This is a genomic window from Micromonospora sp. NPDC049204 (genome assembly GCF_040647935.1).
Lineage (GTDB): Bacteria > Actinomycetota > Actinomycetes > Mycobacteriales > Micromonosporaceae > Micromonospora.
Genome location: NZ_JBEZDC010000020.1, coordinates 1 through 57671, shown reverse-complemented (window position 1 = coordinate 57671; position 57671 = coordinate 1). Strand labels below are relative to the sequence as shown.

Annotated in this window: 50 protein-coding genes and 1 pseudogene (1 of these 51 running past the window's edge); 32 read left to right on the top strand and 19 right to left on the bottom strand. The window is 69.9% G+C overall.

Going from position 1 to position 57671, the window contains the following annotated elements:
- Both AB0A90_RS29720 and AB0A90_RS29715 read left to right on the top strand, forming a co-directional pair.
- On the top strand, positions 1–955 hold the 3' portion of the coding sequence (locus AB0A90_RS29720; RefSeq protein WP_357254369.1) for an endo-1,4-beta-xylanase. It extends 515 nt beyond the left edge of the window; 955 of the gene's 1470 nt are visible here — the last part of the coding sequence; its start codon lies beyond the left edge, outside the window; the stop codon is at positions 953–955.
- Between the two features lie 428 nt (positions 956–1383).
- The gene (locus AB0A90_RS29715) at positions 1384–2766 is read left to right on the top strand and encodes an RICIN domain-containing protein (RefSeq protein ID WP_357254367.1); all 1383 of its coding nucleotides are present in this window, start codon (positions 1384–1386) and stop codon (positions 2764–2766) included.
- A gap of 81 nt (positions 2767–2847) precedes the next feature.
- On the opposite strand, the gene AB0A90_RS29710 is transcribed toward AB0A90_RS29715, so the two are convergent.
- Positions 2848–3618, bottom strand: coding sequence for a FadR/GntR family transcriptional regulator (locus AB0A90_RS29710; protein WP_357254365.1), 771 nt, complete (start codon positions 3616–3618; stop codon positions 2848–2850).
- A gap of 257 nt (positions 3619–3875) precedes the next feature.
- Here AB0A90_RS29710 and AB0A90_RS29705 point away from each other — a divergent pair, with 257 nt between their 5' ends.
- The 7 genes from AB0A90_RS29705 to AB0A90_RS29675 all read left to right on the top strand — a co-directional run bounded on the left by AB0A90_RS29705 (position 3876) and on the right by AB0A90_RS29675 (position 11033).
- Positions 3876–5027 carry an extracellular solute-binding protein gene (locus AB0A90_RS29705; RefSeq protein ID WP_357254363.1) on the top strand — a complete coding sequence of 384 codons (1152 nt, stop codon included), beginning with the start codon at positions 3876–3878 and terminating at the stop codon, positions 5025–5027.
- A 4-nt stretch (positions 5028–5031) separates the two neighbouring features.
- Entirely contained in the window at positions 5032–6012 is a 981-nt protein-coding gene (locus AB0A90_RS29700; protein ID WP_357254361.1) for a sugar ABC transporter permease, read from the top strand.
- Positions 6012–6839 carry a carbohydrate ABC transporter permease gene (locus tag AB0A90_RS29695; protein ID WP_357254359.1) on the top strand — a complete coding sequence of 276 codons (828 nt, stop codon included), beginning with the start codon at positions 6012–6014 and terminating at the stop codon, positions 6837–6839. Before AB0A90_RS29700 ends, AB0A90_RS29695 begins: the two co-directional genes overlap by 1 nt.
- A 1-nt stretch (position 6840) precedes the next feature.
- Positions 6841–8064 (top strand): mandelate racemase/muconate lactonizing enzyme family protein, encoded by a 1224-nt coding sequence (locus tag AB0A90_RS29690; protein ID WP_357254358.1) that lies wholly within the window; start codon positions 6841–6843, stop codon positions 8062–8064.
- A gap of 107 nt (positions 8065–8171) precedes the next feature.
- Positions 8172–9197: an alcohol dehydrogenase catalytic domain-containing protein gene (locus AB0A90_RS29685; protein ID WP_357254356.1), complete on the top strand. Its 1026-nt coding sequence runs from the start codon at positions 8172–8174 to the stop codon at positions 9195–9197.
- Positions 9194–9955 (top strand): SDR family NAD(P)-dependent oxidoreductase, encoded by a 762-nt coding sequence (locus tag AB0A90_RS29680; protein ID WP_357254354.1) that lies wholly within the window; start codon positions 9194–9196, stop codon positions 9953–9955. The genes AB0A90_RS29685 and AB0A90_RS29680 overlap by 4 nt, the downstream gene beginning before the upstream one ends.
- 70 nt (positions 9956–10025) lie before the next feature.
- Positions 10026–11033 (top strand): aldo/keto reductase, encoded by a 1008-nt coding sequence (locus tag AB0A90_RS29675; protein ID WP_357254352.1) that lies wholly within the window; start codon positions 10026–10028, stop codon positions 11031–11033.
- 78 nt (positions 11034–11111) lie between these two features.
- On the opposite strand, the gene AB0A90_RS29670 is transcribed toward AB0A90_RS29675, so the two are convergent.
- Complete coding sequence (locus AB0A90_RS29670; RefSeq protein ID WP_357254351.1) at positions 11112–14660, bottom strand: ThuA domain-containing protein; 3549 nt, start codon at positions 14658–14660, stop codon at positions 11112–11114.
- A gap of 525 nt (positions 14661–15185) precedes the next feature.
- On the opposite strand from AB0A90_RS29670, the gene AB0A90_RS29665 reads away from it, so the two are divergent.
- The 10 genes from AB0A90_RS29665 (at position 15186) to AB0A90_RS29620 (ending at position 30333) form a co-directional block, all read left to right on the top strand.
- Positions 15186–16697 carry a sugar ABC transporter ATP-binding protein gene (locus AB0A90_RS29665; RefSeq protein WP_357254349.1) on the top strand — a complete coding sequence of 504 codons (1512 nt, stop codon included), beginning with the start codon at positions 15186–15188 and terminating at the stop codon, positions 16695–16697.
- Positions 16694–17668: an ABC transporter permease gene (locus AB0A90_RS29660; RefSeq protein WP_357254347.1), complete on the top strand. Its 975-nt coding sequence runs from the start codon at positions 16694–16696 to the stop codon at positions 17666–17668. Before AB0A90_RS29665 ends, AB0A90_RS29660 begins: the two co-directional genes overlap by 4 nt.
- A 2-nt stretch (positions 17669–17670) precedes the next feature.
- Positions 17671–18654: an ABC transporter permease gene (locus AB0A90_RS29655; protein ID WP_357254345.1), complete on the top strand. Its 984-nt coding sequence runs from the start codon at positions 17671–17673 to the stop codon at positions 18652–18654.
- A 13-nt stretch (positions 18655–18667) separates the two neighbouring features.
- Positions 18668–19852 carry a substrate-binding domain-containing protein gene (locus AB0A90_RS29650; RefSeq protein WP_357254343.1) on the top strand — a complete coding sequence of 395 codons (1185 nt, stop codon included), beginning with the start codon at positions 18668–18670 and terminating at the stop codon, positions 19850–19852.
- Positions 19853–19858: 6 nt separating this feature from the next.
- Positions 19859–20710, top strand: coding sequence for a sugar phosphate isomerase/epimerase family protein (locus AB0A90_RS29645; protein WP_357254342.1), 852 nt, complete (start codon positions 19859–19861; stop codon positions 20708–20710).
- 74 nt (positions 20711–20784) lie between these two features.
- Positions 20785–23181, top strand: coding sequence for an RICIN domain-containing protein (locus AB0A90_RS29640; protein ID WP_357254340.1), 2397 nt, complete (start codon positions 20785–20787; stop codon positions 23179–23181).
- 177 nt (positions 23182–23358) lie between these two features.
- Positions 23359–25914: a family 43 glycosylhydrolase gene (locus tag AB0A90_RS29635; protein ID WP_357254338.1), complete on the top strand. Its 2556-nt coding sequence runs from the start codon at positions 23359–23361 to the stop codon at positions 25912–25914.
- 195 nt (positions 25915–26109) lie between these two features.
- Positions 26110–28530 carry a family 43 glycosylhydrolase gene (locus tag AB0A90_RS29630; protein WP_357254336.1) on the top strand — a complete coding sequence of 807 codons (2421 nt, stop codon included), beginning with the start codon at positions 26110–26112 and terminating at the stop codon, positions 28528–28530.
- 27 nt (positions 28531–28557) lie between these two features.
- Positions 28558–29190, top strand: a complete 633-nt coding sequence (locus tag AB0A90_RS29625; RefSeq protein WP_357254334.1) for a hypothetical protein — start codon at positions 28558–28560, stop codon at positions 29188–29190.
- A 60-nt stretch (positions 29191–29250) separates the two neighbouring features.
- A complete protein-coding gene (locus tag AB0A90_RS29620) occupies positions 29251–30333 on the top strand; it encodes a hypothetical protein (RefSeq protein ID WP_357254332.1) in 1083 nt (360 codons plus the stop codon).
- A 173-nt stretch (positions 30334–30506) separates the two neighbouring features.
- On the opposite strand, the gene AB0A90_RS29615 is transcribed toward AB0A90_RS29620, so the two are convergent.
- From AB0A90_RS29615 to AB0A90_RS29595, 5 genes are all read right to left on the bottom strand, one after another.
- Entirely contained in the window at positions 30507–31301 is a 795-nt protein-coding gene (locus AB0A90_RS29615; protein WP_357254330.1) for an inositol monophosphatase family protein, read from the bottom strand.
- A gap of 24 nt (positions 31302–31325) precedes the next feature.
- Complete coding sequence (locus tag AB0A90_RS29610; protein WP_357254328.1) at positions 31326–31775, bottom strand: hypothetical protein; 450 nt, start codon at positions 31773–31775, stop codon at positions 31326–31328.
- 101 nt (positions 31776–31876) lie between these two features.
- Positions 31877–32590, bottom strand: coding sequence for an NAD(P)-binding domain-containing protein (locus AB0A90_RS29605; RefSeq protein WP_357254326.1), 714 nt, complete (start codon positions 32588–32590; stop codon positions 31877–31879).
- 7 nt (positions 32591–32597) lie between these two features.
- Entirely contained in the window at positions 32598–33626 is a 1029-nt protein-coding gene (locus AB0A90_RS29600) for an LLM class flavin-dependent oxidoreductase (RefSeq protein ID WP_357254324.1), read from the bottom strand.
- On the bottom strand, positions 33619–34668 hold the full coding sequence (locus AB0A90_RS29595; RefSeq protein WP_357254322.1) for an LLM class flavin-dependent oxidoreductase: 1050 nt from the start codon (positions 34666–34668) through the stop codon (positions 33619–33621). The genes AB0A90_RS29600 and AB0A90_RS29595 overlap by 8 nt, the downstream gene beginning before the upstream one ends.
- Positions 34669–34776: 108 nt before the next feature.
- On the opposite strand from AB0A90_RS29595, the gene AB0A90_RS29590 reads away from it, so the two are divergent.
- The 4 genes from AB0A90_RS29590 (at position 34777) to AB0A90_RS29575 (ending at position 37531) form a co-directional block, all read left to right on the top strand.
- Entirely contained in the window at positions 34777–35268 is a 492-nt protein-coding gene (locus tag AB0A90_RS29590) for a MarR family winged helix-turn-helix transcriptional regulator (protein WP_357254320.1), read from the top strand.
- Between the two features lie 30 nt (positions 35269–35298).
- Entirely contained in the window at positions 35299–35664 is a 366-nt protein-coding gene (locus AB0A90_RS29585) for a hypothetical protein (RefSeq protein ID WP_357254318.1), read from the top strand.
- Between the two features lie 62 nt (positions 35665–35726).
- The gene (locus AB0A90_RS29580) at positions 35727–36872 is read left to right on the top strand and encodes a sensor histidine kinase (protein ID WP_357254316.1); all 1146 of its coding nucleotides are present in this window, start codon (positions 35727–35729) and stop codon (positions 36870–36872) included.
- Complete coding sequence (locus AB0A90_RS29575; protein WP_357254314.1) at positions 36869–37531, top strand: response regulator transcription factor; 663 nt, start codon at positions 36869–36871, stop codon at positions 37529–37531. The genes AB0A90_RS29580 and AB0A90_RS29575 overlap by 4 nt, the downstream gene beginning before the upstream one ends.
- A 6-nt stretch (positions 37532–37537) precedes the next feature.
- Here AB0A90_RS29575 and AB0A90_RS29570 read toward each other — a convergent pair whose 3' ends face one another.
- Positions 37538–37951: a DUF6223 family protein gene (locus AB0A90_RS29570; RefSeq protein WP_357254312.1), complete on the bottom strand. Its 414-nt coding sequence runs from the start codon at positions 37949–37951 to the stop codon at positions 37538–37540.
- A gap of 455 nt (positions 37952–38406) precedes the next feature.
- On the opposite strand from AB0A90_RS29570, the gene AB0A90_RS29565 reads away from it, so the two are divergent.
- A complete protein-coding gene (locus AB0A90_RS29565) occupies positions 38407–38790 on the top strand; it encodes a hypothetical protein (protein ID WP_357254310.1) in 384 nt (127 codons plus the stop codon).
- Here AB0A90_RS29565 and AB0A90_RS29560 read toward each other — a convergent pair.
- On the bottom strand, positions 38780–39460 hold the full coding sequence (locus AB0A90_RS29560; RefSeq protein WP_357254308.1) for a class I SAM-dependent methyltransferase: 681 nt from the start codon (positions 39458–39460) through the stop codon (positions 38780–38782). The genes AB0A90_RS29565 and AB0A90_RS29560 overlap by 11 nt on opposite strands.
- Positions 39461–39467: 7 nt before the next feature.
- Positions 39468–40232 (bottom strand): hypothetical protein, encoded by a 765-nt coding sequence (locus tag AB0A90_RS29555; protein ID WP_357254306.1) that lies wholly within the window; start codon positions 40230–40232, stop codon positions 39468–39470.
- A gap of 348 nt (positions 40233–40580) precedes the next feature.
- Here AB0A90_RS29555 and argS point away from each other — a divergent pair, with 348 nt between their 5' ends.
- On the top strand, positions 40581–42299 hold the full coding sequence (gene argS / locus AB0A90_RS29550; RefSeq protein ID WP_357254305.1) for an arginine--tRNA ligase: 1719 nt from the start codon (positions 40581–40583) through the stop codon (positions 42297–42299).
- Positions 42300–42303: 4 nt separating this feature from the next.
- Here argS and AB0A90_RS29545 read toward each other — a convergent pair whose 3' ends face one another.
- The 3 genes from AB0A90_RS29545 to AB0A90_RS29535 all read right to left on the bottom strand — a co-directional run bounded on the left by AB0A90_RS29545 (position 42304) and on the right by AB0A90_RS29535 (position 45242).
- Positions 42304–42645 carry a metalloregulator ArsR/SmtB family transcription factor gene (locus AB0A90_RS29545; RefSeq protein WP_208641223.1) on the bottom strand — a complete coding sequence of 114 codons (342 nt, stop codon included), beginning with the start codon at positions 42643–42645 and terminating at the stop codon, positions 42304–42306.
- A 225-nt stretch (positions 42646–42870) separates the two neighbouring features.
- Positions 42871–44064, bottom strand: coding sequence for an endo-1,4-beta-xylanase (locus AB0A90_RS29540; protein WP_357254303.1), 1194 nt, complete (start codon positions 44062–44064; stop codon positions 42871–42873).
- Between the two features lie 341 nt (positions 44065–44405).
- Positions 44406–45242, bottom strand: a complete 837-nt coding sequence (locus tag AB0A90_RS29535; RefSeq protein WP_357254301.1) for a PIG-L family deacetylase — start codon at positions 45240–45242, stop codon at positions 44406–44408.
- Between the two features lie 180 nt (positions 45243–45422).
- On the opposite strand from AB0A90_RS29535, the gene AB0A90_RS29530 reads away from it, so the two are divergent.
- Entirely contained in the window at positions 45423–46319 is an 897-nt protein-coding gene (locus AB0A90_RS29530; RefSeq protein WP_357254299.1) for an alpha/beta hydrolase, read from the top strand.
- 8 nt (positions 46320–46327) lie between these two features.
- Here the strand turns inward: AB0A90_RS29530 and prfH are convergent, their stop codons facing one another.
- Together prfH and AB0A90_RS29520 are read right to left on the bottom strand one after the other, a co-directional pair.
- Positions 46328–46963 (bottom strand): peptide chain release factor H, encoded by a 636-nt coding sequence (prfH, locus tag AB0A90_RS29525; protein WP_357254297.1) that lies wholly within the window; start codon positions 46961–46963, stop codon positions 46328–46330.
- Positions 46960–48147, bottom strand: a complete 1188-nt coding sequence (locus AB0A90_RS29520; RefSeq protein WP_357254295.1) for an RNA ligase RtcB family protein — start codon at positions 48145–48147, stop codon at positions 46960–46962. Before AB0A90_RS29520 ends, prfH begins: the two co-directional genes overlap by 4 nt.
- 169 nt (positions 48148–48316) lie before the next feature.
- On the opposite strand from AB0A90_RS29520, the gene AB0A90_RS29515 reads away from it, so the two are divergent.
- A complete protein-coding gene (locus AB0A90_RS29515; RefSeq protein WP_357254293.1) occupies positions 48317–48847 on the top strand; it encodes an adenylate kinase in 531 nt (176 codons plus the stop codon).
- Between the two features lie 329 nt (positions 48848–49176).
- Here the strand turns inward: AB0A90_RS29515 and AB0A90_RS29510 are convergent, their stop codons facing one another.
- Positions 49177–49284, bottom strand: coding sequence for an LPXTG cell wall anchor domain-containing protein (locus AB0A90_RS29510; RefSeq protein WP_357254538.1), 108 nt, complete (start codon positions 49282–49284; stop codon positions 49177–49179).
- A 56-nt stretch (positions 49285–49340) separates the two neighbouring features.
- Between AB0A90_RS29510 and AB0A90_RS29505 the strand changes: the two genes are divergently transcribed.
- Positions 49341–49826, top strand: coding sequence for a hypothetical protein (locus AB0A90_RS29505; protein ID WP_357254535.1), 486 nt, complete (start codon positions 49341–49343; stop codon positions 49824–49826).
- A gap of 55 nt (positions 49827–49881) precedes the next feature.
- Here AB0A90_RS29505 and AB0A90_RS29500 read toward each other — a convergent pair.
- Together AB0A90_RS29500 and AB0A90_RS29495 are read right to left on the bottom strand one after the other, a co-directional pair.
- Positions 49882–50403 (bottom strand): annotated as a pseudogene (locus tag AB0A90_RS29500) (ice-binding family protein); the annotation flags it as partial.
- Positions 50404–50832: 429 nt separating this feature from the next.
- Entirely contained in the window at positions 50833–51486 is a 654-nt protein-coding gene (locus tag AB0A90_RS29495) for a class I SAM-dependent methyltransferase (RefSeq protein WP_357254291.1), read from the bottom strand.
- A 130-nt stretch (positions 51487–51616) separates the two neighbouring features.
- Here AB0A90_RS29495 and AB0A90_RS29490 point away from each other — a divergent pair, with 130 nt between their 5' ends.
- Complete coding sequence (locus AB0A90_RS29490) at positions 51617–52363, top strand: SDR family oxidoreductase (RefSeq protein ID WP_357254290.1); 747 nt, start codon at positions 51617–51619, stop codon at positions 52361–52363.
- Between the two features lie 8 nt (positions 52364–52371).
- Here AB0A90_RS29490 and AB0A90_RS29485 read toward each other — a convergent pair whose 3' ends face one another.
- On the bottom strand, positions 52372–54600 hold the full coding sequence (locus AB0A90_RS29485) for a hypothetical protein (RefSeq protein WP_357254288.1): 2229 nt from the start codon (positions 54598–54600) through the stop codon (positions 52372–52374).
- Positions 54601–54881: 281 nt separating this feature from the next.
- Between AB0A90_RS29485 and AB0A90_RS29480 the strand changes: the two genes are divergently transcribed.
- The 3 genes from AB0A90_RS29480 to AB0A90_RS29470 all read left to right on the top strand — a co-directional run bounded on the left by AB0A90_RS29480 (position 54882) and on the right by AB0A90_RS29470 (position 57562).
- Positions 54882–56057: an FUSC family protein gene (locus tag AB0A90_RS29480; protein WP_357254287.1), complete on the top strand. Its 1176-nt coding sequence runs from the start codon at positions 54882–54884 to the stop codon at positions 56055–56057.
- Between the two features lie 65 nt (positions 56058–56122).
- Positions 56123–56647, top strand: coding sequence for a hypothetical protein (locus AB0A90_RS29475; RefSeq protein ID WP_357254285.1), 525 nt, complete (start codon positions 56123–56125; stop codon positions 56645–56647).
- Between the two features lie 72 nt (positions 56648–56719).
- Positions 56720–57562, top strand: coding sequence for a DUF4097 family beta strand repeat-containing protein (locus AB0A90_RS29470; protein ID WP_357254283.1), 843 nt, complete (start codon positions 56720–56722; stop codon positions 57560–57562).
- The last annotated feature ends 109 nt before the right edge of the window (positions 57563–57671 follow it).

Here is a 57671-nt window from a genome sequence, read left to right as displayed (position 1 = left end):
GAACCTGCAGCGCACGGGTAACGACTGGATCGAGGCGGCGTTTAGGGCGGCGCGGGCGGCGGATCCGGGTGCGAAGTTGTGTTACAACGACTACAACACCGACGGGATCAACGCGAAGTCGACGGGTATCTACAACATGGTGCGGGACTTCAAGTCCCGTGGTGTGCCGATCGACTGTGTGGGGTTCCAGTCGCACCTGGGCACGTCGTTGTCCAGTGACTACCAGGCCAATCTGCAGCGTTTCGCCGATCTCGGTGTGGACGTGCAGATCACCGAGCTGGACGTGATGACCGGCGGCAACCAGGCCAGCATCTACGCCGGGGTCACTCGGGCCTGCCTGGCCGTTGCGCGCTGCACGGGCATCACCACGTGGGGTGTGCGCGACAGCGACTCCTGGCGCGGCGACGACAACGCCCTGCTCTTCGACCGGTCGGGCAACAAGAAGGCGGCGTACAACTCCGTCCTGGACACCCTCAACTCCGGCTCGACCACGCCCACCACGCCCCCGCCGGGCACCGGGGTGGACACCAGCGCCTGGTACGTGTTGCTCAACCGCAACAGCGGTAAGGCGCTCGACCTGTACGCCTCGGCCACCAACGACGGTGCCCGGATCAGCCAGTGGTCACGGAACAACGGCACCAACCAGCAGTGGCAGTTCACCGACTCCGGCGGTGGCTTCTACCGGGTGAAGTCCCGGCTCTCGGGCAAGGTCCTCGATGTCAGCGGCCGCTCGACCGCCGACGGCGGTGCGATCGTGCAGTGGTCCGACAACAACGGCACCAACCAGCAGTTCCGGCTCGCCGAGTCGAGCGGCGGCTATGTGCGGCTGATCAACCGCAACAGCAACAAGGCCGTCGAGGTGCAGGGCTCGTCCACCGCCGACGGGGGCAACATCGTGCAGTACGCCGACTGGGGCGGCAACAACCAGCAGTGGCAACTCGTCCGCATCGGATGACGACAGTCATGAACTAGCGGGACACCGTAGCGGCCCGCCCCATCCATCGGGGCGGGCCGCTACGACCGTCAGCGAACCTCGTCCATCGACTGTGAGCGATAACAGGACAGGCGTCAGGTCGTCCCGGGCCGCCGAGGCTGTGGGTTTCCGCCAGCTACCCGAGCCCCTGCTGGCGGCCGTGGTGGCCGTCTCGGACAGCGGTTCCGATAGACGTCGGTCGTTTGACGTATGACGTCGTTAGCGCTAATTTTCCACCCGCGGGCGGCGCGGCGGCAAGGTCGATCGCTGGCCTGACCGGGCACCTGTTCCGGCGGCCGCATCCCGCCTGCGCACCCCCGACGTGCCGACGCCACCACCAGACGCTGGCACACCCCCAGTCCACGCGCGGGCCTTCTGCTCGTGGGTGACCCCGATCGAAGGAGTGGACCATGAAGTCCATCGGTGAGGTTCGTTCCGCCTCTCCACCGAGACGTCGTTGGCGGTCAGGGTTGGCCGCCGCGGCGGCCGCGATCATGGCGGCCGGCACACTCGTCGCGGTCAACGCGGCACCCGCGGCGGCGGCGACAGTGGACACCAACGCCTGGTACGCCCTGGTGAACCGCAACAGCGGCAAGGCGCTGGATCTGGTCTCCTCGGCCACCACCGACGGCGCCCGGATCAGCCAGTGGACGCGGAACAGCGGCGCGAACCAGCAGTGGCAGTTCGTGGACTCCGGCGGCGGCTTCTACCGGCTGAAGTCCCGGCACTCCGGCAAGGTGCTCGACGTCAGCGGCTTCTCCACCGCCGACGGCGGAGCGATCGTGCAGTGGTCCGACCTCAACGGGACGAACCAGCAGTTCCGGCTGGCCGACTCGGACGGCGGCTACGTCCGGCTGATCAACCGCAACAGCAACAAGGCCGTTGAGGTGCAGGGCGCATCCACCGCCGACGGCGCCAACATCGTGCAGTACGCCGACTGGAACGGCACCAACCAGCAGTGGCAACTCGTAAGAGTCGACGGCAGCAACCCGCCGTCGGGTGGCAGCGGGTGCGGCAAGGCACCGACGCTGGCCAGCGGCACGCACACGATCCAGAGCAATGGCAAGACCCGCACCTTCATCCTGCGGGTACCCGCCAACTACAACAACAGCAACCCCTACCGGCTGATCTTCGCGTTCCACTGGCGCGGCGGCACGATGCAGGAGATCGCCTCCGGCGGCACCAGCGGGACCCCGTGGTCCTACTACGGGCAGCAGGAGCAGTCGAACAACAGCGCGATCCTGGTCGCGCCCCAGGGGTTCGGCAACGGCTGGGGCAACGCCGGTGGTGAGGACATCGTCTTCGTCGACGACATGATCAGCCGGATCGAGAGCAGCCTCTGCGTCAACCCGAGGCAGCGGTTCGCCCTCGGCTTCAGCTGGGGTGGCGGCATGAGCTACGCCGTCGCCTGCGCGCGGGCCAACGTCTTCCGCGCCGTCGCGGTCATCTCCGGTGGGCAGATCAGCGGTTGCAGTGGCGGTACGCAGCCCATCGCCTACTTCGGGCTGCACGGCATCTCGGACAACGTCCTGGGCATCTCCGGTGGCCGGGCGTTGCGCGACACGTTCGTCCGGAACAACGGCTGCACCGCGCAGAGCCCGCGTGAGCCGGCGGCCGGCAGCCGCACGCACGTCACCACCACGTACTCGGGCTGCCGTTCCGGTTACCCGGTGCAGTGGGCCGCGTACGACAACGGTCACATGCCCGGTCCGGTCGACGGCACCTATGCCGAGAGCGGCATCACGACCTGGACCAAGGGTGAGATCTGGAGGTTCTTCGCCCAGTTCTCCTGACCCGCGTTGCCGACCTGGTCGGCCGCTGGCGGCGCCTGCCCCCGTAGCCCGGGGGTGGGCGCCGCTTCGTCGTTCGGCCGGTCAGCGTTGCAGACGAACCGGCTTGCCGGAACCGCTGCGGCGGACCAGCCAGGCCTCGGTGATGTGGGTGAACATCGCCGCGGCGGCACCCTCGGAGTCGTGCGCCGCGATGCGCTCGTAGATGCGCCGGTGGCCCCGGTTGGACGCCACGCACAGGGAGCGCTCGGTCCGGCCCATGTAACGGGCGGTGTTGATGACCTGACTCTCCAGTGCCCGCACGACGCCGCGAGCGATGCGGTTCCCGGACGTCTGCATGATCGCGTCGTGGAAGGCCCGGTCATGCTCGTGGTAGGTGACGTGGTCGTCGACGAGCTGGTCCATCCGGTCGACCATGGCGCTCAGCCGGTCGATGGTCTGCGCGTCGGCGAGCCGGGCGGCGACGTTCGCCATGTCGGATTCCAGCACGCGCCGGGTGACGACGAGATCGTCGAGGATGGCGAGGCTGTCGTCCTGGGCGATGGTGGCCCCGAGGACGAGTTCGTCGAGCATGTCCCACTGCGCCGCGGGGGTGACCATGGTGCCGGCGCCCTGACGCACCTGCACCAGCCCCTTCTCCTGCAGGATCTTGACCGCCTCCCGGACGACGGTCCGGCTCACCGAGAAGGTCTCGCAGAGGATCGGCTCGGGCGGTAGGGACGTCCCGGACGGGTGTACGCCGCGTACGATGCGCTCCACCAGTTCGGCGGTGACCGCTCGGGCCAGGTTGGTCGGTCGACGCACCCATGCCGGTGTCACCGGGCTGTTCAGGGCCGTCTCCTGCGATGGCGTCATGTCCCCTCCGAAAGGCTCGCCGTGGCACGACGTCTGGCTCAGTGTACGGCTGAGTATTGACGTCACACGTCATACGAGTTACGTTCCGGGCAACATTGGCACGGCGGCGCGTCCGCCGGCCACCCCACTTTCTGAGGTGACAACTGATGAGACAGCGCGCAATATGGTCGGCCGTCCTCGTTGTGGGCCTGGCCCTGGCCGGTTGTGGAAGTGCTAGCGATTCGAGTTCGTCAAGCGGGTCGGACAGCAAGCTCGTCGTGTGGGACTGGAAGTCCGGCGAGCCGTTCGCCAAATCCTATCTGGACAAGGCTAAGGCCGACTTCAAGAAGAAGCACGCAAAGGTCGAGGTCGAGTTCGTAGCGCAGCCCTTCGACCAGTACTACACGCTGCTCGGTGCGGCGATCCAGTCCGGCAAGGGCCCGGACGTCATGCTGTTCAACGGTGGCGGCCAGATCCGCGACCGCGTTGACGCGCTGGTGCCGATCACCGACTACGTGGCCGAGGACAAGCAGCGGTTGGCCGGTTGGGAGGCGTTCAGCAAGGACGGCAAGGTCTACGCCGCCCCGGTGACCCTCCAGGGCTACCCGATCTACTACAACAAGGAGGTCTACCGCAAGGCCGGCCTCGACCCGGCGACCCCGGCCGCCACCTGGGACAAGTTCGTCGCCGACTGCGCCGCCATCTCCAAGGCCGGCTCCAAGTGCTTCGCCCTCGGCAACAAGGAGGGCGTTGGCATCCAGTTCTGGCTCTCCAGCCTGGGCTCGACCACCCTCACCGCCGCGGAGTACGACGCCTGGATCGCCGGCAAGCGCGACTGGAACTCCCCCAACGTCAAGCGGATCTTCCAGACCTGGAAGGAGTCCGGCGACAAGAAGATGAACAGCGACGGGGCCAACTCGACCGCCATGTTCAACGACTCGTTCGCGCTCTTCCAGTCCGGTAAGGCCGCGCACGTCATGGGTCTGATGTCGGACGTGGGGCACTGGCAGGACTTCAACGAGTTCCTCACCCCGGAGAAGCTCGGCGTCATGAAGGCCCCGGTCGTCACCGCTGGCACCACCCCGAGCCTCCCGTACGACGGTGGCATCGGCTACGCGGTCGCCAAGTGGACGAAGGACCCCAAGGTGGCCGCCGACCTGGTGCGCTCCCTGAGCTCGGCCGACGCGTTGAAGGCCTTCTACGCCGACGCCGGCGCGATCGCCGCCGACACCACCATCGACGTGTCCGCGGGCGGGCCCGCGGTCTCCACGATCGTCGGCGAGCTGAAGAGTGGCAAGCCCGCGCTGCACGTCGCGCTCTCCTCGAAGACGCTCGACCTGATGGGCCGCCTCTCCCAGCAACTGCTCAGCGGTTCGATCACCGTCGACGAGGTGGTGAAGCAGTTGGCCGCTTCCGACCAGGCGGGCTGACCTCGTGTCAATTGGAAACACGCAACCGTCGGTCCGTCTGGCTCAGGCCGGACGGGCCGGCGGGGCGGGGCCCACCCCCGCCGCCCATCGGCATGGTGCGCAGTCTCGTCGCACCCGCGGCGGTCTGCGGGCCGAACGCTTCGCCCCCTACGTCCTCGTCGCTCCGGCCATCCTGATCATCGTGGTGCTGCGGCTCTATCCGCTGCTCCTCGGCGTCAACTTCTCCTTCACCGGCGACGGTGCGCAAAACGGGACGGCTGTCGGATTCGGCAACTACCGCGAGCTGTTCCACGACCCGCTGTTCCGGACCGCGCTGAGCAACGTCGGGCTGCTGGTGCTGTTGCTCCCGGTGGCGGTGGCCATCCCCGGCCTGCTCGCGACGTTCATCTACCTGCGGGTGCCCGGCCACCGCTTCTACCGCAGCGTGTACTTCTTCCCCGCGGTGCTCTCGCCGGTCATCGTCGGCGCGATCTTCAACCTGCTGCTCGCCTTCGACGGCCCTCTCAACGCCATCCTCGGGTCGTTCGGCATCACTCCGGTGGACTGGCTCGGTGACCCGGACCTGGCGATGTTCATGGTGGTGGGCGTGCACATCTGGGCCACCTTCGGGATGGCCCTGGTGGTGTTCCTCTCCGGCTTCGCCACGCTGGACCCCGCGCTGCTGGACGCCGCCCGCGTCGATGGGGCGTCGCTGCGCCAGGTGGTCTGGCACGTGATCGTTCCGGCCCTCTCGCGCACCATCCAGTTCGTCTTCGTGACCACGATGATCGGGATGCTGACCTCGATGTTCGGGCTGCTCTACATCATGACCAGCGGGGGGCCGGAGGGGTCGACGTACCTGCCGGAGTTCTACATCTGGAAGCAGCAGGGCCAGATGAACCGTCCCGCTCTCGCGTCGGCCGCGTCGACGATCCTCTTCATGATCATGCTCGTGGTGGGGCTGTTGCAGATCAAGCTGCTCGAACGATCCGGAAAGGAGGATTGATGTCTCGGGCCCGCCTGGGATGGTGGCTGATCGCCATCCCCATGTCACTGCTCGCGCTGGCGACGATCTACCCGCTGCTCTTCACCGCCAACGTCGCGATGAAGACCCGCCGTGACTACATCCTCGACCGGTTCTCCCTGACCGACGCCCTGCGCTGGGAGAACATCAGCACGGCGTGGAACAGCGTCGGCATGGGCCGCTACTTCGTCAACTCGCTGCTCGTGGTGACGGTGTCGGTGCTCCTGCTGCTGCTGCTCGGGTCGATGGCCGGCTTCGCGCTGAGCCAACTGCGGTTCCGTGGCTCGTCGGCGTTGTTCCTGGGTTGCCTCGCGGGGCTCTTCATCCCGTTCCAGGTGATCATGGTGCCGCTGTCCCGGATCATGGCCGACGCGGGGCTGATCGACACGTACCCCGGTCTGATCCTCGTCTACGTGGCCCAGTTCCTGCCCTTCACCGTGTTCCTGATGACGAGCTACTACCGGGGCATCCCACCGGAGATCGTCGACGCGGCCCGGATCGACGGCAACACCGTGTACGGCGTGTACCGCCGGATCATGTTGCCGCTGGGCAGGCCGGCACTGCTGTCGGTCGGCATCCTCAACGCCCTGTTCTGCTGGAACGACGTCCTCATGGCGCTGGTGATGATGCCCTCGGCCGATCACCGGACGCTCATGATCGGGGTGACCTCCCTGCGGGGGCAGTACTCCGACAACATTCCCACCTTCGCCTCCGGGGTGCTGATCGCCGCCATTCCCGTCCTGTTGGTTTACCTGTTCCTCCAGCGCCAAATTGCCGACGGTGTAGCCGCCGGTTCCACGAAGGGTTGACATGCGGATCACGGGATATCGGACGCTCACCACGGTCCAGGAATGGGGGCGGCCCGTCGGCGATGCCAACGGGGTGTTCCCCGACGGGGTGGTTCCGGTCTCGATCGTCATCGTCGACACCGACGAGGGCGTCTCGGGAGTCGGCCTCGGGCCCCACGTCGAGATCGAGCGGATCTTCGCAGCCATCGAGGGCGAAGACCCCCGTGCCGTGACGACCCTGTACGACCGCATGTTGCGGCACACCTTCAAGGCGGGCCACGCCGGCCCGGTGTTCGGCACCATCGGCGCACTGGACACCGCGCTCTGGGACATCAAGGCGCAGGCCGCCGGCGAGCCGCTGTGGCGGCTGCTGGGCGGACGTGACCGGCGGGTCAACGCCTACGCGTCCGGACTGGACATCGGGCTCACCGACGACGAACTCGTCGCGGAGTACGAGGTCTACGCCAGTCACGGCCTGCGTGCCGCGAAGCTCAAGGGCGGTCTCGACATCGAGCGCGACCGGCACCGCCTCACCCTGGTCAAGGAGGTCCTGACCGAGGCGGGGCACGGCCGGCGACCGGGTCTCATGCTCGACGTCAACGAGGCCTGGACGCGCAAGCAGGCCGTCCGGCACGTCTGCGAACTCGAACGCTCCCTCGACCTCATCTGGATCGAGGAGCCCGTCCGACGCTGGGACGCGGAGGGCCTCGCCGCCGTCAGCCGAGGAGTCTGCGCGTCGGTCGCCACCGGGGAGAATCTCACCGGGCTCGAACAGTACCGGCCGCTGCTCGCCGCCGGCGCGGTCGACGTCGTCCAGATGGCCGCCGTCTGGGGGGTCACCCACTTCCTGCGGGCGTCCGCCCTGGCGCACGCCTACGACCTGCCGGTCAGCCCGATCGGCAACAGCCCGATCGGTCTGCTGCACGCCGCGACCTCGGTGCCGAACCACCTGACGAGTGAGTTGCAGGACCTGCACCCGCCGGTCGGCGTCTCCGTCGACCTGCACGTCGAGGACGGCGCCTTCATTCTCGGCGACGCACCCGGGCTGGGTGTCCGCATCGACGAGGAGCGGATCCGGACGGCCAACCACCGCCCGCAGGCGCAGACGGCCGAGAGCCCCAACGTCCGGCCGGAACGGGCCGGTCGGCGGCTGTTGGGCGGAATCGACGGGGTCGTCCCCGCCCGCCAGGTGCCCGTCGTGCCGCTGAACTACCGCAACGAGGTGTCGCCCACCGGGCGGCACTGAGCTGACCGCCAGAAACAGGGAACGCGTGGGTGCACCGCCATCGCGGTGCACCCACGGCCATGTCCGGTCGGCACGAACGACGTGCCGGCCGTCGAGACGGAGGATCGATGAAGGCAGTCGTCTACCGGGGGGCGCGAGACCTCGGAATCGAGGATCGCGACCCGGTCCCGCCGGGTCCCGGCCAGGTGCGGATCGAGGTGGCGTACACCGGGATCTGCGGCACCGATCTGCACATCTACCACGGCGACATGGACGCTCGGGTCGGTGACTCCGCGATCATCGGGCACGAGATGTCCGGCCGGATCGCGGCCGTCGGGCCGGACACCACCGGCTGGAGCATCGGGCAGCCCGTCACCGTGCTGCCGACCCGGCCGTGTGGAACGTGCGCTGCCTGCCAGCGCGGGCACTCCCACGTGTGTCACGCCATGAACTTCCTCGGCATCGACTCGCCGGGTGCCATGCAGTCCTACTGGACCGTGCCGGCGGAGCTGGTCCTGCCGCTCCCGGAGGATCTGCCGCTGGACCACGCGGCGCTCGTCGAGCCGGTCGCGGTCGCCGTGCACGACGTCCGCCGGGGCAACGTGACGGCCGACGACCAGGTGGTCGTGGTCGGCGGTGGGCCGGTGGGGGCGCTCATCGCCGTCGTCGCGCAGGGTCGCGGCGCGCGGGTGCTCCTCGTCGAGCCGGACCCGTTCCGTCGCGAGGTGGCGGCCGGGATCGGAATCGAGGCCGTCGATCCGGGCGCGACAGACGTCGTGGCACTTGTCAACGAGCGCACCAACGGCGCGGGCGCCGACATCGCCTTCGAGGTGTCCGGCTCCGCCGGCGGCGTCACCACCGCGGTCGACGTCCTCACCACCCGCGGTCGGCTGGTGATGGTGGCGATCCACCCCCGGCCCCGCGAGGTCAACCTGCACCGGTTCTTCTGGCGTGAGCTGGAACTGCTCGGCGCGCGGTTGTACCAGCGCGACGACATGGTGGAGGCGATCCGGTTGGTCGCCTCGGGCGAGATCCCGGCGCGACAGCTCATCTCCCGGGTGGAACCGGTCGAGGCGGCCAGTGCCGCCTTCACGGCACTGGAGGGTGGCGGCGTGATGAAGGTGCTGCTCGATCTGCGGGAGGGAAACCAGTGACGGCCCTGTTCGACCTGTCCGGACGCGTCGCCGTGGTCACCGGCGCCCGGCGCGGCATCGGCCTCGCCATGGCCGAGGCCCTGGCGCTGGCCGGTGCCGACATCGTGGGCGTCTCGGCCCAGCTCGAATCGGATGGCAGTGAGGTCGAGCGCCGGGTGCGCGCCGCCGGCCGCCAGTTCACCGCGCTGCGTGCCGACCTCGGCGACCGGACGGCCGTACACCAGTTGGCCCGGGATCTCACCGCTCTCGGGCCGATCGACATCCTGGTGAACAACGGCGGCACGATCGCCCGCACCCCGGCCGCCGAGCACCCGGACGAGATGTGGGACCACGTCATCGAGGTGAACCTCAGCAGCCAGTTCGTCCTGAGCCGGGAGATCGGCCGGACGATGGTGGAGCGTGGCCGCGGGAAGATCATCTTCACCGCCTCGCTGTTGAGTTTCCAGGGCGGCATCACCGTCCCCGGCTACGCCGCGTCGAAGTCGGGCATCGCCGGGCTCACCAAGGCGCTGGCCAACGAGTGGGCGGCCCACGGGGTGAACGTCAACGCCATCGCCCCCGGCTACATCGCCACCGACAACACCCAGGCGCTGCGCGACGACCCCGACCGCAACCAGGCGATCCTCGCCCGGATTCCGGCGGCCCGGTGGGGTCGCGCCGACGATCTCGGCGGTGCCACGGTGTTCCTGGCGTCCTCGGCGTCGGACTACGTCAACGGGGTCGTGCTACCCGTCGACGGCGGCTGGATGGGCCGATGACGGGCCGGCCGGTGCCCCTGGTGAGCGTCGGCGGCGAGCCCGTTCGCCGCGTACCCGGGCTGGCGGCGTCATGAGGACGCAAGCGCTGCCGCGTCGCCCGCAGGTGCGCCTCACCGAGCTGGGGTTCGGCGCGGCCCAGGGCGGCAACCTGTATCGGGCGACGACGGACGAGGAGTTCGCCGCGGCGGTCGACGCGGCGTGGGCGGCGGGCGTCCGGTACTACGACACCGCGCCGCACTACGGACTCGGGCTGTCCGAACGCCGCCTCGGCGCCGCGTTGCGTCAGCGGCCGCGCGACGAGTACGTCGTGTCGACGAAGGTCGGACGACTGCTGGTCCCGTCACCCGAGAACGCGCACCAGCGGGACTCCGAGGGTTTCGACGTTCCCGCCAGCCACCGCCGGGTGTGGGACTTCAGCCGCGACGGTGTTCTTCGCTCGATCGAGGCCAGCCTCGAGCGCAGCGGGCTGGACCGGATCGACATCGTCTACCTGCACGACCCCGACGAGCACTGGGAGCAGGCCGCGCACGAGGCCGTGCCGGCCCTGCTCGACCTGCGTGACCAGGGCGTCGTGGGTGCCATCGGCGCCGGGATGAACCAGTCGGCGATGCTGGCGCGGTTCATCCGGGAGACCGACGTCGACGTGATGATGTGCGCCGGGCGGTACACCCTGCTCGAACAGGGTGCGGCCGACGAACTGTTGCCGATCGCGGAGAACCGGGGGGTGGGCGTGGTCATCGCGGGCGTCTACAACTCGGGGTTGCTGTCGCGGGACCAGCCGCCGGCCGACGCCGTCTACAACTACCAGCAGGCCCCACCCGAGGTGATCGAGCGGGCGCGGCGGATCGCGGCGGTCTGCGAGACGTACGGGGTGACCCTGCCGCAGGCGGCACTCGCCTTCGTCCGCAGGCACCCGGCCGTGGTGTCGACGGTGGTCGGCGTCCGCACCGAGGCACAGGTGACCGAGACGGTACGACGGTCCGACGTCGCCGTACCGGAGGAGCTGTGGGGCGCCCTGACGGCGGCTGGGTTGCTCGCCGTGGCGCCCGGTCCGGGCACGGCGGACCAACCGAACTGACAAAAACGTCCCGGCCGGGACCGGCTCCGATTTCCGGACACCGGTCCCGACCGGGACGTCATCTGTTACCGCGACAGGTCACACCGCGGTGAACCGCCACTGCTGGTTGGCCGCGCTGTGGCAGGTCCACTGCAACAGTCGGGCGCCGTCGGTGGTGGCCGCGCCGTTGACGTCGACGCAGAGGCCGCTCAGCACACTCTTCACCGTGTACACGCCGGAGGTGCCCGTCGCGGTGGCGGTGAACTTCTGCTGGTTGCCGTTGTTGCAGGTGGCCTGCTGGAGGAAGGCACCCGCCGCGGTCGAACTGCCGACCACCTCGACGCACTTGCCGCTGTGCACCGCCTTGAGGTAGAGCGCGCCGTTACCGGCGTCGACGGCCTGCCACCTCTGGTTGTTGGCGCCGGTGTTGGCCCACTGCGTGATCTGGGCGCCGTCGGCGGTGGAGACACCGCTGACGTCCATCAGCTTGTTGCTGTGCTGCGCCGTGACCGTGTAGGTCTTGCCCGCCAGGCCACCGCCGGTGCCGGTGCCGGGTGTCCCGACGCCGTTCCCGCCGAAGGTGTGCGAGTCCAGATCGAACGAGTTGCTGCTGCCCTTGAACACCATGTAGAGCGTCTGTGTCCCGCTGGAGGCGGCGACGTTCACCGGAGTCGTGGACTGGTAGTTGTCCCAGCCGCCCGTATTGGGCACCGTGGTGGTGGCCAGCAGGGTGCCGGTCGGCGAGCCGGCGCGCAGCTCGATCGAACCGCCACCGGATGGCGACGACACCCGGTAGCTGACCGTCGAGATGCCGGACAGGTTCATCGGGCTGAACGCGATCCAGTCGTTGGTGGAGATGTCACCGATGCGCTTGGTGCTCTCCGCGGCGGCCTGGTCGATGACCCGGATGCCGGACTGGCTGCTGAAGTACTCGGACTGCTTGTGCTTCGGCTGGAGGATCGCCTGCGCGGTGCCGGTGAGCGGGGACCCGCCCCCCGAACCACCGTTGTCGGTGTACCGCGCGTTCAGCACGTAGAACAGGTTGGCGCCATCGGGGTGCCCACCGAGCAGGTCGGTGGAGATGGTGCCCGAGCAGCCCGGGTATTCGGTGGTCTCGTGCGCGTGGTCGTCGTGACCCAGCGCCGGGTTGAGGATGACCTTCGAACAGTCGACGGTGCCGCCGTCCGGATCGGTCACGGTGATCTGGTACGACACCTTGTCACCGAAGGTCAGCATGCCTCCGTTGCCCGGTGTGGTGATGGTGACCACCGGGGCGCTGTTGCCGACGGTGATCGGGACGTTGGCGAAGCCGGTCTTACCGGTGCTGTCGGTGACCTTCAACTGGGCCGTGTAGTTGCCGTTGGAGGTGTACGTCTTCGACGGGTTGGCCGCCGTCGAGGTGGTGCCGTCGCCGAACGTCCACAGGTAGCTCAGCGTGTTGCCGTCCGGGTCGGACGTGCCCGCGCTGCTGAACTGGACGGTCAGCGGCGAGGAGCCGCTGGTGGGTGTGCCGGTGGCCTTGGCGATCGGTGACCGGCCGCCCTGGATGTAGTCGATCCGGTAGAGCCCGGAGTCGCTGTTGCCGCCACCGAAGTTGGTGCCCCACTCCAGCAGGTAGAGCGAGCCGTCCTTGCCGAACTCCATGTCCATCGGCTTGTTGAAGTTACCGCCGGGCAGGAACGAGTTGGTGCGGGTCACCGCCGAGGAGGAGTCGAAGTGCACCTCCTTGATGTAGTTGCGCGACCACTCGTAGAAGAAGTGCACGCCGTCGTAGTAGGACGGGAACTTCGTCTGGGACGGGTTCGACGCGTCGTAGCGGTAGACCGGGCCGCCCATCGGGGCGGAGCCGCCGGAGCCCAGCTCCGGGAAGGTCGTCGAGGCGGGGTAGCCGTACCAGATGTTCGGCATGACGACTGGCTTCAGGCTGGTCAGGCCGGTGTTGTTCGGCGAGTTGTTGACAGGTGCCGAGCAGTTGAACTTCGAGCCGACGACGCCGGTGTCCGGGTTGTACGGCGCGTAGGGCTGGTTGTTGCCGTGGCAGAACGGCCAGCCGTAGTTGCCGGGCGTCTTGATCACGTTGAGCTCGACCAGGCCCTCGGGACCACGGTTGGTGGTCGGCGGGTTGCGGTCCGGTCCGTAGTCCGCCAGGTAGACCCAGCCGTTGGCGGGGTCGATCGAGAAGCGGAACGGGTTGCGGAAGCCCATGGCGTAGATTTCCGGCTTGGTCTGCGCCGTGCCCTGGGGGTAGAGGTTGCCGCTCGGGATGGTGTAACTGCCGCTGGCTCCGGGACGGATGCGCAGCAGCTTGCCGCGCAGGTCGTTGGTGTTGCCCGCGGTCCGGGCGGCGTCCAGGTTGGACTTGCCCGAGCGCCAGTCCAGCGGGGCGTAGCCCTGCCAGTTGGGGTCGAGGTTCGGCGGCGTGTCGTCGCCGGTGCCGATGTAGAGGTTGCCGTCCGGACCGAACTCGATGTACCCGCCGGTGTGGCCGGGCTCCGGGAAGGTCCGGTCCCGGTACGCCGGGATGTCGATGATCGTCACGCCACTGGACGTGTTCAGCGTGTCACCGCTCATCGTGAAGCGGGAGACGCGGTTGATGTCGGTCGAGCTGCTCGCCGGCGAGTGGTAGAGGTACACGTACCCGTTGGTGGCGAAGTTGGGGTCCAGCGCCATGCCGGTGAGGCCGTCCTCGCCGCCGGTGTAGACGCTCAGCGTCCCGGCGGTCACCGTGCTGTTGGTGGAGGGCTTGAAGATCTTCAGCTGCCCGCCGCGCTGGGCGTAGAACACCCGCCCGTCCGGGGCCACCGCCATCGCCATCGGGTCGACGGTGTTGTCGTCCAGGGTGCGCTTCTCGAAGTTGCTCCAGACGGTGCCGCCGCAGTCGCCGGGAAGGTTGCCGGCGGCCCACTGGATTCCGCCGAGGACGTGGTTGCGGAAGTTCGTCTCGCTGTAGGAGGCGATCGCGTGGCCCATCGCGGTGGCCCACACCCGTCCGCCGCCGGTGTTGCGACACCAGGAAATCGGGTGGTCCGGGCCCATCGCCCGGGCGCCGGGGTTGTACGTGCGCTCGTCGGCGGTCACCAGCACGTGCACCTTGCCGCGCGGGTTGGAGTCGAAGTTGTACCACTCCTCGCTGCGGTTCCACCGATCCGGCAGACCGGCCGTCGACGGGTGCTGCTTGTCGGCGACGATGGCGGTGCCGGGCAGCACGCCGGGGGAGTGCTCCGGCATGTGGGCGCCGCCGTTGATGGTGTTGTCCCACCACGGGTATTCGGTGTCGATGCCCATGTCGGTGGCATTGTGGACGGCCACGATGCCCTTGCCGCTGGCGAGGTAGCCCTCCACCGCCTGGCGCTGGGCGGTCGAGGTCCAGACCATGCCGGAGGTCTGGAGCATCACGATGACGTCGAAGGTCGCCAGGTTGGCAGCGGTGAAGACGCTCGAGTCCTCGGTCGCCACCACCTCGAAGTTGTTCGCTGTGGCCTGCTGCTGGACCATAGCGATCGCGGCGGGGATCGAGTCGTGCCGGTAGCCGGTGGTCTTGCTGAACACCAGGGCGCGGAAGGCTGGGGCAGCCGACGCCGGTGGGGCGAGTCCGAGAGCCAGTAACAGGCCCGCGATCACCGAGATGATCATCGTATTGCGACGCATGGCGTCTCCTAGGTTGGACGGACAACTCCGAGTGCGTCCACGGGCTCACCCTGCGTCAGGTTGTGCCTGGTCGCATGGTGGACACGAGTGCGCTGGTCTGTCCTCGTGCCGTTCGCCGAAACGGCAGTCAGACCCGCGGGACATCACAGAGGGTGATGGCGGCTGTGGTTCGTGTCCCGTGGTCCACAAGGTCAGGATGAGCTAGAGATTAACGGCTGTCAATGAATGGGGTGACGTCCGACGTCTTGCCCTGATGACGACGGCCATGTCCGAATCACTCGCGCACGGCGTCGCTGCCGGCCGAGTGATGGCCCTGGCAATCAGCCCCGGTCGAGGATTGCGGACCTGCATCCAAACATCTATGTTCTTCATACGTGTGATGTTTCGTCGATGTCAAGAGAATGTTCGCAACATAAAAACGGAAGTCTTCGCAGCTAGCTGCGAAAGTTCCGAGTCCGGCCGCGAGCGGGTCGGACGCTGGCCTGTGCACCTTGTTGATGACTACTATCTGTGAGGGCTTTCGGGATGTCAGATCCACCGCCGTCGCCGCTGCTCACCCTGCGGGGCATCGGCAAGTCCTTCCTCGGGGTACGCGTTCTCGACGGTGTCGACCTCGATGTCACGCCCGGCGAGGTCCACGCCGTCGTCGGTGAGAACGGCGCCGGCAAGTCGACCCTCATGAAGATCGTCTCGGGCGGGTACGCCCCGGACGAGGGCACCGTCGAGTTCGCCGGTGAGTCGCGCACGTTCCGTGGCCCGCGCGACGCCCAGCGCGCCGGCGTCGGCATCATCCACCAGGAGTTCAACCTGCTGCCGGAGCGCACCGTGGCGGAGAACGTCTACCTGGGCCACGAGCCGGTCCGGCGCGGGCTGGTCGACCGTCGGGAGATGCTCGACCGCACCACGCGCCTGCTCGCCTCGATCGGGGAGACCACGTTGCCCGCCGACGCCCGGGTGGGGCAGCTCGGCGTCGCCCAGCAACAGGTCGTCGAGATCGCCAAGGCGCTCGCCCTGGACGCGCGGCTGCTCATCATGGACGAGCCGACCGCGGCGCTCGCCGACCACGAGGTCGAGCTGCTCTACGGGTTGGTGCGCCGACTCCAGGAGCGGGGCATCGGTCTGCTGTACGTCTCGCACCGGCTCGCCGAGGTCTTCGACCTGTCCAGTCGGATCACGGTCCTGAAGGACGGCCGCCGTGTGACCACCGTGGACACCGCGAGCACCACCGGCGACGAGTTGGTGCGGCACATGGTCGGCCGGGAACTGTCCAGCTACTACCCGGACCGGGCCGCACCCGAGGACCGGGGTCCGGTGCGGCTCAACCTTCGCGACGTGGGCAACCGGAAGCTGAGTGACATCAACCTCCAGTTGCGCGCCGGCGAGGTGCTCGGCATCGGCGGCCTCCAGGGCTCCGGGCGGTCCGCGCTGGCCCGTGCGATCTTCGGGGTGTCGCCGTTCACGACCGGCGACGTCACGCTCGACGACCGGCCGGTCCGACTGCGCTCACCCCGCACCGCGATGCGGGCCGGCATCGCCTACGTCACCGAGGACCGCAAGGGCGAGGGGATCGTCCCCCGACAGTCGGTGCTCGACAACGCGCTGCTCGCCAGTCGGGCCGTCTTCGCGGCCCGGTCCGGCCGTGCGGCCCGGACCGTTCGGGTGCGCGAGCTGCTCAACGCCGTGGAGGTCCGTGGTGCGGGCGACGACCAGGAGATCCGGTTCCTGTCCGGCGGCAACCAGCAGAAGGTCGTGCTGGCCCGCTGGCTCGCGCTCAACCCGCGGATCCTGCTCTTCGACGAGCCGACCCGCGGCATCGACGTGGGCGCGAAGTCGGCCATCCACGACCTCGTCCGCCGCCTCGCCCGCGACGGGGCGGCCGTGCTGATGATCTCGTCTGACCTGCCGGAGCTGCTGGGTATGAGTGACCGCATCATCGTCATGCGGGACGGCCGTGTCGCGGGCGAGTTGCCCGCCGGCGCGAGCGAGGAAGAGGTCGTCACCCTGGCGGTCGGCGCCGTCCCGGCGGCCGCCGCATGAGCGCCCTGTCGCTCCTGCCGGCCCGGCGCCCCGTACCGGGCGTCTTCGTGGCCCTGACCCTCACCCTCGCGATCGGCTGGCTTGTCGTCCTCGTCGACGGTGGCCAGCTCTTCAACCAGAGCACGACGGTGAGTCTGCTGCACGTGGCGGCCGGCCTCGGGCTCGTCGCCGTCGGCCAGACACTTGTCATCCTGGGTGGGTCGCTCGACCTGTCGGTGGCGTACGTGATCAGCCTCAGCACCCTCGTCGCCGCCGAGACGATGAACGGCAGCGACGGCGCGGTGCTGCCGGCGATCGGCCTGGTGCTCGTCGTCAGCGCCGGCATCGGGCTGTTCAACGGGCTCCTCGTCACCAAACTCCGGGTCAACGCGTTCATCGCGACCCTCGGCGTCGGGTTGCTGCTCAAGGGCTACCTCGACAACGGCTACGACGGGCCGGCCGGCACCACCGCGCCGTCGCTCGTGCAGGCGCTCGGCTACCAGCGCATCGGCCCGGTGCCGGTGTCGTTCCTGCTGCTGGTCGCGGTGACCGCGGCGGCCTGGTTCGCGCTCTCGAAGACCCGCTTCGGCCATCACCTGGTCGCCGTCGGCGGGGACCCGGAGGTGGCTCGGCTCTCCGGCGTCCGCAACGACCGGGTCCTCGTCACCGCCCACGTGCTGTGCTCGATGTGTGCCGGGCTCGCCGGTATCTACCTCGCCAGTCGGCTCGGCTCGGGCGCGCCCCGCGTGGGCACCGAAGGCCTCTACGACCTGGAGTCGATTGCCGCGGTGGTGATCGGCGGCACCGCCCTCGCCGGAGGGCGCGGTGGCGTCATCGGCACGGTCGGGGGTGTGCTGCTGCTCGCCAGCATCGACGCGATCTTCAACCAGTTGGAGGTCGACGCCTTCTTCAAGCAGGTGATCCGGGGCGCGATCATCATCGCCGCGGTGGCCGTCTACGCCCGCCGGGCCATGCGAAAGGCGGCTGTCTAGTCATGCAGACCGTTCAGCGCCGTACGCTGCCGCTGCGTCTTCCGCGGGTCCGTCCCGGTGGCATCCTGCCGATCCTCGCGATTCTCGCGGTGTTGGTGGTGCTCGTCGGCATTCGACAGCCCGACTTCCTCTCCCCTCCGTCGCTGATGTCGTTCCTCGGGCGTTCGGCGCCGATCATCCTGCTCGCCGCCGGCCAGTACTTCGTGATCGTCTCCGGCGAATTCGACCTCTCGGTCGGCTCCCTGGTCACCGCGCAGGTGGTCGTGGCCGCCCGGCTCATCGACAGCGACCCGGCGCGTACCTGGCCCGTGGTGCTGCTGCTGCTCGCCTTCGGTGCGCTCGTCGGGCTGGTCAACGGCCTGATCACGACACGGCTGCGGGTGCCGTCGTTCATCACCACCCTCGGCATGTTCCTGATCCTGGTCGGCGCGGTCTACCTCTGGTCCGACGGTGCCCCGAAGGGTGGTCTGTCCGAGGAGTTCCGGCGATTCGGTCGGCGGGCGTTCGAGGACGTGCCGGTGCTCGGTCGCGTGCCGTTCGCGCTGCTGGTCCTGGTGGCCCTGGCGGTGGTGGCCGTGCTGCTGATGCGGTCCGACTTCGGCCGGACGCTCGTTGCCGTCGGCGACAACCCGCGCACCGCCGAGCTGAGCGGTGTACGCGTCTGGCGTACCCGCACGATCGCCTTCATCCTCAGCGGGCTCGCGGCGGCGGCCGCGGCGATCCTGCTGGGCGGCTACAGCGGCGTGTCGTTCCAGGCCGGCGCCGGCCTGGAGTTCGGTGCGATCACCGCTGTCGTCCTCGGTGGCGTCGCGCTGGGCGGGGGGCGCGGTTCGGTCGTCGGCGCGATGCTCGGTGCGCTGACCCTTGAGCTGCTGTTCGCCCTCATGAATTTCTACGGCGTCTCCGGCGCCCTCAGGTCGACCGTCCAGGGCGGGATCATCCTGCTCGCCGTGGCGGTCTCGGCAACGCGTTCTTCGTCGAGATAAAGGGGAATCCATAGTGCGACGTTCCATGGCGGCCTTGGCCGCTGTCACCCTGCTGTCCCTCACCGCCTGTGCCACCGACGAGCCCTCCGCGAGCCCCTCGGGCGGTGCCTCCACCGCCGCCGGATCGGGCACCGGGGAGCAGTCGAAGTTCTTCGTGCAGGCCGACTACGACGCCGAGCTCGCACTGCTCAGCGCGACCGCGACGGGCCCGGCCGACAAGCCGTGGGAGCAGGTGCTCAACCCGAAGCTGGTGGACACCGCCAAGTTCAAGAAGAGCGGCCCGCACAAGATCTGCTTCTCGAACGCGGCACTCAACAACCCGTGGCGGCAGGTCGGGTTCAAGACCATGCAGGCCGAGGTCGAGGCGCAGAAGAGCCGCATCAAGGAGTTCGTGCACGTCGACGCCGAAGGCAAGGACCAGAAGCAGATCGCGGACATCAACGACCTGCTCGGCAAGGGCTGTGACGCGCTGATCGTCTCGCCGAACACCACCGCCACGCTGACCCCGGCCGTCGAGGCCGCCTGCCAGGCGGGGCTGCCGGTCGTCGTCTTCGACCGTGGTGTCAACACGAAGTGCCCGGTGACGTTCATCAACCCCATCGGCGGCTACGGGTTCGGCCACGTCGGCGCCGAGTTCGTCAGTCAGAAGATGAAGCCCGGAGGTAAGGTTCTCGCTCTGCGGATCCTGCCGGGTGTGGACGTCCTGGAGACCCGCTGGTCGGCGGCGAAGGTGGCGTTCGACAAGGCGAAGGTCGACGTCGTGGGTGTCGAGTTCACCGACGGCGACCCGGCCAAGACCAAGAAGATCGTCGACGACTACATCCAGCGGTACGGCACGATCGACGGCGTCTGGATGGACGCCGGTGCCGTGGCGGTCGCGGCGGTCGAGGCGTTCCAGGACGCGGGCAAGCCCGTTCCGCCGATGAACGGTGAGGACCAGCTCGACTTCCTGAAGATCTGGAAGGACAAGCAGCTCACCGCGATCGCGCCGACCTACCCGACCTACCAGTGGCGTACGCCGATCATCGCGGCGCTGCGGATCCTCGACGGCGAGCAGGTCTCCAACCCGTGGAAGCTGCCGCAGCCGACCGTCACCCAGGACAACCTGGACAAGTACCTCGACGCGAACATGCCGCCGCTGCACTACGCGATGTGCGGCTGCACCGACCTGCCCGGCTACCCGCAGCGCTGGAAGTAGGACCTGATGTACGCCATCGGCGTCAACCCCTGGGTGTGGGCCTCGCCTGTCGACGACGAGGCCCTGGCCGAGCTGATCCCACGGATCGCCTCGTTCGGCTTCGACGCGGTCGAGTTGCCGATCGAGCAGCCCGGCGACTGGGACCCGGTCCGTACCCGGGATCTGTTGGCGGCGCACGGCCTCGTCGCCGCCGGCGTCTGCGCGGCCCTCTCGCCGGGGCGGGAGCTGGTCGACGCCGCGCCAGCGGTGGTCGAGTCGACGGTGGCGTACCTCAAGGGCTGCGTGGCGAGCGCCGCGGCCGTCGGCGCTGGATGCGTCGGCGGCCCGGTGTACGCCTCGGTCGGCCGCACCTGGCGGATGTCGCCGGCGGCTCGCGCGGCCTGCTACGCGGATTTCCGGCGGGCCCTGGCGCCGGTTGCCGAGCAGGCCGGCGAGTTGGGCGTGACCATCGGTGTCGAGGCGTTGAACCGCTACGAGACGAGCGTCGTCAACACGATCGAGCAGACGGTCGAGTTGATCGACGGGCTCCCGTCGAACGTCGGCATCATGATCGATACGTATCACATGAACATCGAGGAGGCCGACCCCTACGCGGCTCTGGCGGTCGCCGGCCCGCACATCAAGCACGTGCAGGTCAGCGGCTCCAATCGGGGCGCACCCGGTGCGGACCACTTCGACTGGCCCCGCTTCTTCACCGTCCTGCGGGACACCGGTTACCAGGGTGCGATCTGCATCGAGTCGTTCACCGGTGAGAACGAGGCCATCGCGGTCGCCGCGGCGATCTGGCGTCCGTTGGCCCCCTCGCAGGACCGTCTCGCCACGGACGGCCTGCGCTATCTCCGGGAGATCCTCGGGTGACCGCCCCCACCCACCGAGGCCCCGGCCCCCGGGCTCTGCCCGCCACCCCCCTCTAGAGTCAGGAGCACCGTCCCGTGTCTGTCTCGTCCAGTCCCCCGCTGCGGCGACTGTTGGCCGGCGCCGCCGCGTCAGCGTTGACCGCGCTGGTCGCGGTGACCGCCTCGGCGTCCCCCGCGCTCGCGGCCACCACCACCCTCTACGCGTCGCCCAGCGGCTCCGGCACCAGTTGCTCGGCCAGCCAACCGTGTTCACTGTCCGCCGCGCAGACCGCCGTGCGGGCCGCCAACACCACGATGTCCGGTGACATCGTGGTCGAGCTGGCCGACGGCGCGTACCGGCTGTCGGCGCCGATGCGGCTGACCGCGGCCGACTCCGGCAACAACGGCTACCAGGTGATCTGGCGCGCCGCCGCCGGCGCCCGTCCGTCGATCACCGGTGCCCGGGCGGTGACCGGCTGGTCGCTCGTCGACGCCGGGAAGAACATCTGGCGGGCCAACGTTCCCGCCGGGCTCGACTCCCGTCAGCTCTACGTCAACGGGGCCGTCGCCACCCGGGCGCGTACCGCCGTGAACCGCGCCGACTTCACCTTCACCACGTCCGGGATGCGGTTCACCAACAGCGCGCTCAACTACCTGAACAACCTCGGCAACCAGAGCCGCGTCGAGGTGGAGAGCGTCGGGTCGTTCACCGACCGGTACTCGCCGGTGCAGAGCATCAGCGGCAACTTCCTGACGATGCAGCAGCCGGCCTGGAACAACAACACCTTCGGCTTCGACACGCTGTCCCGTCCGCACCGCGCCGGCCCGTTCTACCTGGCCAACGCGTACGAGTTCCTGGACTCGGCGGGGGAGTGGTACCTCAACCCCAGCAGCGGCCAGCTCAACTACATCCCGCTCGCCGGACAGAACATGAGCTCGGTCAGCGTGGAGCTGCCGCAGCTGCAGTCCCTGGTGAACGTCGGCGGCACCTACGACGCGCCGGCGCACCACATCTCGTTCAGCGGGATCACGTTCACCGGCACCAGCTGGCTCGGCCCGAGCAGCAACAACGGCTTCGCCGACCAGCAGACCGGTGCGCACATCGTCGGCACCTGGGCCCGTCCGTCCGACGCGCTGACCTCCTGCCAGGAGGGCTGCTCGCTGTTCGAGGCCACCCGCCCGAGCTGGGCGCAGATGCCGGCCGCGGTGCAGGTCTCCGCCGCCAACACCATCAGCTTCAGCGACTCCCAGTTCGTCAACCTGGGGCAGACGGCGATCGGTATCGGTAACGACGCCAACGCCCACGCCAGCGGTGTCGGCCTGGGCGTCAACAACATCACCGTCACCCGCTCCGAGATCGCCCGCAACTCCGCCGGCGGCGTCGTGGTCGGCGGCGTGCGGGCCGACGCCCACCACCCCAGTGACCAGCGGATGGTCAACCGCAACGTCACGATCAGCAACAACAAGGTGCACGATCTCGGCCTGGAGTACCGGGGCGTGGTCTCGATCCTGACGACCTACGTGAACACCTCGCTGGTCTCGCACAACGAGGTCTACAACATGCCGTACACCGGCATGTCGATCGGCTACGGCTGGGGCGCCAACGACGCCGGCGGCAGCCAGCACTACGCCAACCGTGGCCTGTACAACTACCAGCCGCGCTACTCCACGGCGACCACCGCGGCCAACAACCAGGTCATCGGCAACTACGTGCACGACGTCATGCAGCAGATGACCGACGGCGGGTGCATCTACTCGCTGTCGGCGAACCCGGGCGGGTTGATCGCCGAGAACTACTGCCTGCGGACCAACGGGTGGTTCGGGCTCTACTTCGACGAGGGCTCGCGCTACTACACCGCCCGGAACAACGTGTTCTCCTCCACCGGCACCTGGGCAACCGCCAACTACTACTACGCCGAGAACATGGGCAACTTCACGGTCACCAACAACTGGTCGACCAGCAGCGGCACGAACGTGACGAACGGTGACCGCGGCAACGTCGTCAACAACAACGTCACGGTCAGCAACGGCAACTGGCCGTCCGGCGCGCAGACGGTGATCAACAACGCCGGCGTGCAGAGCGGCGGCAGCACCAACCCGCAGAACGTGCAGCTCGTGGGCGCTCAGTCGGGTCGTTGCGCCGAGATCGGCAACTCCAGCACGACCAACGGCACGCAGGCCCAGATCTGGGACTGCATCAGCAACGCCGCCAACCAGCGGTGGACCCACACCGCGAGCCGGCAGCTCATGATCTACGGCACCAAGTGCCTGGACGCCTCCGGCCAGGGCACCGTCAACGGCACGAAGGTGGTGATCTGGGACTGCAACGGTGGTGTCAACCAGCAGTGGAACATCAACTCCAACGGCACCATCACGGGCGTGCAGTCGGGTCTCTGCCTCGACGCGAACGGCGCCGCGACGGCGAACGGCACGAAGTTGATCCTCTGGGCCTGCAGCGGTGGCACCAACCAGCGGTGGACGGTACGCAGCTGACGTAACGTCGGATGGCACCGGATCCGGGCTGGGGCGCTCTCGCCCCAGCCCGGTTCCGCTTGCGGTGGCCCGGCGGCTCACCACCGCAACAGCCCGTCCGTCCGGTGCGCGGTGTTACGGGGATACTTCGGGCAGGTTTCATTGATGCTCTTGACAGGCATTGTTAGCGATAACACGATGGGCTTCACGCCGCTCTCGCGTCTGGAGTCCACCTTGGCCGTGTCGATCCGCCTGCGAGCTTCCAGCCTCATCCGCAGCTTGCTGCCGGTCAGCCCGAGCGCCGTGCTCGACCGCCTCGCCGACGCGTTGACCCGACCCGACTCCACAGTCCACACCCGTCCGGCCGGCCGGCTGCGCACGCTCGCATCCATCGCCGTCCTCGTCGCAGCGGGCCTGGTGGTGGTCACACCCGCCGCCGCGCAGGCCGCCGACCCGTGGTCGCCCCGCTCGTCGTACACCTCGACCGACACCGGCGCCGGCACCTACTCGGTGCCGCTGCTCAACGCCGACGTGCCGGACATCAGCGTCGAGCGGGTGCCCGCCGCCGAGAACGACGAGGGCCGCGACCTCTACTACATGATCAGCACCACGATGCACCTGAGCCCGGGCGCGCCGATCATGAAGTCGTACGACCTGGTCAACTGGGAGATCGTCAACTACGTCTTCGACCGGGCGAGCATCGGCGACTCGTTCTCCCTGCGCAACGGCCAGAACTCGTACGGTCAGGGCCAGTGGGCGTCGTCGCTGCGCTACCGCGACGGCATGTTCTACGCCGTCTTCAACACCAACAACCTCAACGGGGCGTACCTCTACCGCACCGACGACATCGAGAACGGCGCGTGGCAGCGCACCGCCCTCGGCCGTGGTCTGCACGACCCGTCGCTCTTCTTCGACGTCGACGGCACGCCGTACATCTTCTACGGCTCCGGCGGCACCAGCGCGGTACGCCTCAACGCCGACCTGACGGCCATCGCGCAGGACTACCCGAACATCTTCACCGCGAACAACTACGCCGGGCAGCCGTTCATCGGCGGGCTGTTCGAGGGCGCGCAGGTCTACCACATCGACGGCTGGTACTACGCCGTCATCATCACCTGGCCGTCCGGGCAGGGACGCCAGGTCGTGATGTTCCGGTCGAAGGACCTGCTCGGGCGCTACACCTCGGCCGGCGGAGTCAACACCTACGAGGCGCGTGGCGTGCTCAACTCCAACGGCTTCGCACAGGGCAGCCTGGTGCCGATCAGCCGCGCCGACGGCCGGACCGACTGGCACGGCATGTTCTTCCGCGACACGTTCCCGATCGGGCGGATCCCGGCGCTCATCCCCGCCACCTGGCAGGACGGATGGCCGACCTTCGGCACCAACGGGGTCGTGCCGGTCAACGGCCTGTTCGACAAGCCGATCCGGCTCAGCCCGGCCGAGGAGGTCTTCGAGCGGCAGAAGAGCATTGTCGCCTCGGACGACTTCGCCAACGACGCGCCGCACAGGGCGTACCAGGACGAGCAGTGGACGGTCCCCGCGCCGCTCGACCCGGCGGAGATCGCCCCCAACGGCTCACGACTGGACCTGGCGTGGGAGTGGAACCACGCACCGGACAACAGGTACTGGTCGCTCACCGACCGCGACGGCTGGCTGCGGTTGACCGCCGGCAAGGTGGTCACCGGCCAGTACGTCTACACGAAGCTGTCCAACCGGGCCGAGTTGGCGTGGTTCGAGGAAGCCCGCAACACCCTCTCGCAACGTACGTTCGGGCCACGGCAGTCGGTGCAGACGCGGATGGACATCTCCGCGATGAAGAACGGTGACGTCGCCGGCCTGGCCGCCTACAACCGCGGATTCTCGTACGTGGCGGTCAAGCGCGTCGATGGCGTGAACACCCTCGGCGTCGTCAACCGGTCCCAGCCGTTCGCTGTCGACCTGGACCAGGCGACGGTGGAGAACTTCGTGGCGGGCACCACCGTGGCGTTGGGAGACGCGACCGAGGTGCACGTGAAGGCGGACCTCGACTTCGCCTCGCCGGTCGGCCAGTTGTGGACGACGTTCTACTACAGCCTGGACGGGTCGACGTGGACCCGGCTCGGCAACCGGGTCGGCCCGCAGACGCTGGACGGCAGCCTCGCCCACTTCATGGGTCACCGGGTCGGGCTGTTCACCTACGCGACGCAGGAGACCGGCGGGCACGTCGACTTCGACAACTACCTGCTCAGCGACACGCTGACCGCGCAGGCCCGACCGCTGGACACCGTCGCCCTCGACGCGGCGATCGCCCACGCGCACACGCTCGACGCGCGTCACTACCCGCCCGACGCCTGGGCCGCGACGCAGTCCGCACTCGCGGCGGCGACGTCGGCGCGGGCCGGACAGTTCGGCACCCAGAACCAGATCGACGCCCCGGAGCGCGCGCTCAGCTACCAACTGGCCCGGCTCGGCGTGCTCGCGGCACTGCCGGTCACGGCCAGCGCCGAGGTGCGGTGTCTGGCTGGCAGGGCGTACGTGGCGGTGCGGGCGCGCAACGACTCGGACGCACCGGTCGGGATCACCCTGGAGACCCCGTACGGGAACCGGTCGTTCGCGGCCGTGGCGCCGGGGGCCAACGTCTACCAGTCGTTCCCCACGCGCGCGGCGGCGGTGCCGGCCGGTTCGGTGACGGTCCGGGCCACCGGGGCGGTCGCCGGCCGGGACGTCACCACCGTGCACTCCGCTCAGCACCCCGCCACCGCCTGCGGCGAATAACCCCACCACGAGCCTCAGGCTCACCGACCAGCACCCACCGGCGACCGGCCGTGTGGCGCGGAACAGCGACCTGTCCCGCGCCGCCGGCCGAGGTCGAGCCGGTGGCGGCGGTCGACCCCTGATGTCCGGACCACCTACCACCACCGATCCCCCGCACACCGATGACCGCACGTCAGAGATGAAGGAGGATGTCTCGTGGAACAACGAATGCGACGCGCGACCCGAGGACGGGTCGCCGCGATCGCGACGGTCGGCCTGATGCTGGCCGCAGGGTTCGCCACCGGGGCGGCGCCGGTCCAGGCCGCCGACACGAATCTCATCGTCAACGGCGGGTTCGAGGACGGCCTGACCAACTGGTTCGTCAACAACGGAAACGCCAGCGACGGCGCGCAGTTGTCGGCCACCGCGGATGCCTACGCCGGTGCGAACGCCGCGCTCGTGACCGGCCGGGCGACGACCGGATCCGGGCCGATGCAGGACCTCAGCGGCAAGGTGCAGGCCGGCCAGGCCTACACCCTGACGGCCCGCATCAAGTACGAGAACGCGAGCGGACCGGCCACCAAGCAGTTCTTCGCCACCATGCACTACGGCGGTGGCACCTACACCAACCTCGTCAGCGTGACCGCGACGAAGGGTCAGTGGGCGCAGTTCAACGGGACGTTCACGATCCCGGCGACGCAGACCGTGTCGACGGCGCGGCTGTTCTTCGAGACCCCCTGGACGGCCACCCCGGCCACCGACCCGGACCTGCACCTCATGGACTTCACGCTCGACGACGTGTCGGTGGTCGGCGCCGCGCCGCCCGCGCCGGCATCGAAGACGATCGAGGTCGTCGGGAAGCTGCCCGGGGAGCACAACCCGTTGATCGGGCACAAGTTCGGCGCCGACGGCTTCGGCCTCGTGCACGACGGCCGGGTGTACATGTACATGACGAACGACACCCAGGGCTACGCCCCGAACCCGACCACGGGCGTCTCGCCGGGGATCAACTACGGCGACATCAACCAGATCACGGTGATCTCCTCGGCGGACCTGGTGAACTGGACCGACCACGGTGAGATCCAGGTCGCCGGCCCGAACGGGGTGGCCCCGTTCACCGCCAACTCGTGGGCTCCGGGCATCACCAAGAAGGTGGTGAACGGCGTGGAGAAGTTCTTCCTCTACTACGCCAACGGCGGTGGCTCCAGCAACGTGATCACGGGTGCCTCGCCACTCGGCCCGTGGACCAGCGAGCGCACGAGCACGCTGATCGACGGTCGCACCCCCGGTGCCGAGAACGTCGCGTGGAAGTTCGACCCGGCCCCGTTCGTGGACGACGACGGCCAGCCGTACCTCTACTTCGGTGGTGGCCCCGCGTCGACGAGCATGCCGCCGGCCGAGCGCTTCAACAACCCGAAGAACATCCGGGCGATCGAACTCGACGACACGATGGTCGCGACCCAGGGAACGGCCGCCGTGGTCGACGCCCCGGTCGCGTTCGAGGCGGGTCACGTCTTCAAGCGCGACGGCAAGTACTACTTCTCGTACTCGTCGCACTTCGGCGGGAACGACTTCGGTGGTAGCCAGCAGCCGCTGCCCGGCTACCCCGGTGGCGGCCAGATCGGCTACATGATCTCCGACAACCCGATGTCGTGGCCGAAGGAGACCTACGCCGGTGTGCTCTTCCCGAACCAGTCGCAGTTCTTCGGCAGCGGCACCGGCGGCAACAACCACCAGTCGGTGTTCGAGTTCGAGGGCAAGCACTACTTCACCTACCACGCGCCGACGTTGAACAAGCGCATCAACGGCAACACGACCCAGGGGTACCGCAGCCCGCACATCCAGGAGTTGGCCTTCAACCCGGACGGCACGATCCAGCAGGTCGTCGGCACCTACGCCGGGGTGAACCAGGTCCGCGACTTCGACCCGTACCGCGTCTTCGAGGCCGAGACCTTCGGCTGGAGCAAGGGTGTCGCGACCACAAAGGTCGACGGCAGCTCCGCCCAGTTCGGCGGCGCGGCACCGAACCTGGTGGTCCGCGACATCGACAACGGCGACTGGACCGCGCTGTCGTCGGTGGACTTCGGCGACAACGGCGCGCAGAGCGTGACGGCGAAGGTGCGGGCGCTCGCCGCCGGCGGGCAGATCCAGGTCCGCCTGGACACCGCGACCGGTCCCGTTGTCGGCACGGTCGCGGTCGACACGCCGGTCGGCCAGTGGGCCGAGGTGACCGCCCAGCTTGCCGGCGTCAGCGGCGTGCACGACGTCTACTTCACCTACACCGGCCCGGCGGGCGCCGACCTCTTCGAGATCGACACCTGGGCCTTCCAGGCGGCCACCCTCGAACTGCCCGTCACGGCCACCGCGTCGGCGCGGTGCGTGGGCGGCAAGGTCCACGTGGCCGTGCAGGCCCGCAACGACCATGACGCGCCAGTGGCGATCGCTCTCGAGACCCCGTACGGCGAGCGCTCGTTCGCGGCCGTCGCGCCGGGTGCGAACGCGTACCAGTCGTTCAGCACGCGTGCCGTCTCGGTGCCCGCGGGTTCGGCGACGGTCCGGGTGACCGGGGCGGTGGGTGGACAGGACGTGACGACGGTCCGCACCGTGCAACATCCCGCTGGCACCTGCGGCGGATAACCCTTGATGGCTGAGAACGGAGACCACATGAACACAGACAAACGGCGGCAGTTGCTCGCGGCCGGTGCCCTCGGCGCGGTGCTGGTCGGGGCCGCGGTGCTGCCGTCGCCCGCCCTGGCCGAGCCGGACGACGACGCCAGCGTGCGGGTCACTGTCGACATCGACGAGATCAGGGAGCCGGGCGTCCTCGCCCTGTCCGTCGCCGGCGACGCCGTCGCGCTGTCCGAGGACGGCTCGACCCTGCTGGTGCGCCAGTTCGTCGGTACGCTGCCGACGGTGACGGTCACCGACACCCGCGTCGCCGACGAGGTTCCCGACGGTGCCAGCTGGGCGGTGCTCGGCAGCGCGACCGACTTCGCGGGCAACTCCGGCCAGGCGCCGATCACCGCCGACCACCTCGGCTGGAAGCCCCGGCTGCTCGACGGCGGGGAGACCGGCCTGGTCACCGAGGGCGAGGAGGTGGTGACCGCGCTGGACGAGGCGACTCAGCCGGGCAACAACGTCGGCCTCGTCGACCAGGAACTGCTGGTCTCGGCCTTCGACTCCGAGGCCGTGGCCAACGACTCGTACTCCGTCAACGCCGACCTGTACCTGCGTACCCCGGCGGAGGTCGCCGCCGGCGCCTACAGCTCGACGCTCACGCTCTCCCTGTTCGAGTAGTGCTGTGGCGGGGGTCCGGACCGGGCCCCCGCCACACCCCCTGCCGAAGGGCTCATCGTCATGACCGTTCCCCCGCTGCGCCGGGTGCTCACCGTTCTCGCCGTCGTGACCCTCGCGGTGACGGCCGCGCCGGCCGTGGCGGCGGCGGAGCCAGACCCGAAGGCGCTGACCTGGACGGTCCAGCCGGCCACCCCGAGCGGCCCCGACCAACGCCGGTGGATCAACGCCAGCCTCGACCCGGGGCAGGTCGTGACCGAGCATCTGGCGGTCCGCAACTTCAGCAAGAACGCGGTCGCCTTCTCGCTGAAGGCCGCCGACGGCTACCTCACCGACAAGGGTCGCTTCAACATGCTCTCGTCGGACCGCCCCTCGGTCGACGGTGGCACCTGGATCGACGTGCAGGAGAAGGTCACCGTCGGCCCCGGCGAGACGAGGGTGGTGCCGTTCACGATCACGGTGCCCAAGGGTGCCGCGCCGGGGGATCACCCGGCCGGCATCGCGGCGACCGTCACCAGCACCGGTGGCACGGTCAACGTCGAGAGCCGAGTGGGTTTCCGGGTCATGGTCCGGGTCAACGGGACCGTCCAGGCGACCCTGCCCGTTCAGGGCCTCACCGCGAGGTACACGCCGTCGTGGAATCCCTTCGCCGGTGGCACGCTTCGGGTCCGCTACACCGTCGGCAACGACGGCAACGTCTGGGTCAGCGGGACGAGCCGGGTGGCGGTGTCCGACCTCTTCGGCCGGACCAGCCACGACGCCACAGGCGCGGTCGAGGAGCTGCTTCCGGGCGGCAGCCGGGAGATGGCGACCCGCGCCGACGGCGTCTGGGCACTGGGACGTCTCCGCACGACAGTCACCACGTCACCGACCCTGCTCGGCGACGGGCAGGCCGCCGGTGCCGACCTCCGACAGGTCTCGGCCACCGTCACCACCTGGGTCGTCCCGTGGGCGCAGCTCGCGCTGCTGGGCCTCCTCGCCGCACTGCTCGTCGGTCTGCGGGCGGCGGTCCGTCACCGCCGACGTCGGCTGGCGGGGCTGCTCGCCCGCGCCCGCCAGGAGGGTCGGCAGGAGGGTCAGGAGTCGGTGCTCGTCGGAGGCGGTCCCGCCGACGGTGCGCCCGACGCGGGCGACGCCCGCCCGTAACCCGCCACCGGACCGCCCGCCCGCGAGCGCCGTCAGGTGGCCGGCGGCGTGTCCATGAGGGAGCCTGCGCCGCGTACCTCGGCGGTTGGTCAGCGCTGCTTGGTCTCCCAGAAGATTTTCGAGATCTCCTCGGTCTTCCCGAGCAGCACGCGCGGTGGCCGCCGGGCCGATGCTCACCGCTGGTTTCTGATGAGGGCCAGGAGGGCAGCGTGCGTCCGCTCGTCGGCGGCGACGACAAGACCGTTCCCATCCGGATGAACCGGCCTGCCGTCGATCCCGGTGACCACACAACCTGCCGCCTGACCGAGGGCGATTCCGGCCGCGAAGTGGACGCTGTCGCACAGGTGCTCGCCATCCGTCACGTAGCCGGCGCGACGACCGGCAGCCACCCAGGCCACGGCCAGCGTGGTGGAGACGACGCGGGGGCGGAACTGTTCGATGAATCCCTCGTCGGCGAGCATCCGGGCGGCGAGGAAGACGTGCCGGTTGGGAAACGGTGGGTCGAGATTGACGTCGACAAGGCGGGACTCCGCCGACGGGGTGAGTGGCTCGTCGACGCCACCACGGCGGGTATACGCGGCGATGCCGTCGGTCCAGAACACCTCGTTGGTGAACGGGTCCGCCGAGGCGGCCACACGGACCCGTGCCCCTGCCCGCAGCGCGACGTTGACCGAGGTCAGCATGGTCCGCACGGCATAGTTCAGCGTTCCGCACAACGGGTCGACCAACCACGTGCGCCCGTTCTCGCCGGTGCCGGTGCGCCCGCTCTCCTCCGCCAGCACGCCGTCATGCGGACGTCCGGCGCGCAGGACGTCGAGGATGGCCTTCTCGGCCTCGACGTCCGCGGTGGTGGCGAAGTCGTCCGCGGTCTTCATGAGTCGGGCCAGCGATGATCCGTACTGCGCGCGGACGACCGCGGCTCCGGCTTCCGCCGCCGCGATCGCCAGCGCGTGATCGGTGATCGACATACCCGAACCATAGGTGGGCGACGGTCAGGAGACCGCCGCCCGCACCAGCTCGACGACCCGCTTCTCCACCGCGGGGCTCCACTTCTGCAGCGCGTACGCCACCGGCCACAGGTCGCCGTCGTCGAGGTTGGCCGCGTCCTGGAAGCCCAGGGTCGAGTACCGGTAGTTGAACTTGCCGGAGTCCTGGAAGAAGACGACGATCTTTCCGGCGGCGTCCGCGTACGCGGGCATCCCGTACCAGGTCTTCGGCGACAACTCGGGCGCGGCAGCGGTCACCGCCACGTGGACGCGCTCGGCGAGCGCACGATCGTCCGGCTCCATCTGCGCGATCCGGTCGAGGAGCGCCTGCAGCCCGTCGGCCTTCTTGGCGCCCTTCTTGCCCTCGGCGCGCAACTCGGCGGCGCGCTCCTGCATCGCGGCCCGCTCCTCGGCGCTGAAACCGTCGGACCTGGTCGTGGTGGTCTTCGCGGACATGCGGGGGCTCCCTCTCCTCGTTCCGGGTTCGGCGTGCTGCCGGTGACCTGGGAAAAGGCTAGACCGGGTGACACCGGCCGGGCTTCTCGATTCCTGATCGGTCAGGCCGAGGCGCGGGCAGCGGCAATGGTCCGTCCACGCTCGGACTCCGGAAAGCGGTCGAGCATGGTACGAACCTCGTCGGCGCTCACGTTGGCGCCGAACAGCTCGCTGCCTGGTTCGAGTCGTACGCCCTCGGCCAGGGCGCCGGCGACCACCGGATCGAAGCCCAGCGCGTCCACCAGGGTCGCGACCGCGGCGAGGTCACTGGCGTCGTCGCCGGCGATCGCGATGGCCTTCCGGTCCGGCGATCCGGTCGCCCGCGCCCCGTCCTCGAGATCGTGGTAGCCCATGTGGTTGAACGCCTTCACGACCCGGGACCCGGACAGGTAGGCCCGGACGATCTCGCTCGACGAGGTACGCGCGTCGGTGAGGTCGTCCCGGATGCCGTCGATCTCCCACCAGTAGTTCATCGCGTCGACGACGAGCTTTCCGCGCAGCGCCTCGGCGGGAACACTGCGGTACCTACCCAGCGGCAGGGCCAGGATCACGATGTCGGCGGCGGCCACCGCGTCGGCCGCCGTGGTGGCCGCCGCCCCCGGAGCGAGCACCTCGACGGTGAGGGCGATCTTCGCCGGATCGCCGGAGCCGGCGACCAGCACGCGGTAGCCGGCGGCGACGGCGAGCCGGGCGAGCACCGTGCCCACCTTGCCGGCCCCGAGCACACCAAGGGTCTGGGGCCGGTCGTTGTCGAACATGTCGTCCTCTCGGTTCATGTGGTGATCAGGCCAGCAGCTCGCGGACCATGGGGATCACCCGGGAGCCGTACAGTTCCACGGCGCGCATCCGGGCGCTCACCGGTTGCGCTCCAGCGGAGTAGATGAGGTCGAACCGGCCGACTCCGAGGCTGCGGATCGCGCGCGCCATCCGGCGGGCCACCGTCTCGGGTGAGCCGATGTAGAGCGAGCCGTTCTCCACCTCGGAGTCGAACTCCTGGCGGCGGATCGGTGGCCAGCCCCGCAGTTTGCCGATCCGGTCTCGCATGATCCGGTAGTGCGGCCAGTAGATTTCCTTCGCTTCCTCGTCGGTGTCGGCGATGAAGCCGGGCGAGTGCATGCCGACCGGGTGTGCGGTCGTACCGAGTTGCTCGGCCGCCCTGCGGTAGAGGTCCAGGTACGGCGCGAAACGCTCGGGGGCGCCGCCGATGATGGCGAGCATGAGTGGGAGCCCGTACTGGGCGGTGCGGACGACCGACTGCGGTGAGCCACCCACGCCGACCCAGGTGCTCAGGTGTCCCGACTCGGTCTTGGGAAAGACGTCGGCGTTCTCCAACGGGGCACGCAGGGTGCCGCTCCAGGTGACCGGCTTCTCGTCCAGCAACTTGACGAACAGCTCGATCTTTTCCTCGAACAGCGTGTCGTAGTCGCGCAGGTCGTAGCCGAACAGGGGGAACGACTCGGTGAACGAGCCGCGACCGAGGATGACCTCGGCCCGGCCGTGCGACAGCGCGTCCACCGTGGCGAACCGCTGGAACACCCGGACCGGGTCGTCCGAGCTCAGCACGGTCACCCCGGAGGCCAACCGGATCCGGGACGTACGGGTGGCGATGCCCGCCAGCACCGTCTCCGGCGTCGACACCGAGTACTCCGGCCGGTGGTGCTCGCCCAGCGCGATGACGTCGACGCCGAGCTGGTCGGCGAGCACCGCCTCGTCGACCACCTGACGGATCGCCGCGGCGTGGGAGACGAGCTTGCCGGAGTCGTCCTCCGGTACGTCGCCGAACGTGTCGAGGCCGAACAAGAGGTCAGACATGGGTGGGCTCCTTCGCCAGCAGCTCCCGGACCCGCGGCGCGACCTCACTGCCCAGCAGTTGGATGGTGCGCGCGCGTGCCTCGCGGGGCAGGTGCATGATGTCGTACTTCAGGTCGAAGCGGTTCAGTCGCAGGTCGCGGGCGACCGTGGCGATCTTCTGCGCCACCGTCTCGGGTGACCCGACGAAGAGCGCTCCGTGGTCGATTTCGGCCTCGTAGCGTGCGCGGTCCGGTTTGTAGAAGCCGCGTTCCGCGGCGAGCGCCGCCGCGACCGGCTGCCAGTATCGCCACCACGTCTCCACCGCCTCCTCGTCGGTGTCTGCGACAAGGCCGAGTGAGTGCTGCCCGATTGGCTGCGGGGTATGCCCGAACTGGTCGAGCGCTTTGGTGTAGAGGTCGACGTGGCCGGCGAACCGTTGGGGTCGTCCACCGATGATCGCCATCATGAGCGGGAGACCGTGCCGGGCGGCGCGGACCACCGAGTTCGGGCTGCCCCCGACACCGATCCACGTCGGGATCCCACCGGGCCGCATCCGTGGGTGCAGGCGCTGTTCGGTCAGGGAGCTTCGCACGGTTCCGGACCAGGTGACCGTCTCGTCGCGCCGGAGCCGCAGGAAGAGGTCGAGCTTCTCCTCGAACAACCGCTCGTAGTCGGCCAGGTCGAAGCCGAACAGCGGGAACGACTCGGTCGCCGACGCGCGTCCGAGGACCAACTGGGCGCGGCCGTTGGACACGGCGTCGAGGGTGGAGAACTCGTGGTAGAGGCGGACCGGGTCGTTCGTGCTCAGCACGGTCACCGAGGTGCCGAGTCGGATCCGCTCGGTCGCCGTCGCGGCCGCGGCGAGCAGCACGGGTGTCGCCGAGTCGTTGTGGCCCTCCCGGTAGTGCTCACCGAGGCTGAACACGTCGAGTCCGACCGACTCGGCGAGTCGTGCCTCGTCCACGAGGAGTCGTACGGTCTCGGCGTCGCTCAGCACCCGGTCGCCGTCGGTGGCCACCTCCCCGAACGAGTTGAGCCCCAGTTCGAATCCGGTAGCTGTCATGGTGTCCTCCTCGGTGCTTCCGCCGGCGACCCGCGGGAGCGGACCTACCGGTTGACGTGTCAATGATGCTAACTTGGCGATTGACACGTCAATTCCCGGGAGAATGAGATGACGGAGACCACACCTGCCCGGCGGGGAGGGCGCCAACTGCCGACGGCCGAGGAGCTGCGGATCTGGCGGAACTTCATCGAGACGACGGCGGCGCTGAGTGGCCGGCTGGAGTCCCGCCTCCAGGGCGACTCCTCCCTCTCCACCGGGGACTACGCCGTCCTGCTCGCTCTCAGCGAGGCGCCGGACCAGGCGATGCGCTCGTCCGCGCTCGCGGCGCACATCGGCTGGGAGCGCAGCCGGCTCTCCCACCACCTGGGGCGGATGGAGCGGCGTGGCCTCATCCGCCGCCAGGAGTGCCCGACCGTCCCCCGGGGGGCGGAGGTGCTGCTCACCGCGGCCGGAGCCGAGGCGTTCGGCACCGCGACATTTCCCCACCTGCGCGCCATCCGAGAGCTCTTCGTCGACGCCCTCACGCCCGAGCAGATCGTCGCGGCGGGCGAGATCGCGGCAGCGCTGCGAGCGCGCCTCGACGAACAGCACGAGGATTGAGGGCATCGAGCACCGCGGAGAGGAGTACGCATGCTCAGGGGCCTGCTGATCAGTGAGAGCCTGCGAACCGGCGCGGAGCTGACCGTACCGTTGCGGGTGGAGAAGATCTGGCGGGTCGACACCGCCAGCGCCACCGCCGCGCAGCCCGCCACCTGGACGTTGATCGAGTTCACCGCGCCGGACGCGGAGGTGGAGCGGCTCGCCGCCGCGCTCGCCGACTGTCTGTCACCGACGGGCGGCTGGTACGCCGATTTCCGGACCGACGCGGAAAGGTTCGTCGTCTTTGCCGGCAAGGCATTCCGGTATCCGCTGGGCGATCCGGCCGGCGAGGCTCACGCCAAGGCGTACGGCAGGTCGGTCGGCGTGCCCGAGCCCCAGCTCGACTGGGGAGACTGAGCCCGGGTGCCCGCCGGTTCGGGCGATCGTCCGTAGGCGAACGGAGGGCTAGGCTTCGGCGTATGTCAGGGGCGCGATGGCGTGACCGGACGGCGAACGTCGCCCTGGTGCTCGCCGTCGGTCTGGTCGCCCTCGTCGGCCTGGTGGTGCAGTCGCGCGGCATCGACACCACCGCCGAGTGGACGGCGCTGCTGGTGGTGCTCGCCTCCTCCGCCGCGCTGTCCGTCCGCCGCCGCCATCCGGTGCCGGTGGGTGTGGTGGCGTTGGTCGCCGTCGGCGCGTACGGGGCGTTGCTGCACAAGCCCGGCCCGATCATGTTGGTCTTCGTCGTGGCGCTCTACACGGTTGTCGACGAGGGACATCTCTGGATCGCCATCGGTCTCGGTCTCGCCTCGGTGATCGCCTTCGCCGCCGCGGACAGCGACAACCGATCCCCGGACACCATGAACGGGGCAACGCTGCTGCACGCCGGTTGGCTCGTCGCGGTCATCGTCGGCGTGACCCGCAACCGCCGCGCCTACCTCGCCGAGGCGCAGGCCCACGCGATCGTCGTCGAACAGCGGATGGAGGAGGAGGCCCGGCGGCGGGCCACCGAGGAGCGGCTGCGCATCGCCCGCGAGGTGCACGATGTCCTCGGCCACCACCTCTCGCTGATCAATGTGCAGGCCAGTGCGGCGTTGCACCGGCCGGACCCGGTCCGCTCCGAGCAGGCGCTCACCGCGATCAAACAGACGAGCAAGGAGACGTTGCGGGAGCTGCGGACGACGCTCGGCGTGCTGCGGCGCGAGGGCGAGGCGCCGACCGTGCCCAGCGCCGGCCTCGGTCGCCTCGACGATCTGGTCCGGACGGCCGGACGGCCCGAACTGACGATCAGCACCGAACTCGCCGAGACCAGGTCGTTGCCCCCGGAGGTCGACCTGGCGGTGTACCGGATCGTCCAGGAGGCACTCACCAACGTGGCCCGGCACGCGGACGCCACCGCCGCGGTGGTCCGGGTGCGGGCCGACCGCGACGACGTGCTGGTGGAGGTGGAGGACGACGGCACCACCACACCCGGCGCGCCGGGCAGCGGGATCATCGGCATGCGCGAGCGAGTGAGCGCGCTCGGCGGTTCACTGACCACGGGTACGCGCCCGGACGGTGGCTTCCGGGTCCGCGCCCGCCTGCCGCTGCGACCCGGCTCGACGACGGTGGGGGAGTCGGCGTGATCCGACTGTTGCTCGCCGACGACCAGACCCTGGTCCGCGCCGGCTTCCGCTCCATCCTGGACGGTGAGGATGGCATCGAGGTGGTCGGCGAGGCCGCCGATGGCGCCGAGGCGGTGCGCCTCACCGCGCAGCTGCGTCCGGAGGTCGTCCTCATGGACATCCGGATGCCCGTACTGGACGGCCTCGCCGCGACCCGACAGATCATCGCGACCTGCGCGGCCCGGGTGATCATCCTGACCACGTTCGACCTGGACGACTACGTCTACGGGGCGCTCCGGGCCGGCGCGAGCGGCTTCCTGGTCAAGGACACCGAGCCGGCGGAGCTGATCCACGGGGTGCGGGTGGTCGCCCGTGGCGACGCGCTGATCGCGCCGTCGATCACCCGTCGGTTGATCGCCGAGTTCAGTGCACGGGCCACGCATCCGGACCCCGGGCCGCGACTGAGTGTGCTCACCACCCGCGAGCGCGAGGTGCTCGTACTTGTCGCCGCGGGCCTGTCGAACGACGAGATCGCCGCGCGGTTGGTGCTGAGCCCGGCCACCGCCAAGACCCATGTCAGCCGGATCATGACCAAGACGCAGGTCCGGGACCGCGCCCAACTGGTGATCCTCGCCTACGAGTCCGGCCTGACCGTTCCCGGTTGGCTCACCCGCTCCTGACCGTGATCAGGCGGCCAGCCGGGCGCTCCGGGCCAGGGCCAGTCCACCGAGGACGACGCCGACCAGTCCGATCGCCAGGGCCACGAACGCGCCGCCGCGCCCGTTACCCGTACCGATGCCGCTGTCGGAGGTGGCGACCACCACCCCGCCGAGCACCATGCCGGCCAGTCCCAAGGTCAGGGCCAGGACGGCTCCGAGTCGCGCCGAGCTGGAGCCGACGCGGCGGGCGGGGCGGGCCAGGGCCAGCCCGCCGACGACGACACCGACCAACCCCAGCAGGACGCCGACGCTCGCACCGGCTCGCCCGGAGCTCATGGCGAGAGCGGTGGCCGCGGCCGGCTGGGCCGAGGCGTGGACGACCAGCTCGGTCCCGGCGGGCGGGGCGGCCACGGCGGCGACGAGCAGATGACGGACGGACATCAGGGGTTCCCTTCGACGGTGTGACAGCTACCGGTGGCAGCGTAGGTAGCGCAGCGTGCACCGGTCGTCAGGCCGGAGTTGCCAAAAGACCCACAACCCGGGAGGTACGCGTCCGCGGCGGCATACCGCCGCAGTCGTCTCCCGGGGTCTCCGACGTACCACCGCCACCACCGCTCTGTCGGCAACCGGACAGGTGCCCGATCGACGAACGGCACCCGTAACCCGCGTGCGGAGAGCGGCAAAGATGGCTCTGACCTGCGGATCTGTCGGATCCCGGCAGTGGCCTTCCGGCCCCGCGGGTGGTACGACTGGTGCGTCGCTTGGCCGGACGGTGCGGCGGCAGGAGGAGGTCTTGCCTTGCGTATCGCACCTAGCACGTCCCCGCAGCGACCCCGGTCCTTGTCACGGGCCGTGGACGGGCTCGATGCCGTGTCACCGCCGGCGATGACACCGTGGTGACGAGCCCGGAGGCCAGCGAGGAGAAGGAGGCCGCCTACAACCGTGGTGTCGACGCGGGCCGGATCGAACAGCGTCTACAGGGGCACGACGAGCACCTGCGGCACATCAACGGCTCGATCGACTCGATGACCCAGGCGTTGCAGAGTCTCACCGAGGAGCTTCGTTCCAACGCCGCCCTGTTCAGTGCTGGCGCGACCGCGGCTCTCCGGGACACCAAGGAGCGGGACAGGATCGCGGAGGTCCGGGTGGAGGAGGCGGGCATCGTCGAGTCCCAGCGGACGGTCCGGTGGACGGCCTGGCAACGCGGGTTCGCCGTCATCGGCGCGATCATCCTGATGGTCAACTTCGGCCTCGGCCTGTACCTGGCCTTCAACCGCTGACGCGACCCGTCGTGGCCAGCAGGAACGCCTGATCATCCCGCTCGGTGCCGCGCGCCCGCCGCACCAGGCGGCACTCCTCCCGCAGGCCGGCAGCCTCGATCTCGGCGGCGACCTGGTCCACCGTGTAACGGTGTCGCTCCAGACGGATCTCGTGACCGAAGCGGCGGCGGTAGGGCCCGGACAGGTCACGCGTACCTTCACCGGCCTGGAAGCCGACGAGCAGGTGACCCGAGGGTCGGAGCACCCGGGCCGCTTCCGCGAAGACGCGTGCCTGCCCGGCAGGGGGCGTGTGGATGGTGGAGTACCAGAGCAGGACACCGGCGAACCGGTCGTCCGGGTAGGGGAGAGCGGTCAACGAGGCCACGGTGACCATCAGGCCAGGGTGGTCCCGGCGTGCCCGGACGATCATGCCCGGCGACAGGTCGACCCCGTACACCAGGCACCCACGGTTGGTGAGGTACCTGCTCATTCGGCCCGGACCGCACCCGGCGTCGAGGACCCGGGTGTCACCGCCCGACGTCACCGCCGCGGCGAACGCGTCGACCATGGCGAGGTCGAGTGGGGACTCGGCGCGGGTGTCCGGCAGAAAGGTGGCGTAGTCCTCGGCGACGATGTCGTAGGCCCGTCGCACGCCGTGCAGGTCGAGCGGATCGGCGGGTGCGGAGCCCATGGTGGGGCTACCGCTGCCAGGTGTCGATGGTCTGGACAGCGTCGCGGACGACCCGGTCCAGGATGGCGGGATTGCCGCTGGAACCCTCCCACCCCTGGTCGTTGAACACCGTCACCACCGTGTCGACGCGGGCCACCGCGATCTGGCTGGTCTCGGTGCCGCCGGTGTGTTCTCCGTTGAGGCTGGTCGCGGGCCAGGTCAGGTTCAGCAGCAGCGCTTCGTCACCGACGCCGGGCAGAGCCTCACTCTTGGCGGTCGCTCGGCTCCCGTCGTGCTGGAAGGAGGGACACGCCTCCAAGGCGGTGCGCAGACGCCCCATGTAGTCCGTGGCGCCGGTGCCGTCGAACGTGAAGATGGTCTGGTGGATCATCCCCTGGGGCGTGTTGCCGGCATTGTCGTCGGCCTTCTTGTAGGTGACTGTCATCGCGGCGCTCGCCGTCACCTGACGGCCTCCGGTGCCGAACTCGTTTCCGCAGAGCTTCGGCAGAGCCTCCTCGACGGGCACCGTCCGGCGTGGAGACTTCCGCAGCTCGGTCGGCAGCTCGACGAACGCCGACGTCGGGATGGTCGTCGGGCCGCTGGCGCTCGACGAGGGCTGGCCCGTCGGATCCACGGCCGCCGCAGCGGAGGTCGGCGCCGCACCCGACGGGGTCGAGGCGGGCGGGTCTTCGGTGGTGGTGCAGGCCGTGGCAAGTGCGATGGTGCCCAGCAGCGGGATCAGCGCAAGCACGCGTCGCGTACGGGCCGGCGGTAGCGGTGTGTGTCGGCTCATGATCACCTTTCGTCGATGTCGGAGCAGTTCCCGGTGGCGTACCGTCCCAAACGACTGTTCGCCGCGCCGGACGCTCGCCCCAGCGGTGGTAATCGGGATGTCGACACATTCGCCGGCCCGCTAAGCTGCCCGCATGACCAGCGTGATCGCCAAGTGCACCGGAGCGTCGTGTGACGTCCAGGTCGGTGCTCGGCGACGCCGGCGATCCGTCGCCCGCCCGCGCTGACCTGTTTTCTGCGACCGGCGGATCGAGCCGCCGGTCGTGCGCTGGTCGTCCTCGATCCGCCCGCATCTCCTGTCGTCTGAGGCCCGCCTGGCAGCGCGGGTCCGAGTGAGATCGGCGTACTCATGGATCTTGAAAGGTTGTTGGCCGACCGGCTGGCACCGGCGTTCGCCGCGGTGGCCGGCGGACCGGTTGATCCGCTCGTGCGGCGCTCGCCGCGAGCGGACTTCCAATCCGACGCGGCGCTGGCACTGGCCCGACGGCTCGGCCGTCCGCCGCGCGACATCGCGGCCGAGGTGCTGGCACACGCGGTCCTCGACGACGTCTGCGTGTCGGCGGAGGTCTCCGGGCCGGGGTTTCTCAACCTCACCGTCGCCGACCCGGCACTTGCCGACCTGGTCTCCGGGCTGGCCGGCGACGCCCGGCTCGGCGTGCCGGTGACGGCGGCCCCGCAGACCGTGGTGGTCGACTACTCGGCGCCGAACGTGGCGAAGGAGATGCACGTCGGGCATCTCCGCTCCACAGTCATCGGTGACGCGGCGGTACGGCTGCTGGACTGGCTGGGGCACCGGGTGGTGCGGGTCAACCACCTGGGTGACTGGGGGACACCGTTCGGCATGCTGATCGAGCACCTGGTCGACCTCGGCGAGGCCGGGGCGGCGCACGAGTTGTCGATGGGTGACCTGGACGGCTTCTATCGGGAGGCGCGGGCGAAGTTCGACTCCGACGAGACGTTCCGGGAACGCTCGCGGCTGCGGGTGGTCGCCTTGCAGGGCGGCGACGAGCAGACGCTGCGGTGGTGGCGGCTGCTGGTGGCGCAGTCCGAGCGGTACTTCCTGACCGTCTACGACCTGCTCGACGTGACGTTGTCCGAGGACGACTTTCGGGGCGAGAGCGCCTACAACGATCTGCTGGCGGGGGTCGTCGACGACCTGGACCGGTTGGGCATGCTGGTGCCCAGCGGCGGGGCCGACTGCGTCTTCCCGGCCGGCTTCAGCGGCCGGGACGGCGAGCCGACGCCGCTCATCGTGCGCAAGAGCGACGGGGGGTACGGCTATCCGGCCACCGATCTGGCCGCGCTACGGCAGCGTGTCGGCGAACTGGGCGCAACCCGCTTGCTGTACGTCGTCGGGCTGCCGCAGCGGCAGCACTTCGCGATGGTGTTCGCGGTCGCCCGGGCGGCCGGTTGGCTGTGCCCGCCGGCGCGGGCCGAGCATCTGGGCTTCGGGTCGATCCTCGGCGGCGACGGGCGGATGCTGCGCAGCCGGGCTGGTGAGTCGGTGAAGCTGGTCGGGCTGCTGGAGGAGGCGGTCACCCGGGCCACGGACCTGGCCCGGCGCAGGAACCCGGAGCTGGATGCCGAAGCCGCAGCCGAGATCGGTCGCGCGGTGGGGATCGGCGCGGTGAAGTATGCCGACCTGTCCACCGATCGGACCAAGGACTACGTCCTGGACTGGGAGCGGATGCTCGCCCTGGAGGGCAACACCGCGCCGTACCTCCAGTACGTGTACGCCCGGATCCGGTCGATGTTCCGGCGCGCCGGGACGACGGCCCGGCCGGACGCGCCGATCGCGCTCACGTCGCCGGCGGAGCGGGCGCTCGCGATCGAGCTGCTCGGCTTCGCCGCGGTGGTCGGCGAGGTGGAGCGAAGCCTCGAGTTCCACCACCTCGCCGGTTACCTGCACCGGCTTGCCACCGCGTTCAACGCGTTCTACGAGCGCTGCCCGGTGCTGCGGGCCCCGGACGAGCTGCGGGAGAGCCGGCTGCTGCTGGCCGAGCTGACGGCCCGGACGCTGCGGCAGGGGCTGCACCTGCTCGGCGTCCGAACCCCGGAGCGGATGTGAGGGGTCAGCGGGTCTTCTTCGTGGCCCGCTTCCGGGGCGGCGTCAACAGGTCGGCGATCTGTGCGATCGCGGCGGGCACCAGGCGGTAGTAGGCCCACACCCCCCGCTTGTCGCGTTCGAGTAGGCCGGCCTCGGTGAGGATCCGCAGGTGATGACTCACGGTCGGCTGGGACAGGTTGAGCGCCCCGGTGAGGTCACTGACGGACGCCTCACCTTCGGGCGCGGACTGGATCAGGCTGAGCAGACGCAGTCGCGCCGGATCGGCGAAGGCCTTCAGCACCCCCGCGAGTCGTTCGGCATCGGCCCGCTTGATTGGATCGCCGGTGAGCGGCGAGATCGCAGGCATGGCAGTTTTCGCAGTTCCCACGCCCACTATGGTTACACCAACACCATCAATAAGCAGGTAGAACCGGCATCAATACTCCAATGGCGTCCGTACGGCCACTCGAGGCGGCTGAACGTGAGTCGAACGTCGACGACCGTGGTGACGTATCGGCCGTGTGGGGCTCCGCCGTGCCCCACACGGCCCTACGCCGACGGACCTGCCGTCGAGTGAGCCGCGACCCGAGGGTCAGCGGCGTGGTCGGGGTGTGCTGCGCGGCTGGACGTACGGCGGTCCCGCGAGGATCAGGTCCGACTTCAGCTCCTGGTACGCCCGCTTGGGCTGGTAGTTCTCGTCGTAGATCGTGGCCAGGCCCTCCGGCGGGTCGTCGAACCAGTCCGGCACCCAGGAGTGCCTGTCACTGAAACCCCACACCGTGTACGACAGACAGCTCCGGACGGCGAGGCACGCCTTCATCAGCACGCTGAAGTTCGCCGCCGAGGCCTGCAACCGGGGGTTGATCTCCTCCGCGTTGCCGGCCTGGACGCCCGCCGTCATCTGGCTGCGGACGTCGACCTCGGTGAACGCGGTGGCGACGCCGAGCCCACTGAACTTCTTGAGCGCGGCGGTCACCTGGAGGGTGTCGAAGTTGCCGTACTGGGTGCCGAGGTGACCCTGGGAGCCGACGCCGTCGATCGGCACGCCCTGTGCGCGTAGGCCCCTGGTCATCTCGTAGACGAACTGGGTCTTGTCGTCCGCCGGGTTGCCGGAGCCGAACGCCTCGATGTTGTAGTCGTTGTAGAACAGCAGGGCCTTGGGATCGGCCGCCCGCGCCCAGCGGAACGCGTCGGCGATGTAGCCGGGCCCGAGGTTCTCTGCCCAGAAGCCCTTGTAGTGCAGGGTCGACGGGGTGTCCCAGGGGTCGCTGACCGCCTCGTTGACCACGTCCCACTGCCAGATCTTGCCCTTGTACCGGTTGGCGACAGTGGTGATGTGCTTGCGCAGCAGCTCGCGCAGCTCCTGCTTGCTGATGGAGCCGTCGGCGACACCGCTGGTCAGCCAGCCGGGCAGTTGGTTGTGCCAGACCAGCACGTGGCCGCGGACGCTCTGCCGGTTGCGCTTGGCGAAATCGATGAGTTGGTCGGCCGCGGTCCAGTCGTAGGTGCCGCGGGTGGGCTCCAGGACCTCCCACTTCATCACGTTCTCGGCGGTGACGGAGGTGAACTCCGAGGAGGCCAGCGCGCGGTACTGCGGGTCACCGGCGTCGTTGAGGGCATCCATGTTGACCGCGGTGCCGACCTGGAGGCCGTGGCGCAGGCCGAGGGCGCCGAGGCTCTGCGCCGTGGGGTCGTACGGCCGACTGGCGGTGGCGGGCACCGTGTTCAGCGCCGCAACGGTGAGGACGGCAACCACGCCGACGGTGGTCCACTGTCTCAGCTTCATGTGCCTTCCTTTCCAGACCCTGATCGACAACTGTCGATCAACAAGGTGCGGGTCCGGTGTTGGCGGATGGGAGCGGGGTTGGTGGTCGAGCGCCCTGGCTCGGGGCCGGAGGGCCGGTGGTGCCGGCCGGTGACCGGAAACCTGCTCGAAACGTTAAGGCCGTCTATGTTCGGGCGTCAACGCTGAAAACTTCCGGAAATTCGTCATATGACCTGCGGGGGCTCGCCGGAGATGCTCGCGAAACTTCCGGGGACCGGCGGCAAGTCGCGGCCACGCTGCCGAGATCGCCGACCGGGTGGCCGACGATCTCGGGCGTCGCTACGAGAGTTGACCTGGGCGGGTCAGCGCAGGCCGGCGAAGAGGTCGTCCTCGGGGATCGGCGCGTCGGTGCGGTCGCGCACCCGAACGAAGGTCTCCACCCCCATCAGCTCCGTGAACCGCTCCCGGCCCAGTTGCAGGAAGAAGATGTTCTCGGTCTGGCTGGCGTGGGTGGCCAGGGCGTCGAACTTCTGCGCCCCGAAGCTGCTCGTGTCCACCCAGGTGCTGATCTCGTCGTCGGGCAGGCCGAGCTGCGGCATCGGCTCCGCCTCCGCCTCCGGGTCCGGTGCGTCCCACTCGACGCCGAGCTCCTGCATGATCTGGCCGAACTGCTCGAACGCGGTGCGCGGCACCGTGGTCCAGTACACCTTCGCCGGGGTGTCCGTCTGCTCCACGGCGGCCATGGTGATCCGGTGCGCCTGGATGTGGTCCGGGTGGCCGTAGAAGCCGTTCTCGTCGTACGTGACGATCACGTCCGGCTGGTACTGCCGGATCAGCTCGGCGAGTCGGTCCGCCGCCTCTGCCACCGGCGTCGTCCAGAACGCGCCGGGCTGGTCGTTCGTCGGCCAGCCCATCATCCCGGAGTCGGCGTAACCGAGGGTTTCCAGGTGGCTGACCTTCAACACCGCGCAGCTGGCTTCCAACTCGGCCTGGCGCATCGCCACGACAGCGGCGGGGTCGTGCTTCGGGTCACCCGGCTTGACCCCACCCGGGCCGTCACCGCACCGCCCGTCGGTGCAGGTCACCAGGACCGTCGTGATCCCCTCCGCGGCGTAGCGGGCAAGGACGCCACCGGTGCTCGTCGCCTCGTCGTCGGGGTGGGCGTGCACCGCCATCAAGGTCAGAGGTCGCTCAGCCATGCCATCACCCTACGGTCGTGTCCCCACCCGGAGTCGCGCAGGGCGACGCTGTGTGCATCCTAGCCAGCCCGGATCGGGCCGGGGTCGATCACCGGCAAACCCTGATCGACCACCCGGCGGGTCCCTAGATTGAGGCGTGGTCAGCACGTCCGAGGGTGAGAACGCGAGGAGAGGTCCGGCATGGGGGCATCGTTCGGTGACGTGCGACAGGTCGACGCCGGGGTCCTGACCATCGGGTACGTCGACGCTGGGCCGTCCGACGGTCCGGCGGTGATCCTGCTGCACGGCTGGCCGTACGACATCCACAGCTTCGCCGACGTCGTGCCGCTGCTCACCGACGCCGGCTACCGGGTCGTCGTGCCGTACCTGCGGGGCTACGGCACGACCCGGTTCCTCTCCGACGACACCATGCGCAACGGCGAACCGGCAGCCATGGGGCTCGACCTCATCGCCCTCATGGACGCCCTGAAGATCGACAGCGCGAAGCTGGCCGGGTTCGACTGGGGTGCGCGTACGGCAGACGTCGTGGCCGCGCTGTGGCCCGAGCGCTGCCGGGGGCTGGTCTCGGTGAGCGGCTACCTGATCGACGGCCAGGCATCGGGAAAGGTGCCGCTGCCCCCGAAGGCGGAACTGGCCTGGTGGTACCAGTACTACTTCGCCACCGAACGCGGCCGGGACGGTTACGACCGGAACCGGCGCGACTTCGCCAGGCTGATCTGGCACACCGCGTCCCCGAAGTGGTCGTTCGACGACGCGACATTCGACCGCAGCGCGGCCGCGTTCGACAACCCCGACCACGTGGACATCGTGATCCACAACTACCGGTGGCGGCTGGCCCTCGCCCCCGGCGAGTCGCAGTACGACGAGGTGGAGAAGCGACTGGCCGCGAAACCGAAGATCATGGTGCCCAGCATCTCGCTGGAGGGGGATGCCAACGGCGCGCCGCACCTGGAACCCGCCGTCTACGGCAAGCAGTTCGCCGGGCAGTACGAACACCGGACCGTGGGCGGCGGCGTCGGGCACAACCTGCCCCAGGAGGCGCCCCAGGCGTTCGCCGACGCGGTCCGGGACGTCTGACCGGGCCGCTACCCTCGGCGGCCCGATCGCTGGGGCTCCGGACGTTCCACCCGCACCGGGTCGCCGCGCACCAGGGTGTCGTGCACCCGCCACCGGGCGGTGGTGACGGCACTGCGGGCCGCCTCGTCGTCCTGCTCGACGCGTTGCCGCAGCAGTCGCAGGGCGATCCGGCGGTTGAGGCTGAACTGCCGTTCCTCGTCCACCACGACGACCAGGCCCGACGGGCGGTGCGTCGCGCGGACCGCCGTGCTGGCCTTGTTGCGGTGCTGACCACCCGGACCGCCGGTACGGCAACCGACGATGTCGACGTCCGCCTCGGCGAACGGCGTCGGCGCCGCGTCGGGTGAGGGCGGCTGCGCGGTGACGTACCAGTTCTTGCGGCCCGTGCTCGCCCGGTACGGACTCGGGGCCTGCCAGCACAGCGTCCCGGTCCACGAGGCCGCGAACGCCTCGGCGTCCGCGCCGGTGATCCGGATGAGCGCCGAGCGGTAGGTGCCGGTCCGATCGCCGGCTGTCACCTGAACCTGTTCGATCGTCAGACCTCGGCGGGTGCCAGCTCCGGTCAGCCGATGCAGGAGCTGGGCCAGCGCCCAGGCGCACTCACTCGGGCCACGGCCGGCGGACAGCAGCAGGAGCACGCTCACGACCGGCCCCGTCCGTCGCGGTGACCCCGCCGCTGAGTGCGGGAGGCGGACCCGAGATCGGGCGTCTTGTAGGTGACCAGGGGAGTCGTGCTGACCACCGGGGTGGCCAACCGGTGCTCGGCGAGATCGGCGATCACCTGCTCGATGCGCTTGTACGCCGTGGGCGCCTCCTCGAACAGCAGCTGGCGGTCGCCGCACACCACGAGCGAGCCCACGGGCGTGCGACGTAGTTCCTCGACCGTGTGCTTGGCCCGGCCCCGTCGCAGGGCGTCGGCGCGCGACATCTTGCGACCGGCGCCGTGCGCCACCGAATAGTTGGCCTCCGGCCCGGCGTGGGCGGCCACCAGATAGGAGGCTGTGCCCCGGGTGCCGGCCACGAGGACGTCGCGGCCGTCGCCCGGCGCCGCGCCCTTGCGGTGCAGGTAGACCCCGTCGGAGACCTCGACCAGGTTGTGGCACTGATCGACGATCGGCGGGGTGGGTTCGGCCCCCAACGCGTACGCGACCCGGGCCGCCAGCACCCGCCGGTTGAGCGATCCCCAGCGCACGGCGTCGTCGTGCCTCGTCAGGTAGGCGGCGGGATCGGGAGCGGCCCCGGCGCCGTGCACCTCGGTGTGCGCCCGCAGAATCCGTTCACCGAGACCACGGGAACCACTGTGCACGATCAGCACGAGATCACCGGCGTCGAGCCCGAGCCGACTCGCGTGGTTCGCGTCGAGGACGGTGTCGACGCGCGCCAACTCCACGAAGTGGTTGCCACGGCCAACCGTCCCGAGACCGTCCAGGTGACCGGCCGGAACGTCACCCTGGACGACCGCCCAGGCCGGGTCGTCGGCGTCCTGATCCGGGTCCAACGCGCGGTCGAGGTCGGGGAACCGGGCGGCGAGGCGCTCCGGCACGGCACGCTTGAGCTTGATGGGGAACACGGCGATGCCGCAGCCGATGTCGGAGCCAACCAGGAACGGGTAGAGCACCCTCGACGCCATGGCCGCACCGATGGGTGCGCCCTTGCCGGGGTGCAGATCCGGCATCGCCGCGACGTGGATCATGCCGTCGAGGGCGGCAACCTGCTGGCACTGGTCGAGCGCGGCGGACTCGATCCAGCTCGCGGGCGAGGCGAACACCGTGACGGTGGCCGGGGTGGACGGGGGCAGGGACTCCCGAGGGGAGTGGTGCTGCAACAAGGAGACTCACTTCGTACGCAGACGCGGGAACGGACGACAGCACGGCCCTCCGGGAGGTGTCACCGGGGGCGAATGCGCGGGGTGGTTCCGTCAGTACGTCATGGACGTCACTCTCGGGCAGCCCGTCCCGTACGGCAAACGATTTTCGGTCGCGGCGTACGCTGCCGCGATGACCGCACCGCGTCGCATCCTGGTCTACGGGGTGCACGGCTCGGGCAAGTCCACTCTCGCCGAGCGCCTAGCCCAGCGCCTCGGGTTGCCGTGGTATCCGGTGGACGACCTGTTGTGGCTGCCGGGGTGGGTCGAGGTGCCGGTCGCGCAGCAGCGCGGGCGCATCGAGGAGATCTGCCGTCGGGACACCTGGATCCTCGACGGCGCGTACCACGGATGGCGGGACGTGCCGCTGGCCCGTGCCGACCTGGTGGTGGCCCTGGACTACCCGTGGTGGCGCTCGTTCTGGTGGTTGCTGCGTCGCACCCTGCGTCGCCTGGGCACGGGCGAGGTGATCTGCAACGGAAACCGGGAATCGCTGGGCAGTGTGTTGTCCCCGGACTCGATCCTGGTCTGGCACGCCTCCGCGTTCGGCCGGGAACGGCGGCGAATGCGGGCCTGGCAGGCCGACCCGGCCGGGCCGCCGGTGGTGCTGTTCACGAGTCCGGCGGGCCTGGATGACTGGTTGGCGGGCCTACCGAACCGGTGACGCCGGTCAGGATTCAGAGCCACGCCGCCGCGCCGAACACCGCCTGGCATACCCGCGAGTTACGCCCCGACCTACATCGAGGGTGGTCCGAGTGCGGCGACCGCCATCACCAACGACGCCGCGTACCGGGCCGCCCTCGACGAGCGGCACACCGCGATGACCGGGCAGTTCGGTCTCCGCAGCGCACAGGTGACCGTCCCTGCGGAGCCCGGCCCCGATGACCGGCACACCAACCGGCGGCTCACTCCCCGCTGGGGAGTGGGCCGCCGGTGTCGCGCATGGTCAGTTCCGAGGGCGCCCGGCCGGCAGGTCACCGGCCGGGCCCTCGATCAGGACTCCCGGGTACGACGCCGGGCGAGGAAGAACGCGAACGCGCCCAGCACGACAAGCGCACTTCCGATGCCCGTCATGGCCGGGACCGCGCCACTGCCGGTCACCGGCAGGATGGGTCTCCTGCCGTCCCCGGGGCTGCCGGGTGCTCCGGGACTGCCGGGTGCCCCAGGGCTACCGGGTGCGCCTGGGCTACCGGGTGCGCCTGGGCTACCGGGTGCGCCTGGGCTACCGGGTGCTCCGGGTGCTCCGGGGCTACCGGGCGCCCCAGGGCTGCCAGGTGCGCCGGGTGCGCCGGGTTCTCCGCGTGCGCCGGGGCTGCCGGGTGCGCCGGGGCTGCCGGGTGCGCCGGGGCTGCCGGGTGCGCCGGGGCTGCCGGGTGCGCCGGGGCTACCGGGCGCGCCTGGGCTGCCGGGTGCGCCTGGGCTGCCGGGTGCCCCAGGGCTTCCCGGTGCTCCGGGGCTGCCAGGTGCCCCAGGGCTGCCAGGTGCACCTGGGCTACCGGGCGCGCCTGGGCTGCCGGGTGCTCCGGGGCTGCCGGGTGCGCCGGGGCTGCCGGGCGGGCCGGACGGGCCGGGAGGACCGGTGGGCCCGGGTGGACCTGTCGGTCCGGGTGGGCCGGTGGGGCCGGCGCACAGCGGCGCGGTGATGTCGTTGTCGTCGAGAGTCACGGCGGCGGTTCGCGCCAGCGCGCGGCCCTGCAGGGTCGCCTCCGTGGCCATCGTGACCGAGGCGAGCGCCATGACGTTGCCGACCATTGTGGTTCCCGTGCCGATCGTCGCCGAGCTGCCGACCTTCCAGAACACGTTGCAGGCCGAGGCGCCGTTGGTCAGTACGACGGTGCTGTCCGACGCCGTCGTCAGCGAGGAGTCGATCTGGAAGATGAACACGGCCGAAGGGTCGGCCTGGGCGTTGAGCGTCAGCGTCCCGGTCAGTTGTGCGGCTCCGATTCGGTAGACGCCCGGGTTGAGGGTGTTGCCGCCCAACTCCGACGGGATGACGGTGAACGGCGTCCGGCCGGCGGCGTCGTTGAAGGCGATCGTCAGGTCGCTCTGGGCCTGGAGAGCGACCGCGTCGCCGAGGTGGATCTCGCCGCCGATGGTTGCCGTCCCGAAGCCCATTGCGGTGTTCCCCGGGTATCGTCCGAGGCTCTGGGCGAGGAAGCTGGGGCCGGTGTTGGTCGGCTCGGCGCCGGCGAGGACGGAGAAGTTGCCGGCTGTCCCCATGTTCACCGGTGCGTCTGCGGCAACGGCTGGTGTCGTGTTGACCAGCAGGAGGCCGGCTGCGACGGCGGCCGCCGCAGCCGCCGCGAGCGCCGGTAGGAGACGTCGGCGAAGACGATGATGACTGGGTTTCGCTGTCACAGAACACCCTCCGTGGGTACTACTTCGCAGGGGGCGCCTGGTGGGCCGCGCCCTGCGCGAAACTGCCGTGATGACGTGGACAAAGTGCGGTGACCACCACATCACGTCATCGGCGCGTATACCCACAAAACGGGATATTGCGTACGAACCGGAGCGCAATAGCCATTCATATTCATGTTTTCCCTATTACGCCCTGTGATTGCCCGACGCCTACTCCCGCGCCGCCACCTTCGCGAGAAGTGGCCGCTCGTCGATCGACAGGCGAAACTCTTCCCAGGCCAACGGTCGTCCTCAGTGCTGGTGTGTCGGCGCGGGCCGGATCGCCCGGCCGTGCACGCAGGGTGAGGACGGGCCGTTGCTGGTGGCCGGGAAGCGGAACCGACGCAGCTCCTCGATCACGAACCCTTCGGCACCGATGGCGGCGACGGTGTCGCGGTTGGTGTGGCAGCCGGCGAACAACTTCGGCCACAGTGTCGCGTCGAGCAGGCGTTGGGTCCGGTGCAGGCGGCTGCTCTGCTCGGCGGCGACGTGTTCGAAGAAGCGCAGCTGGCCGCCGGGGCGCAGCACCCGGCTGACCTCCGCGAGCGCGCTCGCCTGATCCGGCACGGTGCACAACACGAGCGCGACGACGGCCGCGTCGAACTCGCCGTCACCCGCGGGCAGGGCGTCCGCCAGACCGTCGACGACGGTGACCGGCACCGGTGCGCTCGGTGCCGCCCGCTCGGCGGCGGCGCGCAGTCGACGTTCCGGCTCGACGGCGACGACCTCGGTCACCGCGGGTGGATAGTGGGCGAACATCCTGCCGTTGCCCGCGCCGATCTCGATCACCCGGCCGGACAGGCCAGCAACCAGGTCCCGTCGGAACTCCGCCGTGCCGGCGCGGTCCATGGCGACGCTGAGCCTCTCGTACACCCGGGCGAACACCGGATGGGACACCACGGCCACGTCAGACCTCCAGGGGACCGGCTGATTCTCGTCGCACTGTTCTTGGGCGATTGTCCTGCATCGGTGCACGGTTTCCGTCTTACTGGTGGGCAGCGGTTGCAGACCCACCGCAGACAGGACGTGTTCGACCATGAAGATCGTCGTCATCGGTGGCAGCGGCCTCATCGGCTCCAAGCTCGTGGACAATCTCGGCGCCCAGGGGCACGAAGCGGTGCCGGCGTCACCAAAGACCGGCGTCAACACACTGACCGGCGAGGGAGTGGCCGAGGCGCTCGCCGGTGCCGATGTCGTGGTCGACGTGTCGAATTCGCCGTCGTTCGAGGCCGCCGCCGTTCTGGAGTTCTTCGAGACGTCCACCCGCAATCTCCTCGCCGCCGCGGCGGCGGCCCGGGTGGGCCACTACGCGGCGCTCTCGATCGTGGGGTGCGACCGGATCCCGGACAGCGGGTACATGCGGGCGAAGGTCGCCCAGGAGAAGCTCATCGTCGCGGCCGGGATCCCGTACTCCGTGGTGCACGCCACGCAGTTCTTCGAATTTCTCCAGGGGATCATCGACGCCGCCACGGACGGCGACACCGTGCACCTCGCGCCGGTCCTCATCCAACCGATGGCGGCGGACGACGTCGCGGCCGCGGTGGCCGAGGTCGTGGTCGGCGCGCCGACAAACGCGGTGGTCGAGATCGCTGGCCCGAAGCAGTTCCGCCTCGACGAACTGGGCCGATCCATCCTCGCGTCCCAGCAGGATCGCCGGTCGGTGGTGGCCGACCCGGGTGCCCGGTACTTCGGTGCCACGCTTGGCGAACGCTCGCTGGTCCCCGCCGACGGCGCTCGCATCGCCGCCACGAGCCTCGACGACTGGCGTACCCGGGCCGGGTGACCCGGCCGCTACCCGGCCGCGACGGGTGGGTCCGCCCGTCCACCGAGTCGCCGCACCAACTCCCGCACCGCCGCGGTGAACGACTCGTCCGCCTCGTCCGGCCAGTGGCCGTGGATCGGTGGGGGAACGCTGTCGCTGGCCGGCGTCACCACGTCCCGGGGATCACGTTGTCGACGATCGACGGTGTCTGCCGGGTCGCTGCCCGTAGCCGCCCGGGGTGACCGGTGGGCGGAGAAGACCCAGCCGCCGATCGGGTCGGTGTCGCGCCACAGGTTCACCCAGCGCCAACCGACCCGGTGGCCGATGTCGTGCAGTGCCGCATCGTCGATGTAGGCGGGGAAGAGTCGAGCGTAGAGGCGACGCAGCGGTGACCCGTGGGTGAGCAGGGCGACCCGACTGCCGACCTCCGGCGGCAGCTGGAGCACCGTCGCGGCGAGCAGTACCGAACCGTGGCTGTGCCCGGTGAGCAGCACGGCATGGCCGCTCTCGACGAGGTACGTGACCCGGCGGGTCAGCTCCGGCACGGCGCGTTCGGCGTAGCAGGGCGGTGCGAAGGGGTGGGCGGCTCGGGGCCAGAACGTGCCGAGGTCCCAGAGCACGCCGACGTGCCGCCGGAACGGGATGGTCCGGTAGGCGAAGACGCTGCCGACGATCATGCCGAGGATGATCGCGGCGATCAGCCAACTGCCGAACGCGATGGCGAAGGTGACCACGTCCGCCGGCAATCCGATGTTTCTCTCGACCACGTCGCTCGGGAACTGTCCCAGCAGGCCGATGGTGGTGTTGGCCGTGGCGAGGCCGGCGAGGCAGCCGAAGAGCACCGCCAGCGGCACCAGCTTCTCGGTGAACCGGGCCCGGGCTATCGCGTCCCGGACCTGCCGCAGTCGGGTGCTGGCCTCCGGCGGCGGGTCCGGGTAGTCGTGGGCGACGATCGCCGCGGCGTCGCGACGCCGGCCCCGGCGGGAGATCACGATGACCAGACCGGCGACGACAAGCGTGACCACGATCGCGCGCAGGAAGCCGAAGATCACCCACGTGTAGGCGCGGGGTGGACCGGCGGCGATGCCCGTACCGGTTGGCGTGTCCCGGTCGAGGAAGTCCGCCGCCCGGTAGACCACCTCGGCGGAGTACGCCACCGCCACGCTGATCCCGGCGGCCGCGATCGCGAGCCCACCCAACCCGAACAGCGGCGTCGCACCTCGCCGTCGGTCCCGGCGCCGGAGCAGCACCACGGCCAGCGCGGCCAGCAGGGTGGTCTGTGCGACGAACAGCCCGGCCAGGGTCGTGTCGTAGCCGGGCAGCTCGCGGCGTCCGTCCCACGGCTGCGGGCTGGCCAGCACGTAGGCCACCACGAGGACGGTCAGCACGATGGCGCTGGACCGTAGCGCGTGGGTGATCCCGTCGAGTCGCCGATCGGTCGCGGCCCGGTCGATCAGCGGGGGAGTGCAGAGCGATCCCACGCAGGCGGCCAGGACCACCACGGTGGCCACCGTCAACGCGACGCCGGTGGCGGTGGCGCCGCTGGCGACCCGGGCCAGGAGCAGGGTGAGGTCCAGCGTCGCGAAGGCGGCGGCGACGTGGATCGAGCGCAGCCGCCCGACCAACGGCTCGGCGTTCCACTGACCGACCGCGCCGAGCCGATGCCCGGAGACCTGCTCGGGTGCGCGAAACGCCTCGAACGTCCGCCCCGGCCGGTTGCTGATCCGCCAGATCAGGCCGATCGCGGTGGCCGGGACCAGCGCGAGCACCGCGAGTCGCACCCCGACCGGCCGGCCGCTCAACCAGGACAGCCAGCTGCGTCCGGCGAGGCAGTTCGCCGAGTTCAGACACTTCCAACCGACGAGATCCAGGGCGACGCCGGCGATGCCGAGCACGTAGAGCACGGTCAGGGTGAGCGCCAGCAACCGGCACAGCGACCTGACCGTCGCCTCGGAACCGGAGTTCGCGGGACGCATCCAGATCGCCACGTTGACCAGCATGAATGGCAGCAGGAAGACCAACCCCAGGGCGCGGACCACCGTCCCGGAGGGCAGATCACCCCAGCGGTACGACTCCAGCGTCACCCCGTGCGCGCCGGTGGTGTCCGAATACCGGGGGCGCGGCCGGTAGAAGCCCCCGTTGCGGTCACCCGCCACCTGCGCGACCTGCCGCAGGCCCAGCACCTCTTCGGCGCTCGCGCCGGAGACGCCGTGCACCCGCAGCTCCACGATGCCGCCGGTGGTGTCTGGCTCGCTCAACCGCGCTGGTCCATCCGAATGCCCCCCGAGGCGTCTCGGCAGCCCTCGGGCACACGATCCACCCGAGGCCAGCCCTGCCAGCCCGCCGTGCCGGGGCCGCCACCCGGACGGCGGCAGACCGCGGTCTACCCGAACCGGACGGCCTCAATCGCGGCCCGCCCACGCCGCGACGGACGCCGTGGCTGCCCTTCGTCGTGGTCGGCGCCGCGCACACGCTCGGGCGGGGAGGTCGACGCACCGGCGCGGGGGATTGATCGGGTGCTGGCGGGGTAGGTGCCGCCATGGTCGCTGCCGGTCGGCACGGAGCGGAGGGCCGCGCTCCGATCGTGGTCCGGCTCTGGGACCGCGTGGTGGCCACGCTGCGCGACCGGATGCGTCGGGTACGGGCCTTCGGCGGGCTCGCGGTGCAGGCCGGTCTGGCCGCGGCGCTGGCGTGGTTCGTGGCGCACGAGCTGCTGCACGTGTCGCAGCCGATCTTCGCACCGATCTCCGCGGTCTCGACTCTCGCCGCGTCCGTCGGCCAACGGCTCCGCCGTACCGTCGAACTGATCATCGGTGTCACCGTGGGGGTGCTGATCGGCGATCTGCTGCTCGTGCTGATCGGCACCGGGTGGTGGCAACTCGTCCTGATCGTCGTGCTCGCGATCGTGGTCGCGCTGTTCCTCGTGGGCAGTGCGGCGGTGGTGGTCCAGGCCGGAGCGACGGCGGTGCTGATCGCCACGCTCAGTCCGTCCATCCGTGATCTGGAGATCCCTCGGTTCGTGGACGCGCTCGTCGGGGGCGGGCTGGCGCTGCTGATCACCACCGTGCTGCTGCCGCTGAACCCGCTGCGGGTGCTCAACCGGGCCGCGCGGCCGGCGTTGGACCTCCTCGCCACCCAACTCGACGCGACCGCCAGCGCGCTGGCCGAGCGGGACGCTGATCGGGTCCGCACCGCCCGCAGCGAACTGCGGCAGAACAAGGGCCAGGTGCAGGCGTTCGTCGAGGCGACCCAGGGCGCCCGGGAGGCCAGCGTCCTGTCGCCGGTGCACTGGCGCGAACGGCACGGTCCGGTGAGCCGGTACGCGCAGGCGGCAGAGCCGATCGACCGGGCGATGCGCAACAGCGGGACCCTCATCCGCCGGTCGGTGACGCTGATCGAGGACGGTGAACCGGTCCCGGACGCGCTGCCGGGGGCGGTGGCCGATCTCGCCGAGGCCGTCCGGTTGCTCAAGCGGCAGTTCGCCGCCGCGGTCGAGCCGAACCGGGCACGTGAGCAGGCGCTGCGGGCGGTCCGGACGGCCGGTGCGGCCTATCGGGAGGGGGTCGGCTTCTCCGGGGCGGTGGTGGTGGCACAGGTCCGGACGACCGTCAGCGACCTGCTGGTGGCCTCCGGGCTGACTCAGGCAGAGGCGAATCACCTGGTCCGGGGCATGTTCGGCGAGCTGGAAGCACCCGGCGTGCCGCGGCGGGCCTGATCGGTCGGCACCATTGTGAGCCACGCCTGTTGCGTTCTGAGCCAAAGTGGTGCCATGATGGTGCCATGGAGCTGAGGTCATACGTCGAGAACCTGCGAGACGAGTTCGCCATTGCTGCCGAGGGGGTCGACCCCGAGGCCCGGATGCTGGCCGAGCGGCTCTTCGCCCAGTTGGAGGCGGCGACCCGTCTCACGTTGCTCGAGGCCCTGTCCGACGCCGCCGACGAGATCACCCGCGATCTCGCGCCGGGTTCGGTGCACGTCCGGTTGCGCGGGCGCGAGCCGGACTTCGTGGTGACGCCGGCCAGCCCGCTCGTCGACGAGGTGAGTGAGGCCAGCGGCCCGCCGCCGCTCGCCACGCCAGCCCCCGCGCCGGAGGGGGAGGACGGTGGCACCTCGCGGATCAACCTCCGACTCCCCGACCACCTCAAGGCAAGCGTCGAGGAGGCCGCCGGGCGGGCCGGGCTCTCGGTCAACGCCTGGCTGGTACGCGCCGTCGCCGGTGCCGTCAGCGCCGGCGAGACGGAGCGTCGCCCGCCCCGCCGGGTGGAGCCACGCTCCGGCCAGCACCTCACCGGCTGGGCCCGCTGACTCTCCGTACCCCCTTGTTTTCCCGCCGCTGACCAGCGGCGACAGTCGCCGACCACCTTTCGGGAGACCACCATGCCTGTTTTCGAAACGCCAGAACCCATCGCCGTCCGGGTCGAGCTGCCCGTGGGAGATGTCTGGATCAAAGCGACCGACCGCACCGACACCGTGGTGACGGTGCGGCCCCGCGACCCGTCGAGCAAGGCCGACGTGAGCACCGCGGAACAGACCACCGTCCAGTACGCCGCAGGACAACTGCTGATCAGGGTGTCGAAGAGTTGGCGCCGCTACGGCTTCGGTTCCGGGCCGTCGGTCGACGTCCTGATCGAGCTGCCGGCCGGGTCGCGAGTGCACGGCGAGTCGTCCTGGGCGGCGTTCCGCTGCGAGGGTCGGCTGGGCGAGTGCCGGATCAAGACGGGGAGCGGGATCCGGCTCGACGAGACCGGGCCGTTGGACATCGACAGCAGCCACGGCGAGGTCGCGGTGGAGCGGGTCACGGGCTCGGCCCGGGTGAAGGTCTCCTCCGGCAAGGTCCGCATCGGGGCGGTCGACGGCTCCGCCGAGATCAAGAACTCCTCCGGTGACTGCTGGATCGGCCGCAGCGGCGGCGACGTCCGGGTCAACACCGCGTACGGCGACATCACCCTCGACGCGCCGCTGGCCTCGGTGACGGCCCGCACCGCCTACGGCAACGTCCGGTTGGGCGAGGTCGTCCGAGGGGCGATCGAGCTGAACACCTCCTACGGCGCCATCGAGGTCGGCATCCGGCGTGGGACCGCCGCCTGGCTCGACGTCAGTTCCAAGCACGGCCGCGTCCAAAACGCCCTGGAGACGACCGACGGCCCGGCGCAGACCGACGAGACGGTCGAGGTCCGGGCGAACACCTCCTACGGCGACATCATGATCCGCCGCGCCTGACCCGCCCACCGCGACCACGAAGGAGTTTCAATGACCAAGTCAAGCCGTAGACGCGGTCAGCGGTGGTGTGGGTTGGAACTCGCGGCCGTCGCGCAGCAGTGCCCAGACG

Bases quoted from the DNA above. Each gene is read 5' to 3' on its own strand.
- AB0A90_RS29715 (WP_357254367.1), top strand. From the start codon at position 1,384: ATGAAGTCCATCGGTGAGGTTCGTTCCGCCTCTCCACCGAGACGTCGT.
- AB0A90_RS29710 (WP_357254365.1), bottom strand. From the start codon at position 3,618: ATGACGCCATCGCAGGAGACGGCCCTGAACAGCCCGGTGACACCGGCA.
- AB0A90_RS29695 (WP_357254359.1), top strand. From the start codon at position 6,012: ATGTCTCGGGCCCGCCTGGGATGGTGGCTGATCGCCATCCCCATGTCA.
- AB0A90_RS29690 (WP_357254358.1), top strand. From the start codon at position 6,841: ATGCGGATCACGGGATATCGGACGCTCACCACGGTCCAGGAATGGGGG.
- AB0A90_RS29685 (WP_357254356.1), top strand. From the start codon at position 8,172: ATGAAGGCAGTCGTCTACCGGGGGGCGCGAGACCTCGGAATCGAGGAT.
- AB0A90_RS29675 (WP_357254352.1), top strand. From the start codon at position 10,026: ATGAGGACGCAAGCGCTGCCGCGTCGCCCGCAGGTGCGCCTCACCGAG.
- AB0A90_RS29670 (WP_357254351.1), bottom strand. From the start codon at position 14,660: ATGCGTCGCAATACGATGATCATCTCGGTGATCGCGGGCCTGTTACTG.
- AB0A90_RS29665 (WP_357254349.1), top strand. From the start codon at position 15,186: ATGTCAGATCCACCGCCGTCGCCGCTGCTCACCCTGCGGGGCATCGGC.
- AB0A90_RS29660 (WP_357254347.1), top strand. From the start codon at position 16,694: ATGAGCGCCCTGTCGCTCCTGCCGGCCCGGCGCCCCGTACCGGGCGTC.
- AB0A90_RS29655 (WP_357254345.1), top strand. From the start codon at position 17,671: ATGCAGACCGTTCAGCGCCGTACGCTGCCGCTGCGTCTTCCGCGGGTC.
- AB0A90_RS29645 (WP_357254342.1), top strand. From the start codon at position 19,859: ATGTACGCCATCGGCGTCAACCCCTGGGTGTGGGCCTCGCCTGTCGAC.
- AB0A90_RS29635 (WP_357254338.1), top strand. From the start codon at position 23,359: ATGGGCTTCACGCCGCTCTCGCGTCTGGAGTCCACCTTGGCCGTGTCG.
- AB0A90_RS29625 (WP_357254334.1), top strand. From the start codon at position 28,558: ATGAACACAGACAAACGGCGGCAGTTGCTCGCGGCCGGTGCCCTCGGC.
- AB0A90_RS29620 (WP_357254332.1), top strand. From the start codon at position 29,251: ATGACCGTTCCCCCGCTGCGCCGGGTGCTCACCGTTCTCGCCGTCGTG.
- AB0A90_RS29615 (WP_357254330.1), bottom strand. From the start codon at position 31,301: ATGTCGATCACCGATCACGCGCTGGCGATCGCGGCGGCGGAAGCCGGA.
- AB0A90_RS29610 (WP_357254328.1), bottom strand. From the start codon at position 31,775: ATGTCCGCGAAGACCACCACGACCAGGTCCGACGGTTTCAGCGCCGAG.
- AB0A90_RS29605 (WP_357254326.1), bottom strand. From the start codon at position 32,590: ATGAACCGAGAGGACGACATGTTCGACAACGACCGGCCCCAGACCCTT.
- AB0A90_RS29600 (WP_357254324.1), bottom strand. From the start codon at position 33,626: ATGTCTGACCTCTTGTTCGGCCTCGACACGTTCGGCGACGTACCGGAG.
- AB0A90_RS29595 (WP_357254322.1), bottom strand. From the start codon at position 34,668: ATGACAGCTACCGGATTCGAACTGGGGCTCAACTCGTTCGGGGAGGTG.
- AB0A90_RS29590 (WP_357254320.1), top strand. From the start codon at position 34,777: ATGACGGAGACCACACCTGCCCGGCGGGGAGGGCGCCAACTGCCGACG.
- AB0A90_RS29585 (WP_357254318.1), top strand. From the start codon at position 35,299: ATGCTCAGGGGCCTGCTGATCAGTGAGAGCCTGCGAACCGGCGCGGAG.
- AB0A90_RS29580 (WP_357254316.1), top strand. From the start codon at position 35,727: ATGTCAGGGGCGCGATGGCGTGACCGGACGGCGAACGTCGCCCTGGTG.
- AB0A90_RS29570 (WP_357254312.1), bottom strand. From the start codon at position 37,951: ATGTCCGTCCGTCATCTGCTCGTCGCCGCCGTGGCCGCCCCGCCCGCC.
- AB0A90_RS29560 (WP_357254308.1), bottom strand. From the start codon at position 39,460: ATGGGCTCCGCACCCGCCGATCCGCTCGACCTGCACGGCGTGCGACGG.
- AB0A90_RS29555 (WP_357254306.1), bottom strand. From the start codon at position 40,232: ATGAGCCGACACACACCGCTACCGCCGGCCCGTACGCGACGCGTGCTT.
- argS (WP_357254305.1), top strand. From the start codon at position 40,581: ATGGATCTTGAAAGGTTGTTGGCCGACCGGCTGGCACCGGCGTTCGCC.
- AB0A90_RS29545 (WP_208641223.1), bottom strand. From the start codon at position 42,645: ATGCCTGCGATCTCGCCGCTCACCGGCGATCCAATCAAGCGGGCCGAT.
- AB0A90_RS29540 (WP_357254303.1), bottom strand. From the start codon at position 44,064: ATGAAGCTGAGACAGTGGACCACCGTCGGCGTGGTTGCCGTCCTCACC.
- AB0A90_RS29535 (WP_357254301.1), bottom strand. From the start codon at position 45,242: ATGGCTGAGCGACCTCTGACCTTGATGGCGGTGCACGCCCACCCCGAC.
- AB0A90_RS29530 (WP_357254299.1), top strand. From the start codon at position 45,423: ATGGGGGCATCGTTCGGTGACGTGCGACAGGTCGACGCCGGGGTCCTG.
- AB0A90_RS29515 (WP_357254293.1), top strand. From the start codon at position 48,317: ATGACCGCACCGCGTCGCATCCTGGTCTACGGGGTGCACGGCTCGGGC.
- AB0A90_RS29490 (WP_357254290.1), top strand. From the start codon at position 51,617: ATGAAGATCGTCGTCATCGGTGGCAGCGGCCTCATCGGCTCCAAGCTC.
- AB0A90_RS29480 (WP_357254287.1), top strand. From the start codon at position 54,882: ATGGTCGCTGCCGGTCGGCACGGAGCGGAGGGCCGCGCTCCGATCGTG.
- AB0A90_RS29475 (WP_357254285.1), top strand. From the start codon at position 56,123: ATGGAGCTGAGGTCATACGTCGAGAACCTGCGAGACGAGTTCGCCATT.
- AB0A90_RS29470 (WP_357254283.1), top strand. From the start codon at position 56,720: ATGCCTGTTTTCGAAACGCCAGAACCCATCGCCGTCCGGGTCGAGCTG.